Annotated in this window: 56 protein-coding genes (2 of these 56 only partly in view); 42 read left to right on the forward strand and 14 right to left on the reverse strand. The window is 41.5% G+C overall.

Annotated features, from left to right (window positions below):
- From KFT32_RS08695 to KFT32_RS08760, 14 genes are all read left to right on the forward strand, one after another.
- Positions 1-278, forward strand: the 3' portion of a protein-coding gene (locus KFT32_RS08695) for a 3D domain-containing protein (protein ID WP_211746750.1). 292 nt of this gene lie to the left of the window's left edge; 278 of the gene's 570 nt are visible here — the last part of the coding sequence; the start codon falls outside the window, past its left edge; it ends in the stop codon at positions 276-278.
- A gap of 166 nt (positions 279-444) precedes the next feature.
- On the forward strand, positions 445-696 hold the full coding sequence (locus KFT32_RS08700) for a hypothetical protein (protein ID WP_211746751.1): 252 nt from the start codon (positions 445-447) through the stop codon (positions 694-696).
- Positions 697-886: 190 nt separating this feature from the next.
- On the forward strand, positions 887-1,849 hold the full coding sequence (gene liaF, locus KFT32_RS08705) for a cell wall-active antibiotics response protein LiaF (RefSeq protein ID WP_211746752.1): 963 nt from the start codon (positions 887-889) through the stop codon (positions 1,847-1,849).
- A gap of 5 nt (positions 1,850-1,854) precedes the next feature.
- On the forward strand, positions 1,855-2,880 hold the full coding sequence (locus tag KFT32_RS08710) for a sensor histidine kinase (RefSeq protein ID WP_211746753.1): 1,026 nt from the start codon (positions 1,855-1,857) through the stop codon (positions 2,878-2,880).
- Between the two features lie 47 nt (positions 2,881-2,927).
- On the forward strand, positions 2,928-3,581 hold the full coding sequence (locus KFT32_RS08715; RefSeq protein ID WP_211746837.1) for a response regulator: 654 nt from the start codon (positions 2,928-2,930) through the stop codon (positions 3,579-3,581).
- A gap of 144 nt (positions 3,582-3,725) precedes the next feature.
- On the forward strand, positions 3,726-5,387 hold the full coding sequence (locus KFT32_RS08720) for a S1C family serine protease (protein WP_211746754.1): 1,662 nt from the start codon (positions 3,726-3,728) through the stop codon (positions 5,385-5,387).
- Between the two features lie 141 nt (positions 5,388-5,528).
- Entirely contained in the window at positions 5,529-6,218 is a 690-nt protein-coding gene (locus tag KFT32_RS08725) for a response regulator transcription factor (RefSeq protein ID WP_211746755.1), read from the forward strand.
- 1 nt (position 6,219) lies between these two features.
- Complete coding sequence (locus tag KFT32_RS08730; RefSeq protein ID WP_211746756.1) at positions 6,220-7,704, forward strand: sensor histidine kinase; 1,485 nt, start codon at positions 6,220-6,222, stop codon at positions 7,702-7,704.
- A 42-nt stretch (positions 7,705-7,746) separates the two neighbouring features.
- Entirely contained in the window at positions 7,747-8,697 is a 951-nt protein-coding gene (locus KFT32_RS08735; RefSeq protein ID WP_211746757.1) for a 4-hydroxy-3-methylbut-2-enyl diphosphate reductase, read from the forward strand.
- A 309-nt stretch (positions 8,698-9,006) separates the two neighbouring features.
- Complete coding sequence (gene aroF / locus KFT32_RS08740; protein WP_211746758.1) at positions 9,007-10,053, forward strand: 3-deoxy-7-phosphoheptulonate synthase; 1,047 nt, start codon at positions 9,007-9,009, stop codon at positions 10,051-10,053.
- 322 nt (positions 10,054-10,375) lie between these two features.
- A complete protein-coding gene (gene glnA, locus KFT32_RS08745) occupies positions 10,376-11,800 on the forward strand; it encodes a type I glutamate--ammonia ligase (RefSeq protein WP_211746759.1) in 1,425 nt (474 codons plus the stop codon).
- 198 nt (positions 11,801-11,998) lie between these two features.
- On the forward strand, positions 11,999-13,090 hold the full coding sequence (serC, locus tag KFT32_RS08750) for a 3-phosphoserine/phosphohydroxythreonine transaminase (protein ID WP_211746838.1): 1,092 nt from the start codon (positions 11,999-12,001) through the stop codon (positions 13,088-13,090).
- A 114-nt stretch (positions 13,091-13,204) separates the two neighbouring features.
- Positions 13,205-13,669 (forward strand): tRNA (uridine(34)/cytosine(34)/5-carboxymethylaminomethyluridine(34)-2'-O)-methyltransferase TrmL, encoded by a 465-nt coding sequence (trmL, locus tag KFT32_RS08755; protein ID WP_211746760.1) that lies wholly within the window; start codon positions 13,205-13,207, stop codon positions 13,667-13,669.
- Between the two features lie 158 nt (positions 13,670-13,827).
- On the forward strand, positions 13,828-14,082 hold the full coding sequence (locus KFT32_RS08760; RefSeq protein ID WP_211746761.1) for an AbrB/MazE/SpoVT family DNA-binding domain-containing protein: 255 nt from the start codon (positions 13,828-13,830) through the stop codon (positions 14,080-14,082).
- Positions 14,083-14,355: 273 nt separating this feature from the next.
- Here KFT32_RS08760 and KFT32_RS08765 read toward each other — a convergent pair whose 3' ends face one another.
- Both KFT32_RS08765 and KFT32_RS08770 read right to left on the reverse strand, forming a co-directional pair.
- Complete coding sequence (locus tag KFT32_RS08765) at positions 14,356-15,426, reverse strand: phosphodiester glycosidase family protein (protein ID WP_211746762.1); 1,071 nt, start codon at positions 15,424-15,426, stop codon at positions 14,356-14,358.
- Positions 15,423-15,833: a hypothetical protein gene (locus KFT32_RS08770; protein ID WP_211746763.1), complete on the reverse strand. Its 411-nt coding sequence runs from the start codon at positions 15,831-15,833 to the stop codon at positions 15,423-15,425. The genes KFT32_RS08765 and KFT32_RS08770 overlap by 4 nt, the downstream gene beginning before the upstream one ends.
- A gap of 345 nt (positions 15,834-16,178) precedes the next feature.
- Between KFT32_RS08770 and KFT32_RS08775 the strand changes: the two genes are divergently transcribed.
- The 3 genes from KFT32_RS08775 to KFT32_RS08785 all read left to right on the forward strand — a co-directional run bounded on the left by KFT32_RS08775 (position 16,179) and on the right by KFT32_RS08785 (position 19,046).
- Complete coding sequence (locus KFT32_RS08775; protein ID WP_211746764.1) at positions 16,179-16,832, forward strand: response regulator transcription factor; 654 nt, start codon at positions 16,179-16,181, stop codon at positions 16,830-16,832.
- A gap of 117 nt (positions 16,833-16,949) precedes the next feature.
- A complete protein-coding gene (locus KFT32_RS08780) occupies positions 16,950-18,176 on the forward strand; it encodes an aminotransferase-like domain-containing protein (RefSeq protein ID WP_211746765.1) in 1,227 nt (408 codons plus the stop codon).
- A 243-nt stretch (positions 18,177-18,419) separates the two neighbouring features.
- Complete coding sequence (locus KFT32_RS08785; protein ID WP_211746766.1) at positions 18,420-19,046, forward strand: FMN-dependent NADH-azoreductase; 627 nt, start codon at positions 18,420-18,422, stop codon at positions 19,044-19,046.
- An 80-nt stretch (positions 19,047-19,126) separates the two neighbouring features.
- Here the strand turns inward: KFT32_RS08785 and KFT32_RS08790 are convergent, their stop codons facing one another.
- Positions 19,127-19,888, reverse strand: coding sequence for a DUF2161 domain-containing phosphodiesterase (locus tag KFT32_RS08790; RefSeq protein ID WP_211746767.1), 762 nt, complete (start codon positions 19,886-19,888; stop codon positions 19,127-19,129).
- A gap of 386 nt (positions 19,889-20,274) precedes the next feature.
- On the opposite strand from KFT32_RS08790, the gene KFT32_RS08795 reads away from it, so the two are divergent.
- The 4 genes from KFT32_RS08795 (at position 20,275) to KFT32_RS08810 (ending at position 25,534) form a co-directional block, all read left to right on the forward strand.
- Positions 20,275-22,170: a PrkA family serine protein kinase gene (locus KFT32_RS08795; RefSeq protein ID WP_211746768.1), complete on the forward strand. Its 1,896-nt coding sequence runs from the start codon at positions 20,275-20,277 to the stop codon at positions 22,168-22,170.
- Between the two features lie 252 nt (positions 22,171-22,422).
- Entirely contained in the window at positions 22,423-23,433 is a 1,011-nt protein-coding gene (locus KFT32_RS08800; protein WP_211746769.1) for a globin-coupled sensor protein, read from the forward strand.
- 138 nt (positions 23,434-23,571) lie between these two features.
- The gene (locus tag KFT32_RS08805) at positions 23,572-24,582 is read left to right on the forward strand and encodes a LacI family DNA-binding transcriptional regulator (protein WP_211746770.1); all 1,011 of its coding nucleotides are present in this window, start codon (positions 23,572-23,574) and stop codon (positions 24,580-24,582) included.
- A gap of 247 nt (positions 24,583-24,829) precedes the next feature.
- Positions 24,830-25,534, forward strand: coding sequence for a hypothetical protein (locus KFT32_RS08810; RefSeq protein ID WP_211746771.1), 705 nt, complete (start codon positions 24,830-24,832; stop codon positions 25,532-25,534).
- A gap of 54 nt (positions 25,535-25,588) precedes the next feature.
- Here KFT32_RS08810 and KFT32_RS27200 read toward each other — a convergent pair whose 3' ends face one another.
- The 3 genes from KFT32_RS27200 to yhbH all read right to left on the reverse strand — a co-directional run bounded on the left by KFT32_RS27200 (position 25,589) and on the right by yhbH (position 28,982).
- Entirely contained in the window at positions 25,589-26,158 is a 570-nt protein-coding gene (locus tag KFT32_RS27200; protein ID WP_249435756.1) for a YecA family protein, read from the reverse strand.
- A 212-nt stretch (positions 26,159-26,370) separates the two neighbouring features.
- Positions 26,371-27,819 carry a SpoVR family protein gene (locus tag KFT32_RS08820; protein ID WP_211746772.1) on the reverse strand — a complete coding sequence of 483 codons (1,449 nt, stop codon included), beginning with the start codon at positions 27,817-27,819 and terminating at the stop codon, positions 26,371-26,373.
- Complete coding sequence (yhbH, locus tag KFT32_RS08825) at positions 27,816-28,982, reverse strand: sporulation protein YhbH (RefSeq protein ID WP_211746773.1); 1,167 nt, start codon at positions 28,980-28,982, stop codon at positions 27,816-27,818. Before yhbH ends, KFT32_RS08820 begins: the two co-directional genes overlap by 4 nt.
- Positions 28,983-29,235: 253 nt before the next feature.
- Here yhbH and thrC point away from each other — a divergent pair, with 253 nt between their 5' ends.
- The 9 genes from thrC (at position 29,236) to KFT32_RS08870 (ending at position 39,209) form a co-directional block, all read left to right on the forward strand.
- Positions 29,236-30,651: a threonine synthase gene (gene thrC, locus KFT32_RS08830; protein WP_211746774.1), complete on the forward strand. Its 1,416-nt coding sequence runs from the start codon at positions 29,236-29,238 to the stop codon at positions 30,649-30,651.
- A 306-nt stretch (positions 30,652-30,957) separates the two neighbouring features.
- Entirely contained in the window at positions 30,958-32,226 is a 1,269-nt protein-coding gene (locus KFT32_RS08835) for a sulfotransferase family protein (protein WP_211746775.1), read from the forward strand.
- Positions 32,223-34,154, forward strand: coding sequence for an asparagine synthase-related protein (locus tag KFT32_RS08840; protein WP_211746776.1), 1,932 nt, complete (start codon positions 32,223-32,225; stop codon positions 34,152-34,154). Before KFT32_RS08835 ends, KFT32_RS08840 begins: the two co-directional genes overlap by 4 nt.
- A 62-nt stretch (positions 34,155-34,216) precedes the next feature.
- On the forward strand, positions 34,217-34,360 hold the full coding sequence (locus tag KFT32_RS08845; protein ID WP_211746777.1) for a paeninodin family lasso peptide: 144 nt from the start codon (positions 34,217-34,219) through the stop codon (positions 34,358-34,360).
- Between the two features lie 118 nt (positions 34,361-34,478).
- Complete coding sequence (locus KFT32_RS08850; RefSeq protein ID WP_211746778.1) at positions 34,479-35,468, forward strand: phosphoenolpyruvate carboxykinase (ATP); 990 nt, start codon at positions 34,479-34,481, stop codon at positions 35,466-35,468.
- The gene (locus KFT32_RS08855; RefSeq protein ID WP_211746779.1) at positions 35,465-35,758 is read left to right on the forward strand and encodes a lasso peptide biosynthesis PqqD family chaperone; all 294 of its coding nucleotides are present in this window, start codon (positions 35,465-35,467) and stop codon (positions 35,756-35,758) included. The genes KFT32_RS08850 and KFT32_RS08855 overlap by 4 nt, the downstream gene beginning before the upstream one ends.
- A gap of 10 nt (positions 35,759-35,768) precedes the next feature.
- Complete coding sequence (locus KFT32_RS08860) at positions 35,769-36,254, forward strand: lasso peptide biosynthesis B2 protein (RefSeq protein WP_211746780.1); 486 nt, start codon at positions 35,769-35,771, stop codon at positions 36,252-36,254.
- Positions 36,244-37,386 carry a nucleotidyltransferase domain-containing protein gene (locus KFT32_RS08865; protein ID WP_211746781.1) on the forward strand — a complete coding sequence of 381 codons (1,143 nt, stop codon included), beginning with the start codon at positions 36,244-36,246 and terminating at the stop codon, positions 37,384-37,386. Before KFT32_RS08860 ends, KFT32_RS08865 begins: the two co-directional genes overlap by 11 nt.
- A 17-nt stretch (positions 37,387-37,403) precedes the next feature.
- On the forward strand, positions 37,404-39,209 hold the full coding sequence (locus KFT32_RS08870) for an ABC transporter ATP-binding protein (protein WP_211746782.1): 1,806 nt from the start codon (positions 37,404-37,406) through the stop codon (positions 39,207-39,209).
- Between the two features lie 37 nt (positions 39,210-39,246).
- On the opposite strand, the gene cysC is transcribed toward KFT32_RS08870, so the two are convergent.
- Positions 39,247-39,804 (reverse strand): adenylyl-sulfate kinase, encoded by a 558-nt coding sequence (gene cysC, locus KFT32_RS08875; RefSeq protein ID WP_211746783.1) that lies wholly within the window; start codon positions 39,802-39,804, stop codon positions 39,247-39,249.
- A 171-nt stretch (positions 39,805-39,975) separates the two neighbouring features.
- On the opposite strand from cysC, the gene KFT32_RS08880 reads away from it, so the two are divergent.
- Both KFT32_RS08880 and pdaA read left to right on the forward strand, forming a co-directional pair.
- A complete protein-coding gene (locus tag KFT32_RS08880; protein WP_211746784.1) occupies positions 39,976-40,392 on the forward strand; it encodes a hypothetical protein in 417 nt (138 codons plus the stop codon).
- Between the two features lie 92 nt (positions 40,393-40,484).
- Positions 40,485-41,267, forward strand: a complete 783-nt coding sequence (gene pdaA / locus KFT32_RS08885; protein WP_211746839.1) for a delta-lactam-biosynthetic de-N-acetylase — start codon at positions 40,485-40,487, stop codon at positions 41,265-41,267.
- 70 nt (positions 41,268-41,337) lie between these two features.
- Here the strand turns inward: pdaA and KFT32_RS08890 are convergent, their stop codons facing one another.
- Positions 41,338-42,186, reverse strand: a complete 849-nt coding sequence (locus KFT32_RS08890) for a DegV family protein (RefSeq protein ID WP_211746785.1) — start codon at positions 42,184-42,186, stop codon at positions 41,338-41,340.
- 88 nt (positions 42,187-42,274) lie between these two features.
- Positions 42,275-42,703: a hypothetical protein gene (locus KFT32_RS08895; protein WP_211746786.1), complete on the reverse strand. Its 429-nt coding sequence runs from the start codon at positions 42,701-42,703 to the stop codon at positions 42,275-42,277.
- Between the two features lie 194 nt (positions 42,704-42,897).
- Between KFT32_RS08895 and KFT32_RS08900 the strand changes: the two genes are divergently transcribed.
- Positions 42,898-43,269, forward strand: coding sequence for a DUF423 domain-containing protein (locus tag KFT32_RS08900; protein ID WP_211746787.1), 372 nt, complete (start codon positions 42,898-42,900; stop codon positions 43,267-43,269).
- A gap of 38 nt (positions 43,270-43,307) precedes the next feature.
- Here the strand turns inward: KFT32_RS08900 and KFT32_RS08905 are convergent, their stop codons facing one another.
- Positions 43,308-43,874: a hypothetical protein gene (locus tag KFT32_RS08905; RefSeq protein ID WP_211746788.1), complete on the reverse strand. Its 567-nt coding sequence runs from the start codon at positions 43,872-43,874 to the stop codon at positions 43,308-43,310.
- Positions 43,875-44,137: 263 nt separating this feature from the next.
- On the opposite strand from KFT32_RS08905, the gene KFT32_RS08910 reads away from it, so the two are divergent.
- A complete protein-coding gene (locus tag KFT32_RS08910) occupies positions 44,138-44,440 on the forward strand; it encodes a YunC family protein (protein WP_211746789.1) in 303 nt (100 codons plus the stop codon).
- A gap of 79 nt (positions 44,441-44,519) precedes the next feature.
- Here the strand turns inward: KFT32_RS08910 and mtnA are convergent, their stop codons facing one another.
- Positions 44,520-45,611, reverse strand: a complete 1,092-nt coding sequence (gene mtnA, locus KFT32_RS08915) for an S-methyl-5-thioribose-1-phosphate isomerase (RefSeq protein ID WP_211746790.1) — start codon at positions 45,609-45,611, stop codon at positions 44,520-44,522.
- Positions 45,608-46,831, reverse strand: coding sequence for an S-methyl-5-thioribose kinase (mtnK, locus tag KFT32_RS08920; protein ID WP_211746791.1), 1,224 nt, complete (start codon positions 46,829-46,831; stop codon positions 45,608-45,610). The genes mtnA and mtnK overlap by 4 nt, the downstream gene beginning before the upstream one ends.
- Positions 46,832-47,133: 302 nt before the next feature.
- On the opposite strand from mtnK, the gene KFT32_RS08925 reads away from it, so the two are divergent.
- The 6 genes from KFT32_RS08925 to sufB all read left to right on the forward strand — a co-directional run bounded on the left by KFT32_RS08925 (position 47,134) and on the right by sufB (position 53,152).
- Entirely contained in the window at positions 47,134-47,598 is a 465-nt protein-coding gene (locus tag KFT32_RS08925) for a Dps family protein (RefSeq protein ID WP_211746792.1), read from the forward strand.
- A 383-nt stretch (positions 47,599-47,981) separates the two neighbouring features.
- On the forward strand, positions 47,982-48,764 hold the full coding sequence (gene sufC / locus KFT32_RS08930) for a Fe-S cluster assembly ATPase SufC (protein ID WP_211746793.1): 783 nt from the start codon (positions 47,982-47,984) through the stop codon (positions 48,762-48,764).
- A 27-nt stretch (positions 48,765-48,791) separates the two neighbouring features.
- Positions 48,792-50,093, forward strand: coding sequence for a Fe-S cluster assembly protein SufD (gene sufD / locus KFT32_RS08935; RefSeq protein WP_211746794.1), 1,302 nt, complete (start codon positions 48,792-48,794; stop codon positions 50,091-50,093).
- A complete protein-coding gene (locus KFT32_RS08940; RefSeq protein WP_211746795.1) occupies positions 50,090-51,313 on the forward strand; it encodes a cysteine desulfurase in 1,224 nt (407 codons plus the stop codon). The genes sufD and KFT32_RS08940 overlap by 4 nt, the downstream gene beginning before the upstream one ends.
- Positions 51,303-51,734 (forward strand): Fe-S cluster assembly sulfur transfer protein SufU, encoded by a 432-nt coding sequence (gene sufU / locus KFT32_RS08945; RefSeq protein ID WP_211746840.1) that lies wholly within the window; start codon positions 51,303-51,305, stop codon positions 51,732-51,734. The genes KFT32_RS08940 and sufU overlap by 11 nt, the downstream gene beginning before the upstream one ends.
- Before the next feature lie 20 nt (positions 51,735-51,754).
- A complete protein-coding gene (gene sufB, locus KFT32_RS08950) occupies positions 51,755-53,152 on the forward strand; it encodes a Fe-S cluster assembly protein SufB (RefSeq protein ID WP_211746796.1) in 1,398 nt (465 codons plus the stop codon).
- Positions 53,153-53,501: 349 nt separating this feature from the next.
- Here sufB and KFT32_RS08955 read toward each other — a convergent pair whose 3' ends face one another.
- The gene (locus KFT32_RS08955; protein ID WP_211746797.1) at positions 53,502-54,557 is read right to left on the reverse strand and encodes an HD-GYP domain-containing protein; all 1,056 of its coding nucleotides are present in this window, start codon (positions 54,555-54,557) and stop codon (positions 53,502-53,504) included.
- A gap of 85 nt (positions 54,558-54,642) precedes the next feature.
- Positions 54,643-55,374: a molybdenum cofactor biosynthesis protein gene (locus KFT32_RS08960; RefSeq protein WP_211746798.1), complete on the reverse strand. Its 732-nt coding sequence runs from the start codon at positions 55,372-55,374 to the stop codon at positions 54,643-54,645.
- Positions 55,375-55,509: 135 nt separating this feature from the next.
- Here KFT32_RS08960 and KFT32_RS08965 point away from each other — a divergent pair, with 135 nt between their 5' ends.
- On the forward strand, positions 55,510-56,958 hold the full coding sequence (locus KFT32_RS08965) for a bifunctional metallophosphatase/5'-nucleotidase (RefSeq protein ID WP_211746799.1): 1,449 nt from the start codon (positions 55,510-55,512) through the stop codon (positions 56,956-56,958).
- Positions 56,959-57,002: 44 nt separating this feature from the next.
- Positions 57,003-57,671: the 5' portion of an HD-GYP domain-containing protein gene (locus KFT32_RS08970; RefSeq protein ID WP_249435757.1), read on the forward strand. The gene runs 450 nt beyond the window's last position; only the first 669 of its 1,119 coding nucleotides appear in the window; the start codon lies at positions 57,003-57,005; its stop codon lies off the right edge, out of view.

Below are 57,671 nucleotides of genomic sequence, written 5' to 3' on the forward strand. Positions count from 1 at the left end.
CAGACCCCGCTCTTTTCCCACTTGGGACCATACTTTATATCCCTGACTACGGTTATGGCATTGTAGCTGATACTGGATCTGCTATTAAAGGGTCCAAAATTGATCTGTATTTTCCGACGATCAAGGCTGTATATAAGGAATGGGGTAAAAAGAAAGTAGAGGTTCAAGTGATTAAGCAAGGAAAGGGAAAATGCACAGAACAAATGTTGGAGCAACTTGGTGAAGCTTTGATGGTGAATCAAAGTATTCCGGATGCCCTACTAAATGAAGAGATTTGATGTTTAGGTCTTAAGGAGCTTACTCATGTAGTAAAACTACATGAGTAAGCTCCTTTTTCTTTTACATGAATAAGAAACGACCATTCCTCACATAATACTGACTGGGGTAAAGCGATACCTCAGGTCGCAAGTGACCTTCACTTGCAGGAGAGGGAGGTGAATCAAAATGAAAAAAGCGAATTCTCAAGGTTCTCAAAATTCTCAAGGTTTTCAAACTCCAAACGAGAAATTCGATGCTGAGTTTGGACAAGAAACCAACTCTGCAGCTGGCAAAGTAAAACAATCTTCAGCTGCAAAGGTACAAGATAACTTCCAAACTCCGAATGAAAAATTCAACGCTGAGTTTGCTGTGGAGAACACAGGAAGTAAACAACAAGGTCAACAAGGTCAACAAGGTCAACAAGGCCAACAAAAATAATGAAATAAAGAAACAGACTCTGAAGGATAAAATCTTCAGGGTCTGTTTTTTTACATCTTTTGGATACCACATCGGTCTGCAGACGGAGGTGAAGTTCATTCCCGCGCCGCTCATTATTTATTAAAATATCCTTTACAATGAGTACATAATCAAAAAGGGCATGTAAAACAAGGAGAAGGGAAGTACGGATATGGTAAACCGATTAATTGGAGCTGCGCTGCTAATTGGAATAGGTTTTATGGTGTTCTTGCACATATGGGGAGGTGGAGATTTCAGTCTCGGATATTTATTCTCCACATTTTGGCCGGTTATTTTTCTTTACCTCGGTCTTAGTAACATTAAAGAAAGAAACTATATTGGCGGTTTTATTCTGCTGATCTTAGGTGCTCATTTCTTGGGAAATAATTTTGGATATTATTTTTTCTCTATCGGAGATCTCTTTCGTTATGCTGTACCTATTGCACTCATTGGAGGGGGGCTTTATGTTTTGTTGAGTCCAAGAAGAAGGGATCGCAAACATAATAAAACAAAAAAAGAAGAATATTATGTTCCTCCTGTACCGCCTAAAGAGCCTGAGCCACCCTACTCTGATTTTGATCGACAGTTCGAACAAAAGTTTGGAACCACTTTTCATAATGAAACCAAGCAGGAATTTCAAGGATATGGTAACGAATACGATAATAAGACACAAGGGAAAGTGAACTTTGGATCTTCCAAAGAACATAACAAATACGGGAATTCGTATCATAGTGACGAAACAAGCTTTCATCAAGGGAAAATAAACAAATCGGCCTTTATCGGTGATATTCGTCTTGGGGATGATTATTACGAACTGAAACCAATGAATTTATCACAGTTTATTGGAGATACAGTTATTGATTTAACGAAAGCACAAATACCGTATGGAGAAACACGTATTCATATTTCGAGCTTTATTGGAGATATCAAAGTATTTGCTCCAAAGGATATGGATGTTGGTATTATGGTGACTTCGAACTCTTTTATTGGAGATATGAACGTACTGAGTAATACCAAAAGTGGTTTTATGGGCAACGCGATTGCGGAAACTCCAGGTTACAGGGATGCAGGGAAAAAAGTGCGTATTGTTATTAGTGTGTTTATCGGTGATGTCAAAGTGAACTCGATAGGATAAGCCATATGAAAATGATATTTAGAACAGCCAAATGGGAACTGTTGTTGTTTTTCTTAATGAATAGTGCAGTTACGCTGGGGATTTTCTATACTGCTTTTCGAACAGGGCATGAAGGAGTGATGAAGCCGCAAACCTGGGTGTATTATCTCAGTATGATTGTGGCTTCTACTCTGATCATTGGTTATGTTGCGGGGCTGCGTATACAGCGAAAGATCGATGTATTGAATTTAAATATGTTGCAAGTAACCAAAGGCAATCTTTCTACTCGTATTTCTGCTGGAGAGGATTCTTCATTTTCAGGGATATATCCACAATTTAACGCGATGATGAATGCAATTGAAGAAAGAATGAAATGGGTGCAGAGGCTTGGAGAGCAAGAAGTCGTTGAGAAAGAAAAAGCTGCGGAAGTTGCTGTTCTAGAGGAAAGGAGAAGAATGGCACGAGATTTGCATGATACAGTGAGTCAGCAGTTGTTTGCCATGCATATGTCGGCCTCAGCTCTTCCTTCCTTACTTAAACATAATCAGGATCAAGGATATGTTGTACTTGAACAATTGATTACCATGTCGCAGACAGCTCAAAAGCAGATGAGAGCACTCATCGCTCAGTTAAGACCAGTGGAACTGGAGGACAGAAGCCTCGAGGAGGCACTCGATGTTTGGTTTCCTGACTATTGCAGACAAAATGGACTGAAGGGTGTAAAGGAACAGGAGTTTCTCGGGGAGCTATCGGATGCAATCGAGCATCAAATGTTTCTTATCATTCAAGAGGCCATGGCCAATATTGTGAAGCATGCCGGAGCTAGTCTTGTCAGTCTGTCACTCAGAGAAGAAGATCGGCAAATTGTATTTAGTGTGAGTGATAATGGCAAAGGTTTCCGGCCACAAGAAGCAGGTAGACACGGCTCTTACGGACTTATGACGATGAAAGAACGTGCAGAAAAATTAGGCGGGCATATTGATATCATAACGCATCCAGGTGCAGGAACAACAATAAGGGTGCATATTCCGAAGTTTAAAGCTGACTCATAAGATGATGCATTCCTTGTGTAATTAGAAAGGGGGAAATGGGGATGACGATGGAAAAGACAAAAATTATGATTGTAGATGATCATGACATGGTAAGAATGGGACTGAAAACTTACATAAGCTTGGATCCTTCTTTTGAAGTCGTGACTGAAGGGAAAGATGGCCAGCATGCTTTGCAAATGCTACGGGAATCGACTCATGAAAATTTGCCTGAACTTATACTTATGGATTTAATGATGCCAGTCATGAATGGAGTGGAAGCGACTCGCGCTATTCTGTCTGAATTTCCAGGGATGAAAATTATTATTTTGACAAGTTTCCTAGAGGATCATTTAGTGCTGGAAGCGATTGAATCAGGTGCAGTTAGTTATGTTCTCAAAACAATTTCAGCTGAAGAACTTGTGTACGCGCTGCAGGGTGCTAAGAGAGGTATGCCTGTGATGACAAATGATATTTCTCAAGCGCTAACTCGTGGTCTCAGACAGAAAACAGTTCGGGATGATGATTCGGGAATGACGGAGCGTGAACGTGAAGTACTTCTTCTGATTGCAGAAGGCAAAAGTAACAAGGATATATCGGAAGAACTTCATATCAGCATCAAAACCGTCAAAACACATGTAAGCAACTTGCTCATGAAATGCGAAATGGATGATCGGACACAGCTGGCTATTTATGCTCATCGTAAAGGATGGGTCAATACATAAAAAGATCAATATTCATTTTCAACATTTTTACAGGGTTTTATCTCCTTTTTAATTGTTTTTAATGTGTGCTTAAGGTTTAAAGTACAAAATAAAGACAGTTAAACAATATCTCTTGTGAGCAAGGGATTTTAGGAGGAAAACATAATGAGCGAGAATAACAACAACAATTCTTACAACCGTGAAGAAGATGGACGTGAACACAATAAAAATGATCAACAACGTTCTCCTGAGAACAACGGTGGATCATACTACTATTCATATGGACCTTTTCAATCCATCAACTCCGACGGACAAGAAGACAGTTCAAATGAAGTTAGAGATGTGGAAATAACAGCTCCCGAACCTATCAAGCCAGTACCAACCATGCTGGAACGTAACTCTAGTGGATTTACTCGCTCCAGTAGCAACACGAATGCAAATGCCGAAATGAATGGTCAGAGTGGAAACGGAGATGGAGGAAGTCGGAACTGGAAATACAACGGCAAGCCTAAATCGAATTTTAAAACGGGTGTCACTTCATTTTTTGCAGGTATGCTCGTAATATCACTGCTAATGTTTACGGCAGATCGTATGAATCTGTTTACTCCAGATGCAGCATTATCGAATGCAACAAATAATCAAACGTCAGATAACTCGTCTTCTGATAGCAACAACGGATCGTCTAATACGGGTAATAATTCAGGCGTGACTACTTCGCTTCCATTGGGATCCACAGATATATCCAGTGTCGTTAGCAAAGCAAGTCCAGCAGTTGTAAAGATTGAAACTTTATCGAAGTCAGGTTCTAGCAGTTCTAGACAAACAAATCCATATTATAACGATCCTCTTTATCAATATTTCTTTGGCGGTAACAGTGGCAGCAGTAATAACAATAATAACAATAGCAACAACGGAGGTTCTTCTTCGAGTGAACAACTCGTTCCGCTCGGTATTGGTTCCGGATTTATTTTTGAAAAAGATGGATACATCCTTACGAATGAGCATGTAATCTCCGGTGCAGATGTAATTCAGGTTACACTTGAGAATAATAACAAACCTTATGAAGCAAAACTTCTGGGTAGTAGCAAAGATTTAGACCTTGCTGTATTGAAAATTGAAGGTGACGATTTCCCTGTAGCAGCCCTTGGTAATTCTGATAACACCAAAGTAGGTGACTGGCTCGTGGCTATCGGGAACCCAGAAGGTTTTGAACATACCGTAACTGCCGGTGTACTTAGTGCGAAAGATCGTACGATTACAATCAATGATGAATCTACAGGTCAACCGAACGAATACAATAATCTGCTTCAAACAGACGCGTCCATTAACCCTGGTAACTCCGGTGGACCTCTGCTGAACTTGAATGGTGAAGTCATTGGTATGAATGTGGCTGTTAGTGCCGATGCACAAGGAATTGGTTTTGCAATCCCGTCTAGCGTCATTCAAGAGGTAGTAGAAAAACTGAAAAACAATGAAGAAATTCCAAAAGAACCAGTACCATTTATCGGTGCATCTTTGATGAATCTAACTCCAGAAGTAGCAAAACAAATGGGTACCGAGCTTACGGAAGGTTCTGTAGTTACTAATTTGATCTATCAATCTCCTGCTTATACAGCAGATCTTCGTCCTTACGATATTATTACAGGAATTAACGGTAAGAAGTATGCGACATCGCAAGATTTGATTAACCAAATTCAGACGCAAAAAGTGGGTGACCAAATTACGCTCAACGTAAACCGTAACGGAAATGATATCGAGATTAAAGTTACGATTGGCAACAAAAATGAATTTGAAACTGAGGAAAACTCTCAAAGCGTGCAGCCATAATAGGAATTGAGTTATGTGGATCTGTAACAAGTAGCGAAGGGGACACCCCCTTCGCTTTTTGCTACTATGGAAGGTGCATGCTTGTACATTGCCTGATACAATATAAGTAAAAGATGGTATAGAGAAAAAGGAGATGCTGGGGTGCGTTCAACAATATTAATTATTGATGATGACGAAAAAATTATATCCATGCTTAGAAGAGGTTTGGCTTTTGAGGGGTACGACGTACTTACCGCTGCAAACGGAGCAGAGGGACTGCAAAAAATGCTGGAGGCCGACCCAGATGTCGTGGTGCTCGATGTCATGATGCCTAAGGTAGATGGATTTGAAGTATGTAGAAGACTTCGTGAAGGGGGAAGCAACGTCCCCATCCTTATGCTTACAGCCAAAGATGAAATTGAACAGCGCGTTAAGGGACTTGATCTCGGAGCAGATGACTACCTGGTCAAGCCTTTTGCACTGGAAGAGCTGCTTGCCCGAGTACGGGCTCTCCTTCGGCGTAAGTCAGAGACAAGCGGAGAGAGTAGCAACCGTCTGAGCTTTGAAGATATTGTGCTCGATTATGATTCTCGTGAGGTACGGCGTTCAGGACAACGTCTTGATTTGACAGCAAAAGAATTTGAACTCCTGTATCTGTTCATGCAAAACCCTAAACGGGTGTTATCTAGAGATTTAATTATGGATAAAATATGGGGATTCGACTATAGCGGTGAATCTAACGTGCTTGAGGTTTATATCGCCATGTTGCGTCAAAAAACAGAAGAACATGGAGGAAAACGTGTAATTCAGACTATTCGCGGTGCGGGTTACATTTTGAGAGGAGACTCCTAGTATGTCCATCCGGTTACGGCTGACTTTATGGTATTCAGGCTTACTTGCTGCCGTGCTGTTGCTTTTTGGTTCTATCATTTATGCGCTTGTGTACCACTACGCGTATCAAGATGTTGAAAATGAGATTTTGAGACAAACGAAGAGTCTTAGTCAGAAATTAGGGGTCGTTGTTATACCTAACTCAGATTTCACCGAAGAACTTAACTTATTGTTACCAGAGGAAGCGAATCAGCTTGCTGATTTGCAAATCTATGTACAGCTTTATAATTACGGTAATAATAAAGTGGTTACTTCAAAAAATCTTTGGGATTTCAACTTTCAGGTCCCTCCAACTATAGAAGATGCAAAAGCAAATGAAGGTTGGAAACGGATGACGGTCGACAAAATTCCTTTTCTAGTCTATCAATTCCCATTCACTTATACGGTGAAAGGAACTTCAGAACAAGTAAGCGGATTGCTTCAGGTCGGTTCTATTACAGCGTCAGAAGACAAGCTGATGGATCGACTGCTGTTTATTCTCGTATATGTCTCTATAATTACCCTTATCCTTGCTATGAGCGTCGGGCTGTTTCTGGCACGCAAGTCGATGCGTCCGCTCGTTCACGTCATTGATGCAGCCAACGGAATCCAATCAGGCAACGACCTTAGTGTAAGGATTGAATATGATGGACCTCAAGATGAGATCGGTAAACTCATTGGAACTGTAAATAAAATGCTTGCCCGAACGGAGGGTTTCTTCAAAGAGCTTGAGGATGCGTATGCGGCCCAAAGACGGTTTGTATCCGATGCCTCTCATGAACTGAGAACACCACTTACGACGATCCGGGGGAATACCGATTTTCTGAAGAAGTTGTGGGATCCTGAGGCAGAGGGTAGTAAACAGATGACGGATGACATGAAAAAAGAGATCACCTTAGAAGCCATTGATGATATTTCGGATGAAGGTAGACGAATGAGTCGTCTCGTCAATGATATGTTGTCGCTTGCAAGGGCTGATACAGGACAGACAATTGAGCTGAATCCGATTCCACTTTCTATTCTGGTGAAAGAAGTGGCACGAAGAGCGCAGCATTTGGAACGGACCGCCGATTGGAGTTATAGTGACATGGAAGTGCTGAACGGAGTATATGTACTCGGAAATAAAGATTACTTACAGCAAATGTTGTTTATCTTTATTGAGAATGCCTTTAAATATACACCGGAGGGTAGTGTGTCACTGGACGCTGTTATTTATAACGGACAGGTGGGTCTTAAGATTAGTGATACCGGCATAGGAATGGATAAAAATGAAGTTCCTTATATTTTCGATCGATTCTACAGAGCAGATGAATCACGGGGAGTTACAAAAGGGACCGGACTTGGACTTTCGATTGCCAAATGGATTATTGAAGAACATGGTGGTTCGGTAGAAGTTCTGACCAAGCTGGATGAAGGTACGACTTTTATTGTCTGGATTCCATTGGTGTTGGCTCCCCCTCTGGAATAAGGTATAATAGTCACTATCGTATAGAAGAAAGCAGGTGGCAACATGGAAGTACTACGAATATCACCACGTGGATATTGTTATGGTGTGGTAGACGCTATGGTGCTGGCTCGACAAGCAGCAAGCAATCTGGATCTACCAAGACCGATTTATATACTGGGCATGATTGTGCACAACAGCCATGTAACCAATTCTTTTGAAGATGAAGGTATTATCACACTCGACGGACCAAACCGTCTCGAAATATTGAAACAGGTAGACAAGGGCACCGTTATTTTTACAGCCCACGGTGTCTCTCCTGAGGTACGTAAGATTGCCCGGGACAAAGGACTCACTACCGTAGATGCAACTTGTCCTGACGTTACCAAAACGCATGATTTGATCAAGGAAAAGTCAGAAGAAGGCTACCAGATCATTTATATCGGTAAAAAAGGACATCCCGAACCTGAAGGAGCTATCGGTATTGCGCCTCAAGCGGTTCATCTGATTGAGAAAGAAGAAGAAATCGAACATCTTGATATTCCAAAAGGAAAAATCATAATTACTAACCAGACGACTATGAGTCAGTGGGATATTAAGATCATTATGAAGAAACTGCTCGAGAAATTTCCTGGAGCAGAAGTTCACAATGAAATTTGTCTTGCTACGCAGGTACGCCAAGAGGCAGTAGCCGAACAAGCGGGACAATCGGATCTTGTCATTGTGGTAGGCGACCCTCGTAGTAACAACTCAAACCGTCTTGCTCAGGTATCTGAGGAGATTGCAGGCGTGACAGCTTATCGCATATCAGATGTGACAGAAATTAAGCAGGAATGGCTTAAAGGCGTGAACAAAGTAGCGGTTACTTCGGGTGCTTCGACGCCAACACCGATTACTAAAGAGGTTATTACGTATTTGGAACAATACGATGTAAATGACCCCGAGACATGGGAGATTAAACGTACCATTAACATGAAGAAACTGCTCCCACCTGTGAAAGTGAAATCTAAATCATAAACTGATTTATTAACAAAAAGAAGAAGACCGGTCTCTCACAGGTTTTCTTCTTTTTTGTATTAGTAGTGTGTGAAGTAAGGCGTGGGAGTAGGGAGTGAAATGCTAGTAATATTTCAATAATCAGTACCAATTAATAATGAACAGCATAAACTAATCAAAGGTTGACGTCTGAATATAAATCATGTATAGTTGCTTTAACGGATAAAAGCTTAAAAGCGAACAAGCGTTTAAGCGTAATAGTGAGTGAATAATTATTAAGTTCCATTATAGAGCATATGAATTCACAATCGAAAGGTGGAGAATCATAACATGATCGTCATTACAGGGAATACCACACCGGAAGAACAAATTCAGGATATTATCGCTGTGATTGAGAAAGAAGGATTACAGGTTCATCTTTCCCGTGGGAGCGATCGCACGGTAATCGGACTTATAGGTACAGTAGAACCTAAACTCGCTGAACATTTACGACAAATGAAAGGTGTAGAGAACGTGGTTAAAATTTCGAAATCATACAAACTAGCAAGTCGGGACTTTCATCCCGAAGATACAGTCATTTCTATTAAGGGAGTAAATATTGGCGGCGGAGAACTGGTTGTCATGGGAGGACCTTGTGCAGTTGAATCCGCAGAGCAAATTGATGAGATTGCTGGCCTTGTTAAAGCAGCAGGTGGTCAAGTGCTTCGCGGAGGAGCATTTAAACCTCGTACTGGACCTTACAGCTTCCAAGGCGTTGGTGTAGAAGGTCTGATCATGATGGCAGAAGCAGGAAAAAAACATGACCTTCTGACAATTACCGAAGTCATGACACCAGAGTACGTTGATATTTGCGCGGAATATGCAGATATTCTTCAAGTAGGTACACGGAACATGCAAAACTTTGATCTTTTACGGAAGCTGGGCACTTGTGGCAAACCCGTTCTGCTAAAACGGGGATTCAGCGCAACGTATGATGAGCTGCTCAACGCTGCTGAATACATTCTTGCAGGGGGCAATCCAAACGTAATGCTGTGTGAGCGAGGCATTCGTACATTTGAGACTTATACGCGTAATACACTGGATTTGTCTGCCATCCCTGTTCTTAAAGACCTCAGCCATTTGCCGGTAATCTCTGATCCAAGTCATGGCACAGGACGTAGAGAACTCGTAGAACCGATGACGAAGGCATCTGTGGCTGCAGGAGCAGATGGACTCATTATTGAAATGCACACAGATCCGGATAATTCAATGACAGGCGACGGCGTGCAGTCTCTATTCCCTGACCAATTCGCTGGTCTCCTACAAGATTTGGAGAAGCTTGCTCCGATTGTCGGTAAAACATTCAGCACAAAGAAAACACCTTTAACAACTATTTAGTAAGACACATTATTAATTTTAATGAAAAATAATTAATAATAATGAAAATTATTGAATTAATTGATAATATTTGATGTAAGGTTTTTGAGCTTAATAATAGCCTAAATCCATGTTCTGGAAAACGTGGGTTTAGGCTATTTGTTTATATTCCAATATTTTCATTAAAGTGTGAGCATTTCTCACACTAGCATAAAAAATACCTTACATAAGTATTGACGATGTAAGATTTGGGATTTATACTTACCTCAGTTGAAAATTAGATTAATGAACATTCACAAGGTTATGGTTGTTTAATGTTCGGAAAATTTGGGAGGAAGAACACATGTCTGTTGAAAATGTATTGAAAACTATCCAGGAAAACAACATTGAGTGGGTCGATTTTCGTTTTGTAGATTTATCTGGACGCGCACATCATATCAGTTTGCCATCTACCGAAGTGGATGAAGAAACATTTGTTAACGGGGTAGCATTTGATGGATCTTCCATTCCAGGCTTCCGCGGTATCGAAGAATCTGACATGGTTATGATGCCAGATCCAGAATCCACTTTTATCGATCCATTTACTCAACATCCTACAATTAACATTATGTGTGATATATTTACTCCAGACGGTGAGCGTTATGAACGTGACCCGCGCAGTATCGCTGTAAAAGCAGAAGAATATCTGCAACAAACAGGAATTGGTACTCGTGCGAACTTCGCCCCAGAATCTGAATTCTTCATTTTTGATGATGTACGTTACGAAAGCGGAACAAACAGCGCTTCTTTCTTCGTGGATTCTGAAGAAGCAGGTTGGAATACGAACCGTAAAGAAGAAGGCGGAAACCTTGGATTTAAAGTCCGCACTAAAGGTGGATATGTTCCAGTAGCTCCAATGGATACACAACAAGACATTCGTAGTGAAATGTCCCGTTTGCTTGAAGAAGTTGGTATGCGCGTAGAACGTCACCATCATGAAGTAGCAACAGCAGGTCAAGCGGAAATTAACTTCCGTTTTGATACATTGAAGAAAACTGCTGATAACCTTCTCGTATATAAATACATTGTACATAACACAGCGCGTCAATATGGCAAGACTGCAACATTTATGCCGAAACCACTGTTTGGTGACAACGGTAGCGGAATGCACGTTCACCAATCCATCTTTGATGGCGATACTCCTTTGTTCTATGAAAAAGGTGGATATGCAAACCTGAGCGAAATGGCATTGCATTACATCGGCGGTATCTTGTACCATGCACCGGCACTGATTGCTTTGACTAACCCAAGTACGAACTCATTCAAACGTCTTGTACCAGGTTATGAAGCTCCAGTAAACCTTGTATATTCCAAAGGTAACCGTTCTGCAGCTGTACGTATTCCAGTAGCAGCAGTAACTCCTAAAGGTTGTCGTATTGAATTCCGTACACCTGACTCCACAGCAAACCCTTACCTTGCGTTTGCGGCAATGCTTATGGCAGGTCTAGACGGAATCAAACGCAAAATCAACCCAACCGAGCTAGGATACGGTCCAGTTGACAAAAACATCTATGAATTGTCTGATGATGACAAAGCGAACATTCGCAGCGTACCTACTTCCCTAGAGGAAGCACTAGATGCTCTTGCTTCTGATAGTGAATTCTTGACTGAAGGCGGCGTATTTACGAAAGACTTCATCGATAACTACATTAATTTGAAACGTTCTGAAGCAAAAGCAGTTGCGATTCGTGTTCATCCACATGAATATAGCTTGTACTTCGACTGCTAATCTGCACTCCTATCATTTATAATGCATTATGGAACCCCCGGGAACAACGATTCCCGGGGGTTTCATAATTTGTAATAAAACTGACGTATACGAGGTCCAATAGCACTTGATATCACGAACGTTTATTGCTATCATAGCGATAATCATACGTATCATTAGATGTCATATAAAGAAAACAAGGAGAGAAGGGCGGTTATCATATTGAATAAAAGAGCATTTAATTTCAATGCAGGACCAGCAGCATTACCATTAGAGGTGCTCGAGCGTGCGCAAGCCGAACTCGTAGACTATCAAGGAACAGGCATGTCTATTATGGAAATGTCTCATCGCGGAGAAGTTTATGAAGCGGTACATAATGAGGCTCAGGAACGCCTATTATCTCTTCTTGGAAATCCAAAGGGTTATAAAGTATTATTTTTACAAGGTGGAGCTAGTACGCAATTTGCAATGATTCCTATGAATTTTCTGTCTGCGGGCTTAACAGGTAGTTATGTTAATACAGGCAGCTGGGCAAAGAAAGCTATTGCTGAAGCGAAGCTCATTGGCGAGACACATATCGCAGCATCTGGTGAGAGCAGCAAGTATATGAAGTTACCAGATCTGTCTAGTATCGAGCTTGCTGACAACGCAGCATATTTGCATATGACGTCTAATGAAACGATCGAGGGAACTCAGTTTAAGTATTTCCCAGATACGGGTAGTACTCCACTTATAGTAGATATGTCCAGTGATATTTTAAGCAGACCGCTTGATATGAATAAATTTGATATGATCTATGCTGGAGCTCAAAAGAACTTGGGTCCATCCGGGGTAACGGTCGTAATTGCGAAAGAGGAGCTAGTAACGAATTCTCCAAAAACAATTCCAACGATGCTTCGTTATGATACCTTCCAAGGGAACAATTCCCTATACAATACACCTCCATCTTTTGGGGTATATTTGGTAAATGAAGTTTTGAAATGGATTGAAGAAAAAGGTGGACTCGCCCAAGTTGAGCAAGCAAATGAAGCGAAGGCAGGAGCAATCTATCAATCTATCGATGAAAGCCAAGGTTTTTACCAAGGTTGTGTAGATGCTGAGAACCGCTCTAGAATGAACGTAACTTTCCGTCTAGCTGATGAATCTTTGGAGAAAGAGTTTATCAAACAATCGGAAAAAGAAGGATTTATCGGAATTAAAGGACACCGTAGTGTAGGTGGGCTTCGAGCTTCTATTTATAATGCAGTTCCTTATGAAAGTGTAAAGGCACTTACAGATTTTATGAAAGAATTTCAGAAAGTAAACGGATAAAATATGAATTATTGATGAAATTTTCAAAAGTCTCCCTCAAAAATTTGTGGGAGACTTTCTTTTATATTATAATTTAATTCTTATACAGTTCATACAAGAGGAGAATTGAGTCAGATGGCATTACACATCGTATTAGTGGAACCCGAGATTCCGGCGAATACCGGCAATATAGCAAGAACTTGTGCTGCAACAGGAACTCATCTTCATCTTGTCCATCCGTTAGGTTTCAATACTGATGATCGTACTTTGAAACGCGCAGGACTGGACTACTGGCATGCAGTAAATATCGAGTATCATAATTCTTTTGAAGAAGTACAGCAGAAATATGCCGAAAATCGGTTTTTTTATGCAACAACCAAAGCGAAGAATCGGTACAGTGACTTTCAATTTCAGGACGGGGACTTCCTAGTTTTTGGAAAAGAAACAAAAGGTCTTCCACCAGAGCTGATCGCTGGTAATCCGGAAACTTGTATGCGTATGCCGATGTCAGATGCAGTCAGATCTCTCAATTTGTCCAATTCTGCGGCAATTATCGTATATGAGGCACTAAGACAACTAGATTTCCCGGGAATCGAGTAATTTGGTATACTCTGGTAATCAACTTTCGAAAAAATGGTTCCTAAAAGAAAGTTAATAAAATTATTAATTTCTTGCAGGATTCGACAAAAACGTAGCGAATGTATAAACATAGTACAATTGTACCTAGAAATATTTTTGAACAGGAGTGTGTACTGTTAATGAAACCTGCTGGAGTAGTACGCAAAGTAGATCAACTTGGAAGAATCGTGCTGCCGAAATCTTTGCGCAAACGGTATCAGATGAATGAAGGAGATCCCGTGGAGATTTTAGTGCAAGGAGATCATATCATCCTTGAGCGTTATCGTCCGAAATGTATTTTTTGTGGATCTATGGAAGAAGTGAGTGAATTCAAAGATCGTTATATTTGCGGATCGTGCCTCACAGAAATGACGGGGCTTCAAGAGAACGCCTAATGTGTCCATAGGACACGAATTGCAGGCGTGATATATATGTTACGTCTTGCCTTACAAAAAAAAGCTCGCCTCGTTTGAGGTGAGCTTTTTTTTGCTGTTTCTAAAGGCCCTTTGTCTTGTCATCATTATAGGAGGATGTCAAAATACCTACTAAGTAAAGTACAAGTACTAGGGTGATGATCCAGAAAGTCAACGAGAATGACATGTCATCCACCTCCTGTAATCTCGTATCCCTTATTATACCTATACTTGAATAAAAAAGGAATCTTTTCCCTATTCATAAAACAAAAAATGAGTCGGAACTTTTCTGAGATTTCCATCAGATGGCTGATTCACCACTCGACCATCCAGAATTAGGGAGGCAGAGCCCCCTCCATCGAGATTATAAGCATCCTGAACGCCTAGAGTATACATTTTGTGCTGTAGTTCCTCCAAGGTTGCTCCTGAGCTGCCTTTTTCGTCATAACCGTCTACAACGAGAATGAGGAGCTGATCGTCTTTATAGTTGCCTATGACGGTACGTGGGGCAAGGCGAGGTGTATTCTTCCATTTAGAAGGGATGACCGTCTTGTTTCCATTCTTCATCAGCATGGGAACAAAAGTAGCACCGAAAATAGGTTCCTGTTGATCGAGTGCATACTTGTTAAAGAACCTTCCTCCAATGAGCTTACCTTCTTTATTCATTCCGACAAAAGACAGGTCTTTAACACTCGGATGAAATCCTGTCACATATTTTCCATCCTGTACCGTGGTGCCGAGCGGGAATCTTTCCCCACCGCTATCTGCATAACCACCGGCATTGATCCCGGCGACCGCTCCACTGCGCAGGGCTGCCTGAAGTGTTGTCTGGGAGGATCCAAGTTCATCGTCTAATGCCATTTGCATGGCGGAAGGATCCTTCAGCTTTATTTTCATAGCATATCCTTGGTAAGTCCCAGGGTTTACTTTATAAAGTTCAATGCGAATACGATCACTGTCGATGACTTCACTCGGAACCCCGAGCTTAGTCTGTATACGACGATTGTAAACGGCTTCCGGTTTTTTGGCTTGTGCTGCCGTCATATTCGCAATGCTTTCCATCGTTTTGCTTGTACTTTTATAAAGTTCGGTTGTTTTCTGGAGTGAAGAAGATGTGCTCTCGGCAAGCGTCTTTGCTACGTTCAGGTCACTTTTGATTTCTTCCGTTCGGTTCCAAATATCATTTGAAGATACATAGTGTTCTGTGGGCTCACTAAAGTCCATAGCTAGGGGCTGCTGCAGCACCAGGAGACAGAAAATGATCCCGACAAACGGAGCTGTCGCGAGCATCAGGAAACGGTTTAGTCTTTTTGTCGTTAATATCATTTCAGCAAGTCCATTTTTTTCTGGAGTGTATCCAGTTGTTTTTTGACTTCCCTGAGCTCAGTGTACAGCTGATTGCTGTTATCTGACGTATTTCCGGCATTGTCTTTCGTAAAAGTGAGCAGCTCGTTAAAGGTTTTGACTTGTTCCTGGATTGTTGTAATCTCTGCCGCAATTTCCGTCATCTGTGTCTGATAATCTTGTTTGACAGCCGTTAACTGTTCATTCGTATAGGTTTTCATCTCATTCACCATTTGATGTTTTAAGTGATTACTATAGGAATAGGCTGCCCAAACGCCCACAGCGATAATAAGGATCCATAAGATCAGGAACATACGGACTGAGCGTTTGTTCTTACTTGCAGCTTGCCTAGTGTGATGGCTCGGTGACTGCTCTGTAGATGGATTCATTTTTCACCACTCCTCGCAATAAACGACCATATTCTATATTTTTTCCAGTCCTCATTCTATCATGGGCCTATCATTTCCGCAAAAATGAACTTCTTAAGGGAAATAAAGAAAAAGAGATTGCATCGGAAGGAAGTCCTAGGATACAATTTCATATATAGACCAAATTAAGGACTTAAGAGGGATGCATTTTTCGACAATTTATGATTTTCTGATAGATTTATATAATAAGCTTCCTCTAAACATACATTGTCGCACATAAGGCTCGTAAGTCATGAATTAGGCTAGAACATCGATCTAACGATCTTTCTAAACAATATATCAACTAAGTCACTAGGAGGAGCTTTTATGAGAAAGGTATGGCAGGTGGTCTTGATAGACATTCACCCGACCAGCATGCTGGGTACAAAGCTAATTTTGGAAGAACATCAAGATCTGACGGTGAAAGCAATGGTTTCAACAGGAAGAGAAGGACTGGAAGAAGTGAGCAATCTTGTTCCTGATCTAGTTCTTATGGATTATAAATTGCCTGATGGAGAGGCTGATCAATTTATAGAACAAATGAAGCAAGTTTCAGCGAACACCCATATCATCGTAATGACAGATGAAGATAATTTGAATCTGTTTAAAAAATATATTGGACTTGGTGCAAGCGGAGTAATGTCTAAGCAGTCTTCACCTTTGAAATTGATTCATTTAATTACGGGTTTACGTGAAGGACTAGCCACGATCCCTTTGACATGGCTTCAAAATGAAGATTGGACACAACTTGGGGAAACGGAACTGGATATGGACATTCAGCTTACGGATATGGAGAAGTTCATTATGGAAAGGATTGTTCAAGGGATTACCTACGACAAGATCGCAAGTGAGATTGATGTGAGTCGTAGATCCGTTGATAACTACTTACGGAAGATATATACGAAACTTGGCGTATCCAGCAGAGCACAAGCTATTGAGCAGTTTACGCTCTACACGAAGTCTAAAAAGCAGCATGCATAAATGAATATTTGTTGAAGGCATATTGATTCGTGGTAGCGAATAACCTGTATACGTCCCAATTCTTGTTGATGAATGCACAAGGGGCATGAATCGAATGAAAAGATATGGAGGGCTGACATGGAATTTTCCTTTGCTTCCCGCTCCTCAAAATTGCTGTCTTCTCATCTGAATAGGGTGAATAAGGAACAGCGACAGAGCTCTTTTATTTCTCTAGCAGAGGAATTACCAGCGGAAGAGTTTTTTCCAATTAAGCGACTTGGGGAAGCGGCCCGCAAAGTACTTTCTTCCGATCCTTCGGTTCTGCAATATGGGGAGCCAGAGGGATACGCTCCGTTAAGAAGCTGGATTAGCGAAGATTGGAAGCAGAGAAGAGGTATGCAGACGGCCGCCGATCAGATTTTACTCACGACGGGAACACAGCAAGCCATTGATCTCATTACAAGGCTGCTTGTGGATACAGGTGATTCTGTTGTGGTCGAGAATCCCACGTCTCCAGGCTGCCTTCAGGTGTTGGAAATGCAAGGTGCTGATATTATAGCGGTGGAGAATGACCTAGAAGGAATATTACCTGATTGCTTGGAAGCGCAGTTTCAAAGAGCGAAACCGAAACTGCTTTTTGCTGCGCCTAGCTTTTCGAATCCAACCGGGATTTTATGGAGTCTGGAACGACGTAAGGCAGTATTAGAATTATGCCGCAAATATGAAGTGCTTATTATCGAAGATGATTCTTATGGTGAACTACATTTTGGAACGGAAGAGGCGGCTGCCTGCTTCTCGGAATCTTATCCTGCTCTATACGCACTGGATGTAATGGATGGTGGAAATCAGGTGCTATACATTGGTTCTTTCAGTAAAACAATCGCACCTGCTCTTCGAACAGGCTGGGCTGTTGGGGATAAGACATTGATTAAAGGTATGTCTTCTTTAAAACAAATGGCCGACTGGCAATCAAGTCCCATGAACCAACAAATCCTATATCATTTACTCCATGAGTCTTCATTTCGATGGAAGGATCATCTAGCATTATTAAATAGGGAGTATGAAGTGAGATTAAAGCTCATGCTTGAGCTTTTAAAAAGACCGGGATTCAAAGAAGTGAAATACCATCCTCCATCTGGAGGAATGTATTTGTGGATTCAGTTACCAAACGGGCTAAGTAGCGAAGCGTTGCTGAGAGCTTCTATAAGGCGGGGCGTTGCCTTTTTGCCAGGAAGCAGATGTTCACCTGGAAAACAGACCGATGAATATATTCGAATCAACTTTAGTAGACCTGGAAGAGAAGAATTACTTCTAGGTATGAATTTGATCAGTGAAGCAATACAGGAGTTTACGGCTAGAAGATAAGGAACGCCCAAGTTGCTAAGGGTGTTCCTCTTTTTTTGTATTAATATTTTCCATTTGAAATAAGTAGTTGCACTCACTAACATTTTTATATAGAATATGTATTAGTCAGTTGCATTAACTTTCTCAGTTAAGTGACGATCATGACTGTAGCAAATCATATATCACTTGTTAATATTGAAAGAGTATATAGATAGATTATTTGTTACAGCAAAACTATTTATAAATATGGGGGAGAACTATCACATGTCTAAAATTCTATTTATCAAAGCAAACGACCGCCCAGCGGATCAAGCAGTAAGTGTACAAATGTACGACGCATTTTACAATGCATACAAAGAAGCAAACCCAGCAGACCAAATCGTTGAGCTGGATCTATATGCAGCTAACCTTCCTGCATACGGTAACGATGCAGCAACAGGTACTTTTAAAGTAGCAAAAGGTATCGAAACTACACCTGCAGAGCAAGAAGCTGCAGATCTAGCTGCTTTCTACCAAAAACAATTCTTTGAAGCTGATAAAGTGGTTGTAGCATTCCCGCTTTGGAACTTCACTGTTCCTGCACCACTCGTAAACTACATTTCTTACCTGAGCCAAGCAGGCGTAACATTCAAATATACAGCTGAAGGTCCAGTAGGCCTTGCAGGCGACAAAAAAGTTGCTCTTCTGAACGCACGTGGTGGCGTTTATTCTGAAGGTCCTGCAGCAGCAAGCGAACTTGCTGTGAAATATGTATCTTCTGCTTTCGGTTTCTGGGGTATCCAGGATCTTGAAGTTCACATCATTGAAGGACATAATGCATTCCCTGACCGTGCTGCACAAATCGTACAAGACGGTTTGAGAAGTGTTGCGGAAGCAGCTGCACGTTTCTAATTAGAAATCAAATGAAGAAGGCTGAATTTCTCCCTAATTAGGGAAGGAATTCAGCCTTTTTTTTATCAGACAAGCTGTCTTCATTTCGCAGAGTAATCATCAGTATCGACTTCCTCAGCAATAAAATAATTGGTTTGATCCGGAATGTTCTGTTGCAGGACATTATTATAGGTCGTTAATGCTTCTCTTCCTGCGGTAGTAAGCGTATAGCGACCTCTTTCGATGCGTTCAAACCAACCATAGTAATTGTTCTGTAGAATGGCAGCAGTGGTACTAATTCCGGTTGCTCTTGCGAGCTGAGCAGGAGAAGAGAAGGGTAAAGGTTCGAGCGCATAAGCTATTTTTAAAGCTCTTTCCCGGTAAGCGGTGACGAGCTTTTTTTGGTGGCTGCCTCCAAGGTTGTAATCCCCGCTCCGACCTTCGAACTCACGCAGCAATTTTTGTTTGCGGATGGACTTTTTTGATTTCATTTGTTGCTGTGGTTCACATAATATATCTACAAGTGCAGGTTTTGTTTTATAAATGGTCACTGTAATAAGTCCCAGCCCAAGTTTCTGGCAAAGATCCGTAATTTCTCCAAATCGCTGATTTACCGCACCCCGTTTTACCCGATTGCGTTCTACAGCGAGATAGACGTTGTTACTTGTCTTTAACCGCTGCATTCCCTGAAGTAAAAGGGACAGATTAAACGACTTCTTGATCTCTACGATGAGTGGCTCAGTCATTCCTTCTTTTACTCCCACAAGATCACAATATCTGACTTCGGCCTTAATATGATACCCTTGCTTCTCGAAAAAGGATTTTACGGGTTCATATAATTCAGTTTCATACCCAACGGCCATCCTTTATCAAACTCCTTTATGAATTTACCACTTCTAATTTCGCATGTTTATTCATACATGTACAAGTATAACGTTGCTCATTATTTTCACCTTAGTATAACATACAGAAGGATTTCAATATTTTTCTTTGCCTGCCCTGTCTGGTTTTTTGGATGAAAAGGGGGGACCTGTCACAAAAAAAGTGGCAACTTATCCGAATTAACGCATAGGTATGTAATACACTTTTTTTTAGATTTAAATGTCGGACTTCTTCCACTTCAGTGATCAGAATCTGCCAGCGGAAGAGCTAGACACATAGGAAAAGCTGTAAGCAAGAGGTTAATGGAATGGACCTTATTCGGAGTGGATGCTGAATCACTATGGAGCCATGGGAGGTACGAAAGCGCATGAATATTTTTGAACGCGTTGCTGAATTTCGAGCGGAAACCGATCGATTGTCATGGACGGGGACATTTAAAGACTATATTCAGATTTTGCAAAAAGATCCTACTCCAGCAATGACTGCTCACGCAAGGGTGTACGAAATGATAAAGTCATATGGTGTAGAAGAAAGTGGTGGGCATAAGCGATACAAGTTTTTTGAACAAGAAATTTTTGGACTAGACCGCAGTGTAGAAAGGCTTGTTGAAGAGTACTTTCATTCAGCTGCAAGAAGGCTTGATGTTCGAAAACGGATTTTGCTATTAATGGGTCCGGTAAGTGGGGGGAAATCGACACTCGTTACGTTGCTAAAACGTGGACTTGAACAATTTTCCCGCACGGAAAAAGGGGCAGTTTATGCTATTGAGGGATGCCCTATGCATGAAGATCCACTGCATTTGATTCCGTTAGAGCTAAGACCTGAAGTGGAAAAAGAACTAGGCGTTCGTATTGAAGGGAATTTGTGCCCATCTTGCCAGATGAGAGTTCGAACAGAATACGATGGTGACATTGAAGAAGTACGGGTGGAACGTGTCTTTATTTCGGAAGATAGCCGTGTGGGTATCGGAACTTTTAGTCCTTCTGATCCAAAGTCACAAGATATTGCTGACCTGACCGGCAGTATTGATTTCTCTACTATTACCGAATACGGATCCGAATCTGATCCGCGTGCGTACCGGTTTGATGGAGAGCTGAATAAAGCCAATCGTGGTCTCATGGAATTTCAAGAAATGCTCAAATGCGATGAAAAGTTTCTGTGGAATTTACTCTCTTTGACTCAAGAAGGGAATTTCAAAGCAGGTCGGTTTGCCCTAATTAGCGCTGATGAGCTTATCGTTGCTCATACCAATGAATCCGAGTATAAATCGTTTATATCAAATAAAAAAAATGAAGCACTGCAATCCCGGATGATCGTTATGCCGGTCCCTTACAACTTAAAGGTTTCCGAAGAAGAAAAAATTTATAAAAAGCTGATTGAGCAAAGCGATATGCGCCATGTGCATATTGCCCCGCATGCACTCAAGACAGCTGCGATTTTCTCCATACTTACTCGTTTAAAAGAATCGAAGAAACAAGGAATGGATCTTGTTAAAAAAATGCGTATGTATGACGGACAGGAAGTGGAAGGTTACAAAGAGGCAGACCTCAAGGAAATGCAGAATGAGTATCTTGAGGAAGGAATGACTGGAATTGATCCCCGTTATGTCATTAACCGAATCTCAAGTGCTCTAATTAAACAAGATCTGGAATGCATCAATGCACTCGATATTCTAAGAGCAATTAAGGATGGCTTGGATCAGCATGCTTCGATCACGAAGGAAGAACGTGAGAAATACCTCAATTTCATCTCCATTGCACGTAAAGAGTATGATGAGCTAGCGAAGAAAGAAGTTCAAAAAGCCTTTGTCTATTCTTTTGAAGAGTCTGCTAAAACATTGTTTGAGAATTACCTGGATAACATTGAAGCTTTCTGCAACTGGTCCAAAATTCGCGATCCTTTGACCGATGAAACAATGGATCCGGATGAGCGCCTCATGCGCTCTATAGAAGAGCAGATCGGAGTATCTGAAAATGCCAAAAAAGCGTTCCGTGAAGAAATTCTGATTCGAATTTCTGCATATTCTCGAAAAGATAAAAAGTTTGATTACAATAGTCATGATCGTCTGCGGGAAGCTATTGAGAAGAAACTGTTTGCCGATCTAAAAGATATTGTGAAGATTACAACATCAACCAAAACACCAGATGCAATTCAGTTGAAGCGAATTAACGAGGTCAGTACAAGACTCATTGATGAGCACGGATACTGCCCGGTTTGCGCCAACGAACTTTTACGTTATGTCGGTAGCCTGTTAAACCGTTAATGCTATTCGTGTAATCCTTGCTCGACTGTAGTACATGGTTTTCTCATCCATCCACTTTCTATTAATAGCAGCGTTAACTTTTGGCGGGCCATCTGGCAGCCAGGTTAACGCTTTTTATTTTTTTGAAAGGAAGGATTTACTAAAATAGGACTTTGGGAGTATGCCTACCTAGTGTTTTCGTTCTATAATGGTCAAAGTGTGAAAGAAGTTTAATATTAGAATAAAATGGAAAGAAAGAGGAGTCAATTGGTGATGATGAATGTTTCAAAAGAAAGACAAAAACAGCTTGATTTTATCGGGCTTACTAATCAGGAACTGGAGCTTCTTAAAAAACATCGTCCCGTTTTCGAGCAAATTGTGGAAAAGGTTGTAGATCGACTATACGATCATATTGGTCAGATCGAAGAACTAAGAACAATGATTGAAAAGCATTCGACCATCGAACGTCTGAAGGAAACTCAACGTTGGTATTTTATATCTTTAACGGATGGGGTCATTGATGAAGCATTTATTGAGAAAAGAATTCGGGTTGGGTTAGTACATTCTCGAATTGGGCTAAATACCGATTTCTACCTCGGGAGTTATATGATTTATCTGGACATAGCGACCCAGAATTTGCAAGAAGTGCTTCCTGACAGCTGGTATCCTGTTATTCATGCACTGAGTAAGATGTTTAATTTAGATTCACAGCTCGTACTTGAGGCTTATGAAGCGAAGGAAAAAGAAAAGATTAATGACATCGTAAAAGATCAGGAATTGATGTTAAAAGCGATTACAGAAGTATCCCAGAAGCTTACCGGAATGATTGACGAACTACATAGTAACACACAAGTAATTTCAAGAACGGCTGGAGAGACAGCAGCGTCACAAGAATCAGCCCATGGACTGATTGATGATCTGCATCAAGAAGTGCATCAAATTCAAAAGATGGGCACGCTGATTCGGGAAATATCGGATCAAAGCCATCTCCTTGGACTCAATGCAGCAATAGAGGCGGCACATGCTGGGGATAGCGGAAGAGGTTTTGAAATTGTTGCTGGTGAAATCCGTAAGCTCGCAACAGGATCGCGCAAAGCTATGGAGCAAATACAAGGAGTACTAGACAGCATTATGACGAAACTTGCACAAGTAAGAAAAGAATCGGACAATACGACAGGAAATACTGAAAGACAAGTCCACATTTCCAAAGAATTAATGGCTTTTGTACAGATGATGGAAGAGGTCTCGCAAGATTTAAAAGAGTTACAGAAACATCATGTGTGAAAGCAAGAACAAGAAAGCGCATTCATTTGATCTATGAGGTTTGATGCTTTTCCGTTATAATGGAGATTATGTAGGCTGAAAGCTTAGAGCCTAGCTAATAAAAAACGGATAGATAATGATTGATATAGAGGTGATCAAATGGCATCGATACATGATGTGGCCAAAGAAGCTGGGGTCTCAGTTGCTACCGTTTCCAAGGTGCTGAATGATTATCCCGATGTAAGTGATAAAACTCGCAAAAAAGTAAATCTGGTGATCGAGCAATTGCATTACCAACCGAATGTTGTCGCTCGTGGTCTGGTGAAAAGAAGATCCTGGACAGTCGGCATTCTCCTCACGGTTCCATTTACAAACCCATTTGTTGCGGAACTGCTGGAGGGGATTAAAACGGCGCTAGAAAATAGCGGATACGATCTTGTTCGTCTATCTACCCGGTTTGAAGATCCCAATTATTCATTCATTAAACATTGCCGCAGCCGAAATGTGGATGGGGTCGTTGTGTTTGGTGTAGAACGAGATAATCCGAGTATAGATGAACTCATTCATTCCGACATTCCTACGATGTTTGTGGATACAGATATTGTTGGTAAACGTGCCGGGTATATCATGACAGATAACCAGAACGCCATTCAGATGAGTGTAAAACACTTGTATGAGCTCGGTCATGAGCAGATCGCTTACATCTCAGGTACACTTGGACCAACAATTGCCAATATGAGGTTGGAAGGTTACAGGCAAGGACTGAAAAGCTGCAATTTACCTTATTTGACATCATATCTAGAGGTTTGTGATTACTCCTTTGACGGAGGGGCAGCTGCAATGCGGCGTCTGCTTCAGTTGAAAGAACCTCCTACAGGTGTTGTTTGTACATCAGATTTGTCGGCTTTTGGAGCGATCTATGAAATAGAAAGACATGGGCTTTGTGTGCCTGAGAATATCTCTGTAATCGGTTTTGACAATACCTATCACGCCCAAGTCTTTAAACCCAATTTAACAACGATTAACCAAAATATATATTCAATCGGAATCAGGTCCATCGAATGTCTCATTGCTTTGATAGAGAACCCAGATTTTTCTCCTCCAGTCATTATGGAACCTTCCGAACTGATTATTAGACAAACAACAGCAAGCCAGATATCCATTCATTGATTAAAAAAAGAGGCATCTCCAGAATGAACTATTGTGACGTAAGTCAGCAAGAAGTTCAGATTCTAGAGGTGCTTTTTTTGTTAAATACAGCTTTATTTTTCAGTCTGTCGGATTCTTTATAAGAAATTTGTCCAAATTTAACGGAATGTCTATCATGACAGGAACACGCACTATATAATGGTAAAGGTAAGATGAATGTAAAATACAAATATACTTATTTGCTATGAATATAAAGGGGTACAATTCTTTGAATAAATTACTAAAGGCGCTTATGTTGCTGACAGCGATTATGCTGATTGGCAGTGTTGTTGTTTATGCAGAATTAAAGGGGACATCCCCATCAAATATAGAGTTAAATAAAGAAAAAAAGCTAGAAAATACACAGGAATCAGAACAAGTTGAACAAGATAAAGGGACTACGTTTCCGTCTCTACCGATCGCTGAAATAACTGGAACGGATAACCGATTGTACTCGCAAAACGAATCGGAAGGTGTTTATGCAGGGTTTCTTCTGGACTGGGAGGGAAAAAGTGCCGAATTCGAATGGAAAAGTGTTGCATCTTCTGCTGTTCCAGTAGAGTTGTTATCCGTAGATGTAACCGGCGATGGAACGAAGGATGCCATCGTTACGTTGCCGGTAGCGAGCGGAACCGGTGTATATGTGGAAGAGATTCATGTCGTAAACGGACAAACTTTACAAGAGGAGCAGGTAGAGGATGCAGCAGCTGCTGCAGTCAAATGGGCTGCTTCGAATCCGGAATTAAATGAACAGGACGAGCTACTCATGAATCATATCGATTATCAAATAAATGAGGATAACCAGCTTACTGCCATTATCGGAGTAGCTATTTCTCCCTCAGTATATATTGGTGAGCTGACCTTAACATACGTATATGACAATCATGAAGAAGTGTTGAAAGTAAACACGGTTTCATATGCTGCTTTTGAATAAAAAAATCCCGAAGAAGATCGACTTCCTCGGGAATGTGCCCATATTTTTTACAAGTTACACGGTTTGCAGTGCAAAGGACTTGTTATCAGAGAACTCGGCAAGCTGATTTGCGCATTTGGACAGAGTGGTAGCAGAAACATCATGTTTTGCTGCTAGTTCAGCCTGACTTACTGTCTTCCCAAGCTTTGTTGCAATCAGGTATTCTAGAGCCCCTGCATAACCACCCGGTTTACGATAGCGTGGTGCTTCGCTTTGGCTGTAGTCGCTCCACAGCTTTGCCAGCTGTGCTTGCTGATCGTAAGACAATGCATATTCCTTGGCTAGTTCAGGAATAATCGAAGCGGCTAGCTCGCGGTGCGTTTCGTTTTCCCATGGTAATTCAGTAAGGTCAAGTTCTTTGTCTGTAGATGGTACGGATGAAGCTGCTACAGATGAAGATGTTTCAGGTACTACTTTTGCCGTTTGGGCAGTTGTGGAAACAGCTCGTCTAGAACCAGTAACCACTTCGACAGATGTGGCTACTCGAACGTTACGCTGTTGTTCTTTGTCTTTTTCGAGACAGCATTTTTTATATTTTTTTCCACTGCCACAGTGGCACGGTTCGTTTCTACCGATGTTGGTCAAGTTTGTTCGCTCCTTTATTCAATCGCAGAAAATTCTAGTGATGAGCGCTCGTTTACTATAAGGCGCTGACAAAAGTTGATTATAACATATTTATGGGCTTTGTATGTATACGGGCTTTAGATGCAAAGCACATCTATTATTCAATTTACCCCATGAAAAAGCCTGTTTCAACCCATATTTGAGTTAAAACAGGCTTATAACTGGGAAAAGTGCTAAGTTAGTAATTTTCTGTGTAGTTTTTTTCCATCAAATGTAAACGAAACGGGTTTATCATCAATGATCGTTTCAAGATGAACGGCACGACCCCATAATTTATATACGTAAGGAAGCGTTCGCTCCATATATTTCAAATCAAGTTCAATGCCTTCATACTGGTGTTTCAATACGATTTCGCCGGTGCGAAGATAATCAGCATCTTTGACAACAAGATAAGGAGATCCTCCATTTACACGGGCAAAGATGAGTTGGTCTCGAATATTTTCCCATGACTTATCGGTGATTTTCCAATCGGGACCTTTTTTCTCGAACACATATAGATCAAGATCTTCGACCAGTTGTTTCGTCATGTAGTTACGAATGAAAGAGGTATCCGAATCATACTCACGCACTTCGAACATTTTAGCCCGGCCCCCGCCGGGATTACGGCCGAGTCGTTCCTGTTCATACGCCGTTGGACGATCCCATCTTTTTTCAATATCTTCGAAGATTTTGAGACCGAGATAATAAGGGTTAAGACTTTGTTTGGAAGGCTGTACGACAGAGGCATTCAGCATCGCATATTCGACTGCTTCATCACTCGTAAGGTCAAGTTCACGGATGATGCGCTGATGCCAATAGGAAGCCCAGCCTTCGTTCATAATCTTTGTTTCCATCTGTGGCCAGAAATAGAGCATCTCTTCACGAAGCATGCTCATGATGTCTCTTTGCCAGTCAGATAACACTTCAGAAAATTCTTGTACGAACCACATGATATCTTTCTCAGGTTCTGGTGGAAAACGGTGCACCTGATGGATACTTGGATCAGGACCCTGAGGTGCCGTTGCTCCGATATTCCATAGATCGTCATAACGTCCGGGAGGACGGACGTCTTGATCTGGATTTTTTTGTTCTTTGATTTTGAGTTCCATATAGCGTTGTTTATCAAGATGCCTAGGTTTAATGAGCTGTGGATCGACATGCTCCTGAATGGCGAGTACCGCATCGATAAAGGACTCGACTGCATCTGTACCATATTCAAGTTCATATTGTTTAATACGGTCAGCAGTAGCGGCCATACTCTCGACCATATTCCTGTTTGACATAGAGAAACGGGCATTGTTCTTGAAGAAGTCACAGTGCGCAAGAACATGCGCTACGATCAGTTTATTTTGTATAAGCGAATTACCGTCCAGTAGGAAAGCGTAACATGGATCCGAATTAATGACGAGCTCATAAATTTTACTGAGTCCAAAATCGTATTGCATCTTCATTTTTTGGAAAGTTTTCCCGAAACTCCAATGACTGAACCTGGTCGGCATTCCATAGGCACCAAAAGTATAAATAATATCAGAAGGGCAGATTTCGTAGCGCATGGAGTAATAGTCAAGCCCAAATCCGTTTGCGATTTCCATGATTTCGTCGATAGCGTATTCAAGATCTTTCATTTCGCTCTCATTGCTCATGAAACGCTGCCCCCTTCCTTATTATGAAAAAAGGTACGCAGTGCTTTATATACTTCGCCCTTCTCTTTGATGACATAGTACATGAATTGGTCCATCTTGATATTGCGATAGGCAGACATGAGTGTACTGCTGCGGTTATACTGATTGACTTCACCATAGCCGAACATATTGCTCCGCTTGAGCAGTTCGCCAATCAACTTGACACAGCGTTCATTATCGCTAGTCAGATTGTCACCGTCAGAGAAGTGAAACGGATAAATGTTGTAACTGGAAGGCGGATAGCGCTGGTCGATAATTTCAAGTGCTTTAATATAGGCCGAAGAGCAGATTGTTCCGCCACTTTCTCCGCGGGTGAAAAATTCTTCTTCCGTTACTTCTTTCGCTTCCGTATGATGGGCGAGAAAGACAATCTCAACTTTTTCGTATTGTTTGCGCAAGAAACGGGTCATCCAGAAAAAGAAGCTTCGCGCACAATATTTTTCGAAAGAACCCATGGATCCGGATGTATCCATCATCGCAATAATGACTGCATTGGAGTGAGGAATAACGGTATCGTCCCAAGTTTTATAGCGAAGATCATCTGGGCTGATATGATGGATCCCTGGATTTCCGGTCGTTGCATTTCGGCGTAAGTTTTCAAGGATCGTCCGTTTCTTATCGATGTTGGACTGCATTCCTTTTTTACGGATATCGTTAAAAATAATGCTTTTCGTCTCAATTTCTTCTTTGTCTTTTTGTTTCAGATGGGGCAGAGAGAGCTCGGAGAATAACATGTTTTCTAGGTCTTCCATGCTGATTTCAGCTTCTACAATGTCATGGCCTGGTTGATCGCCTGCTTTTTCACCTTTCCCTGGTTTTTGACTGGCAGGATCGCGACCGATGACATCACCAACTTGACTATCTCCATCGCCTTGGCCAACATGCTTTTGCTTTTGATAATTATAAACGAAACGATATTCATCTAGGCTTCTGATCGGAACCTTAATGATCTGCTGGCCATCGGACATAATGATATTTTCCTCAGTAATAAGGTCGGGCAGGTTCTGCTTAATGATTTCCTTCACCTTCTGCTGATGGCGCTGCTGATCTTGGTAACCTTTACGGTGAAGAGACCAATCTTCTTTCGAAACGACAAATGAGTAAGGATGGCGAGAATCCGGCATATTAGGCACCCCCCCTGAAAATTGCGGCACAGTTTGGCCTGCTTGTAAATTAAGTATATTCACGGGCATGGATGATATGTGATGACATGAATATAAAATAGGGGACAGCGTGAAATTTTTCGTTCCAATCATTGACGTTAATTGTAAGAAAATGATTCGCTTTTGCTGCGGATCAGTGTATGATGGTTAAAAAGATAAGAAGATAGGACCGTCACTTTCGTGCATGGTCAAAAGTGCAGGAGGGAATAAACGCATGCAATATCATAGTACTCGAGGACAGGTAAGTGAAGTAGGATTTATCGATGCATTCCTGATGGGACTTGCTACAGATGGAGGTTTGCTTGTACCAAGTACCATACCTGTCATTTCCAGTGATAAGTTGGAAGAGTGGAGAACTCTTTCCTTCCAGGACTTAATGCTCGAAATATTCTCCTATTATATGAATGAAGAAATTCCAGAAGACGAACTGAAAAAAATGGTCTATGCAAGCTATAGTACGTTTCGTCACCAAGAGGTTACTCCGGTTCATCAACTGACGGATGATATATATTTACTTGAATTGTTCCACGGCCCGACGTTTGCCTTTAAGGATATCGCGCTTCAGCTCATGGGGCAATTATACAGTTACGTGGCTAAACAATATAAACGTCCGATTAATATCCTAGGTGCTACCTCTGGAGACACAGGGGCATCTGCTATTCAAGGAGTGCGGGGCAAAGAAGGAATTAATATATGTATTTTGCATCCGAATGGCAAAGTAAGTAAGGTTCAAGAGCTTCAGATGACAACAGTTCAGGATGAAAATGTACTTAATTTGTCTGTAGAAGGTAACTTTGATGATTGTCAGCGCATGATCAAACAGCTCTTTGCAGATGTGAATTTCAAATCTGAGCATCATTTGTGCGCGATTAACTCCATCAATATTGTTCGAATTCTAGCTCAGACGGTTTATTATTTCTACGCATATTTCCGTGTTACGGATCTACGCCCTGAACTTAAAGGAACTTCGCTGCATTTCAGTGTCCCAACAGGTAACTTTGGCGACATTTTTGCGGGATATCTTGCTTCTCGTATGGGTCTACCCGTTGGTAAACTTGTGCTTGCAACGAACGAGAATAATATTCTGGAACGTTTCGTGAAGGAAGGGGTCTATAAACCAGACGGATTCCATACCACATATAGCCCATCCATGGATATTCAGGTGGCCAGCAATTTTGAAAGATATCTCTATTATGTTTTGGATGAGAATGCAGAACAGACAGCAGAATATATGAACAAATTCCAGGAAAGTGGAGAGATTCAAATTCCGCAAGAGTTGCTGGGTAAAGTTCAAGCTGAATTTGCGGCATACGGTGTCATTGGGGCCGAGTGTCTTGCGACAATTAAAAAATATAACGAGAATGAGAAATATTTGCTTGATCCTCATTCTGCCTGCGGAGTTACAGCAGCGGAACGCACACTCGCAGCAGGTGAAGTTGTCGTTTCTTTAGCTACAGCGCATCCTGCTAAATTTAATGAATCTATTGAACTTTGCGAGATTGAGCAGGAGTTCCCAGTTCAAATTTCTGCACTCAATGATATGCCTGTTAGCAAAACAGAGGTTGAAGGAACGATGGATCAAGTGGTAGCAGAGCTACTTCCTTTCTACCATCGTCTGCAAATGAATTAGAATAGGAATAGTGAAAACCGCCTATGTCGAAGAGCACATCTTCGTCGTAGGCGGTTTTTTTTATGTTTTTCCGATGTACTGTTTTCTTAAATAGGGGAATAGACTTCCTTTATATCCGATTTACGCGAGAATCTTTGAAAAAACGGCTCCGTGAATTTATGAAAGGGGCTGAAAACAGTCATTGACATGATACAAATTGTATCATAAAGTATTGATAAACATACAAAATGTATCGACAATGTTTTTACTTTTGTTAGCATCTTCATGATTCTTGTAAGTTTTTCGTCAGAAAGGAGATGCACATTTTTGAAAGACTTCCAGGACAATCAGCTCATATTTTTACTTTGTACTCCGAGAAGCGGTAGTTCTCTGGCCACTGCCATGATACAGAATCATACAGAAGTGTATGCTGCTCAGGAAATGTGGTATTTACTTAGTCTAGCTGATCTTAAAATTGCTCCATCTCGTCCATACGGGGGGAGCGGAATTGTCAAACAATTCTATAATGGTATTTTACCTCCAGAGGTTTACCATGATGCAGCCAGAGCGTTTGCATCGGAAGTTTATGGTGGTCTGATGGAGAAGAACAGAGCTAAATGGATTGTAGATAAATCACCTAGATATTATATATTACTTGAGTTCTTGGATGTTCTATTCCCAGGCTCAAGACGTATTGGTTTATTTCGTAATCCACTTGCTGTCGCGGCTTCCTACAAAAAGGTAAACCGTTATACAGGAGATCCATTTTCGTTAGTTCAAGATTTGAACAAGTCAGAGCCCAGTATGAAGATCGTAGACCTTACCGTAGGTCTTTTCCGATATTACCATTATTTCAAGCAAAAAAACGACAATACATACATCCTTAAATATGAAGATATGGCAATGAATCCATCAGAAGAGTTACGTAAAATATGTTGTTTTACCGGTATCCCTTATAAAGAAAGAATGGAGAGATATGGAGATCCGGTAAGTGAGGACAAAGCCGATTTGTTTTACAGCATGGGAGTCGGAGATCCCTTTTTGCTTCAGCATAAGGAAGCTCACGGCGATTCTATTGATGCATGGAAAACAGAGCTCACCATAGAGGAGATCGATACCTACTGCCGAGTACTTGGGGCACAAATATTCACGGAATTGGGATACAGCACTGAACTTGCTGAAGCGGAGCAGATAACAGGACAAAAGTACCAACCGGAACCAGATCAAGCTCTTATGCAACACATAGAAGCACACTTTACGAAAGTAAGCGGATATCACTGGCAGAGTGAATACGAGACGATACATAACAAGAAGGGTGCTAGTCGCATCACTGGTTCTACAATGGATTACGAGTCAGCTATACAGATAGAAGATAATGCATACCAACACGCACTCACACAAATTTCTCAGTTGGAAACGAGAATCAGACTGCTCGAGAACCGACTCTCCAAAAGTCATACGGACAAGAAACAGCTGGAATATCAGCTGAATCAGATAAGAAGAAAAGTGAATAAGCTGAAGTCTTTACTCCCGTTTGGGAACAAGTTAGCGTCTCTCGTTCAGGGATACCTAGGCGGAAGGAGGGAGAAATCATGAGTGCAATTACAGGATGTATGCACTTCAGTCAGCGTATTTTGCTGGGGGAAATGGACCCTGTTATGCAGTCGTTTAACCATTATCATTGGGATCGAATCCATTCTTGGAGTGATGGACATGTCTTTATGAGTTGCCATGCCCAGTGGGTCACGCCGGAATCAATTCAGGAAGACCTTCCTTTTTATGAAGAAGAAAGCGGGCTCGCTATTACGGCGGATGCTATTCTGGATAACCGATTGGAACTGTTTGGAAAGTTAGATGTTCCCTATGATGTGAGAAAACGCATAACGGACAGTGAGCTGATTCTATTGGCTTATGAGAAGTGGGGCGAACATGCTCCTAAACATCTCATTGGTGATTTTACTTTTATGATCTGGGATGAGAAAAAAGAAAGGTTATTTGGCGCCAGAGATGTATCAGGCCATCGGACCTTTTATTACATTCAGGATGCAGAGCGATTTGCTTTTTGCAGTATGATTTCTCCGCTTTTTAAGTTGCCTTCCTTTCATAAACAACTGAATGAACAATGGATGGCAGAGTTTTTAGCGATAAACGGCATGTTTGAATCGTACGATATTCATGCGACCGCTTATCAAAATGTAAAGCAGATTCCTCCTGCACATAGTATTACGGTCAGCGCACGTGGAATGGTAAGCATCAATAGGTATGAGCAGCTTGATCAAGTCCAGCCACTGATTTTGAATTCAGATGAAGAATATGAAGAGGCTTTTCGAGAAGTGTTTGAAGAAGCGGTTTCCAGTCGATTGCGTACGTTCAAACAAGTGGGTGCTGCACTTAGCGGCGGACTTGATTCCGGAACCGTTGCCAGCTTTGCTTCTCCCTTACTTGGAAGGCAGGGTAAAACTCTTCAAGCCTATAGCTACATCCCTGTATCCGGATTTGTAGACTGGACTTCAAACCGGCTTATCGCGGATGAGACTCCTTATATCCGTTCTACTGTGGAGCATATCGGGAACATTCAAGAACATTATATGGATTTTGCCGGTAAGAGCCCATTATCTGAAGTAAATGAATGGCTGAGTCTCGTTGAAATGCCGTATAAGTTTTTTGATAATTCTTTTTGGATCCGCGGATTTTATGAACAAGCTCAAAAGGATGATGTAGGTGTTTTACTTACTGGAGCAAGAGGGAACTTTACGATTTCTTGGGGTCCAGCTCTCGAGTATTACGCGCAGCTTCTCCGCAAAGGTCATTTATTCCATTTGGCAAAAGAACTTCAGTTATATAGCCGACAAGCGGAAGTCCCAAGATCAAAATTGCTTCCGATGATCGGGAGTAAGGCATTTCCTTCTATTCAGACACACTTTCATAAAAAGAAGGAGAGACCTGTATTACCTGAACTGATTCATCCAGATTTTGCTGAGAAAATGCAGATATACAGTGGCAGCAATCGTTACATAACTAATACCAATACGAATCTGGTTGATGCAGTTCAAGCCAGACAAGAAAAGTTCAGTAATCTGTCGATCGCGAACAAAAATGGAGCAACCGCAACTAAACTATCCCTTCGTTATGGACTACTTGAGAGAGATCCTACGAGCGATCCGAGAGTGGTACGTTTCTGTCTGTCGGTTCCGCTGGAGCAATACGTGCAGAAAGGTAGAGATCGGGCATTGCTACGCCGCTCTATGGCAACTCGCCTTCCTGATAAAGTGAGATTAAACCAGAGTGTTCGCGGAATTCAGCCAGCTGATTGGATTCAACGTATTCGTCCTCAGTGGGGTGAATTTAGATCGGAGCTTGTCAAGTTAAGTAAGGATAGTAGTGTATCGAATTATTTGAATACTGCACAGATTGAAAAGGGGATTGCCAAGATCAAAGAACCGAGACCGGAAATGGCTTGGGATCCGGAAGTCCGATTACTGATGCACAGCCTCATTGTATACCGCTTTTTAAATCAGTTTTAGGCGACAGCTTATTAGATGGAGGCGGGAAGGAAGATCCTCCTGCTATGAAGGGAGGTGATAGTATGTTGACAGAGAAAAAAGAGTGGCAAGTACCTTGCTTGGAAGTACTGGATGTGAGTAGCACAAAAGCAGGAAAAGGGTACAGACAAATTGATTGGGTAACAGAACATGATGCCGATCAATATGATCCAGTAACACCTAGCTAAACTAGTTTGGAGTTTTTTTACTTATGAGTAGAAGCATGCGTTATCAGTAGAGGGATGGACTGCTGATTTCTCTACTGATAACAAAAATGTATTCTATCTGCCTACACAAACGAAAGTAGTGAAAAGCAGACTCATAGAGCAATGCTCACGTAAGGAGGTTTTCATAATTATTTTAGAAAAAAAGAAACATACGTATAAAGCGTTTGGTCTCAGCATTTGGAGTGAAATTATTTTACCTGAATTAACGGAAATCGAGCTTGTATCAACAGACGATGTTGATGTACGTATCGAGTGTGGCGAACTGGAACATGAAGCTCAGGAGTGGCACATTGCCGAACGTAATTTTCAATATCAGAACGAGGCTCTTTTATTTGAAATTCCTGATCTTTCCCTGTTTCAAGTAATGGGAGGGGAACGAATTATCGTCTCGCCTTATCAAGGTGTGAGCATGGCAAGAGTGAGATTATACTTGCTTGGGACCTGCATGGGCGCTATTTTAATGCAACGTAGAACGTTACCACTGCATGGAAGTGCAGTTCTCATAGATGGATTTGCCTATGCATTTTTAGGTGATTCCGGAGCCGGTAAATCCACATTATCTGCAGCGCTCGCTAATAACGGATATCCGCTTCTTAGTGATGACGTTGTTGCGGTACATTATACAAAAGAGTCTGCTGGACCTATCGTTTCTCCTGCTTATCCCCAGCAAAAGTTAAATGCACTGAGTATGGATATGTTACATATGGAGTCTAAAGGATACGAAATCATCATGGATGAATTCAAATATGCTGTACCGCGAAGAGAAAAATTTCATGTACATGAGGTTCCTCTTGCTGGTGTATTCGAACTCCTTCCTACAACGGAAAACAAAATTTCAGTGGAGCCCATCTACGCTTTGTCAGGAATTCATTTGCTGCAAGCTCATACCTATCGTTTAGCGCTTATAAAAAGAATGAAAATGCTTCAGTGGCATTTTTCAAGTGTCACTCAGCTTGCAGGGGTAATTCCGATGAAACGGATATCAAGGCCACTAAATGGAAGAACCGTGAATGATCTAGTAGAAACCGTGTTGGAAACGGTAAATAAAGGAGTGAGCACATCGATATGACAGAAAACGTGGTTCAGCTGACGGAAACATACATTCAAGAAGAGGGCTATGTAGTTAGTGATATGAACGGTGACAAAGTCATGATGTCGATTCAATCGGGTAAATACTATAACCTTGGTAAAACAGGGGGGCGCATTTGGGAGCTCTTGACAGAAGGCAATACGATTTCAAATATAGTTCATGCTCTTACCACAGAGTTTACGATATCTGCCGATCAATGTGAGAAGCACGTGCATTCTTTTATGCAGCAGCTATACGCTGAAGGACTCATCAAATTACAGGAAAGTTAGGATGAGAACAATGAGAACAGTTCTGTTTCGATCTTTTCTCAAGCAAAAATGGGCTGTAAAACGAATGATAGTAGAGGCAATATTATTTTTGGGATATGCGAGAGTTATGAATTTCCTGCCCTTCGCTAGAATAGCACCTCTCTTAGGGACGGAGCAGCAGGAAACAACTTATGAAAGACATCCGGTGAAAGAACGAACTGCTTTGCATATTTCAAAGGTCATATACATGGTGAGCAAACATACCCCTTGGAAAAGTGAGTGTATGGTCTCTGGCATAGCGGCAATGAAGATGCTGAAAAGGCGTAATATTGAAAGTACATTGTATTTTGGCATTGCGAAAAACGAGCATCAGCAGCTGATAGCACATGCCTGGCTGCGATGTGGAACTTTATATGTAACTGGGGCAGAAGGAATAGAGAATTTCACCGTTGTAAACAAATTTGCGAAACAATCAAAGCATGTGAACAGAGGGTGTGTTATAAAACATGAAGGCTGATCAAAATGAGCTTCTAGAACAAGCGACGACCGTTGAATTTCAATTGATGTGCAAGTTGTTACAGATTAAAGATGATGATGAGATTGACATTAAATATCTGGAGCAATTGAATTGGGATCAGTTTATGGAACTTATTTTACATCACCGGGTATATCCATTGATCTATCCGAAATTACAGAGGATGAGTAGCCATATTCCTCCTGAAATAATGAAGCAATTAGCCCATGGCGTGATGACAAACACTTTTTTTATGATGAAGCTGACTGCTGAATTGGAGCGTTTATTGTCCTCAATGGAAGGTGCGGGGATTGATGTACTCACTTTAAAGGGACCCGTACTTTCTCAAGAATTATACGGGGATCTGGCACACCGGACATCAAAAGATCTTGACTTACTTGTGAAACACAAGGATGTTGATGTCGTACTTTCTCTGCTTGAAGGACTAGGTTATGTTAAACAATATGAAGAACCCTATATTCTCGGCAGCTGGAAATGGAAGGACCACCATATACCGCTAATCCATCCTAAGCTCAAAACACAGGTCGAAATTCATTGGAGCCTGAACCCATCAGGAGCGAGGAATGTACCTTTCGCAGATTTGTGGAAAAGAAGACGTACGACGAAGATCGTAAACCGTGAAGTATCCCATTTAGGAAAAGAAGACCTCTTTATGTATTTGATTAGTCATGGAGCAAGACATGGATGGTTTCGGCTGCGCTGGTTGACAGATATTGATCATATCATCCGTAATCATCAGTTAACCGAAGATTTAACATTTTCAATGGAAGAACATGAAGCAAAGTATTATGCGGGTCAAGCTTTCTATTTATGTGCACATCTTTTGAACACTCCGCTGCGTAATGACATGAGATTGTTATCCGAAGACCGGGTTTCGATTAGATGGGCAGAGTACGCTTTTGAACTGATAAATGATGCCAAAATCCCACAAACACAAAAACTGAAACAATATTTAATCTACATCAAATCCCCAAAACGAAAATTATTTATGCTGCTAGGGCGTTTGTATCCGGGTCCACAGGACGCGGTATTGTTGCCATTGCCTCGTATGCTGCATTTTTTATATGTACCTTTACGTCCGTTCTTATGGATCTGGCGTCGTGCCAAACAGTGAAGTAAGGGAGAAAAAACATGAATGAATTAAAACTTTACATGAAAAAGCTCTACGCCATTACAGGCGGTAAACTGATTGTCAATGTGATCTGTATGGTCGTCATCAGTATTCTAGAAGGGGTAGGCATCTATATGCTCGTTCCTATGCTGGCGGCAATTGGCATTTTAGGCACAGGGTTTGGTGGATCGCTGCCACTAGAATGGTTAAAATCTCTATTGCAATACATTCCCCAAGACTCCCAGCTTGCTGTAGTGTTGATTATCTTTGTCAGTATTATAGCTTCCCAAGCTTTGTTACAGCGTAATCAGACCATTCTGAGTTCGCAAATACAGCAGCATTTTGTACATACACTTCGTTATGAAACTTATCAGCTTCTATTACAGTCGAAGTGGGAGCTGTTTATGAGCAAGCGTAAATCGGATTTTAGTCACATTTTGACTTCTGAGCTGGCTCGTGTCAGCCAGGGTACTACACTTCTCCTAAGACTGACATCCGCATCTATTTTTACACTAATACAGATTGGCTTTGCCTTCTGGTTGTCTCCGAAACTGACTTTGCTCGTATTAGGTAGCGCAGCGCTACTTTTCTTTTTACTGCGCCCTTTTGTACACAAAGCCAAAAAGCTTGGTGACCACACTTCCGATTTATCTCAGCAATATATGTCCGAAATTGTAGAGCATTTTAATGGCATGAAAGACATTAAGAGCAACGGGCTTGAAAAGCAGCATGTTCAAGGATTTCGGGCATTGTGCCTGAGGATGGAACAAAATATGGTCGATTTTATCAAATTGAATTCTGCTACACAACTTATCTATCAGATCTCAGCTGTCATCATCATTGCTTTATTTGTTTACTCTTCTATACATCTCTTTGCATCTCAAGGGGAGTCGTTGCTGCTATTAATCGTAATTTTCACCAGGCTGTGGCCGAGATTCTCAATGATTCAAACAAGTATAGAATATATTGTGTCTATGATTCCCGCATTTCGTAGTTTGATGCAGCTCCAAAGAGAATGTGAGGGGGCGAGGGAGAACAAGGACTTTACCGAAAATGAATCTGATTATTCAGATAGAATGCCCATCCTTCTAAAGCATGGAATTCGATATGGGCAGTTGTCTTATCGTTATCCTGGTCAAAAGAAAGATGCACTTCATGGAATCAATGCTTTTATTCCTGTTAATGGGATGACAGCAGTCGTAGGTCGATCTGGTGCGGGGAAGAGTACATTCATTGATCTTCTGATGGGCCTTATAGAGCCAACAGAAGGAGAAATATTGCTGGATCACGCTCCTCTGCATGAGGAGCAGCGTATGAGCTGGAGACAATCCATCAGTTATGTCTCGCAAGATCCTTTTTTATTTCATTCGAGTATCCGTGATAATTTGTTACTGGTCAGGCCTGGTGCCACAGAAGAAGAGTTATGGGAGTCTCTAGAGTTTGCTGCTGCTGGGTTTGTCAAAAAGCTGCCACAGGGGCTGGATACGGTCATTGGGGACCGCGGTGTACGTTTATCCGGGGGAGAACGGCAACGCATTGTACTGGCGAGGGCTATTTTGCGGAATCCTTCCGTTCTGATACTGGATGAGGCTACGAGTGCACTGGATAGTCAAAATGAGCTGCACATTCAGGATGCTTTGGATGCACTCAAAGGATCGATGACCATTATTGTTATTGCTCATCGATTATCGACCATTCGAAATGCAGATCAGGTCATTGTACTTGAGGAAGGAAGGGTCATGCAACAAGGAGAATATGAAGGATTGGCAAGTGATGAAGAAGGGGCTTTCGGACAGCTGTTATCCTACCAGACGAAGGCGACATGATCTTTTAACCATCACCACTCGTCTGGAGGACGATCTTCTAAAGGTTGTCCAGTTCTTGTAGGAGCCGTGTAATTGAAGTTTCTACATCCAGGAGCTCGGTATCGATGACGATATCGGGCTTATTTGGTATGTCGTAGGGTGCGGATACACCTGTAAAATGAGGGATTTCCCCTTTTCTTGCTTTGTTGTATAAACCTTTTGGATCTCTTGCTTCACAAACTTCCAGTGGACACTGGACGTAAACCTCAACAAATTGTCCGGGTGCAAACATTTCTTTTACCATTTGACGATCTTCTTCATGCGGTGAAATGAATGCAGCAATGACGTAAAGTCCCGCATCAAGAAACAGCTTGGAAACCTCGCCTATTCGTCGTAGATTTTCTTTGCGGTCGGCCGGGCTAAAACCAAGGTCCTGATTAAGACCCCGGCGTACCTGGTCCCCGTCGAGAATGTAACAGGGTACTCCCTGTTCTGCCCAGACTTGCTTGAGGTGAGTGGCTAGTGTCGTTTTGCCTGAACCCGATAAGCCGGTAAGCCAGATAACGCGTGGTGAAAGACTGGATGTTCGTAATGTGAATTTTGTACTTGCTCCCAATCTGTAATCCTCCTAATATTAAAAATACTTGAAAGCTACCATCAATTTCATATATTTTCCATTATACCACGAAGAACAATTCTAATCGGATTTAAAAGTTGGATTTCGGGGTAAACATCATTCAGGTCAAGTAGAAATGAATTGATGAAAAGTATTGGAGGAGGCACTACTATGGTAGAGAAAAAAGGACCCTTACATATAAATGTTCAGTTTAAGTGTCTAGAATGTAACGAATCGATTCTCGTTCAATTTGTGGAAGAACAGATGGCTACCGTACGCTGTGCGACTTGTCAGCAAGGATATACGCTGATGAAACCAACCATTGGACAGGAAATTTTACTGGACTGGGAAAAAGAAGCGCTTTTCCAAAAAATCCGGGCAGAACAAAATGAACAGGACAACACAGAGATGATGGCTCTCCTGATTAAAATTGTAGAACTACTAACATGGAAGGACGAAGGTCATGGGCAGATTCAGGCTATTGAAGCAGCTCGAAGCTGGCTGTCTCACTCAGGAAAATCGAATGTTGTTCGTGAACTGTTACAGATTATTTCAGAGCAGGAGAATCGGAAGGATTACCGAAGGTAAGCTCTAACTTACAAGGGATGACATAAAAAGTTGAATTCTTGCTCATATTATCTTAAGAACAATAATGTGTAGATGATAGGAGCGGATTCATGATGAAAAAGTGGTTTATGGCGAGCATGATGATCATCTTGATCATGTCCGGTGCCGGTATCCATAATATACAGGCTTCCCCTGTAAGAGATGCGTTTCACTTCGGTTTCAAAAAAAGCAAAGATGGCCAGCTTCCGTCCATTAATGAGGAAGGTTTTAAGGAAATTCTTATGAAAAACGAAGCGATATTTCTTGGAGACACCAAACAGAAGGAATTGTATCTGACGTTTGATAATGGATATGAGAACGGATATACACCTGCAATTCTTGATGTTCTTAAAGAAAAGAAGGTTCCAGCGGCCTTTTTCGTAACAGGGCATTATTTAAAAGATAAGCCTGATTTAGTACGAAGAATGAGTCAGGAGGGGCATATTGTCGGAAATCATTCCTGGAGTCATCCGGATATGAGCGTAACTCCAGATGCCAAAATTATAGAAGAGCTGGATAAGGTCAAACAGGAAGTCGTTGCTCTGACAGGAAAGGAAATCCCTTATCTTCGTCCACCTCGCGGAATCTTTAGTGATCGTTCGTTAACTGTCAGCAAAAATCAAGGTTATATCAATGTGTTTTGGTCCGTCGCTTATAAAGACTGGGATACGAAGGTGCAGCATGGCGCTCAGTATGCTTATGATCAAGTTATGAAGCAGCTTCATCCCGGAGCGGTTATCTTACTCCATTCCGTGTCTAAAGATAATACGGAAGCGCTAGGTCAAATTATTGATGCGGCAAGAGCACAGGGCTATACGTTTAAAAGTTTGGATGAGTTGAAAACAAAAACCTATTAGTCCGCTTCTAATTTTATCGTTGTAAGATAAAAGAAAACACCTTTTCCAAATGGAAAAGGTGTTTATTGGGCTATGCTTTTACGTAGATAAGTCCAATGGTTTTAGGCCCACAATGGCTCGAAATTACGCAACCTGCAGTAGATAGTTCTACATGCTTAGCTTTAGTTTGTTCTTTTAAAGTCTTCTGGAGCATAAGAGCGTCTTCTTCACACATGGAATGTACGACGATAATCGTATCGTTATCCATTTCATCCGCCTTGCTAAGTGCATTCGTCAGCATTTGATCGATGGCTTTTTCCCGTTTTCCTCTGACTTTATAAGCAGGGGTCATTTTCCCATTAATAACCTTGATTACAGGTCTGATTTTGAGCAGACTGCCTATCAGATTTTGCATTCCTGAACAACGGCCGCCCATGTATAGATAATCAAGGGTATCGATGACAAACTCGGTGTCTACTTTAGGTCTCATCCCGGTCAGCAGGTCAACAATTTCAGAAACAGATTTCCCTTGTTCTGCAGCGCGAACAGCTTGCATAACAAGTACGCCAATTCCTGATGACAGATTAAGGGAGTCAAATACAGTAACACTTCCTTCAGGATATTCACCTGATGCGAGTAAAGCATTTTGATACGTAGAAGAAAGCTCTGACGAGAGGCTGATATATAAAATACTATAGCCCTGATCTATGTATGGACCAAAAGAAGCCATAAAATCAGCAGGTGAAGGTGCAGCCGTTTTTGGAAGACGGCCTTCACGACCTACCCTTGCATAAAGCTCTTCGGGGCTAATATCAACACCATCTTTTAACGATTCATCGCCAAACACGGCATAAAGAGGAACAATACCAACCTCATGTTGCTGGGCCCAAGCCTTAGGCAAATCACTGGTGCTGTCCGCAAAAATTTTAATTCGCGACATTATAATCCCCTTTTTATTAAATTCATTTTGCATACGTTCTTAGTATAAAGCATATAGACTTACGTAGCAAAACGCTATGACATATTTTTTAGATAAAACTAAGACTGAAGAAGCCAACAACGATTAATAATACAACACCATTGATGATCATTCCAATGGTTGGGAAAATTTTCTTTCGGTTTTTAAGAGAAAGTCCAATAATGGCCAAAATGACACCTACTAGATTAAAAGTTAATCCGATAAAAATCATAATTCCGATCATAATCACATAAAAGCTATCTAGCATCGCTTCCGGAGTTGGATTCTCCATAATTTCTGCTGCCGCCGCTGGAGCAAGGGCAAGAATAACGGTATAAGCAATGAGCGCGAGGATTCCGATCACGAGAGACGCAATTCCTGGTCCAGAATGCTTCAATGGCGCCGCTGGGGGTTGAAATGTTCCATAAGGATTATTCACTTCAAGTAGTTCTTCTTGTTTTGTATCCAAGGTTTTACGATCTTCTTCATTATTATCCATTCAACTACTCCTTATATGCAGTTTTAACTTTTACTTTTCCATAAATTCTTTAAAAATGCAAGAAAAACGAAGCTATTAGCAAAATCTCTGAATGTTGCAGTTTAGTGACAAACCTCACCCTAGATCTAGCTTATCATAAACCAATTGATGTAAGATGAAAGGAAGACGATAGGAACAAGGAGTGAAAAGTAAGCATGGCAAGAAAATGGATTGGTATCGGTGCTATTTTTTCAATGCTTTCCGTTATGATCGGTGCATTTGGAGCGCATATGCTAGAACCTATCATTGGGGAGGACAAGATTTCGGTATACGAGACAGGTGTCCAATACCATATGATACATGCGCTTGGACTTATTTTGATCGGAGTCATTGCGAAACTTTTTGGGGAAAGCAAACTACTTGTTTGGGCAGCAAGGCTGCTGTTTATTGGTATCATTCTGTTTTCTGGAAGTTTGTATGCTCTAAGTGTAAGTGGACTAGGTCCATTAGGAGCAATTACTCCGCTTGGCGGGGTGTGTTTTATTGCAGGTTGGATATGCTTAGTTGTTTCCGCCTTGAAAAAATAAAAAAACGGTTTGTCTCTTTAAAGAGACGAACCGTTTTTTTATACGTATTTTTCAATTTCAGAAGTGTGAATGGAGTAGACTTGTTTCTCGTCTACATGATATACACTAACCAAATTGGTTCCACGATCATAATTCAAAATTCGACACGGAATACTTTTTTGAAGCCCTTTTTTGTCTCGTATATCTATTCGAATGAGTCTGCCCGCTTGCATTGCTGAGTTAATCCAATCGTCGGTAGGACTTGTAGAAGCAGGTATGGATTGTTCTGGATGCAAAGGAGAGACTTGTCCTCTTACTGCCTGATTCACTGTATTGGAATAGCTTCTATGCTTCATGGGTTCAGGATGAATGTAGCCACTCTGTTGCGGAGTGGTCGGATACTTGTCTGTTTCTGGAGAGGAGTTTTGTTGTAGAGCTTGTTTGATGATTGCCCCCAGCTCAATGCCGGACTGTATACGAAAGTCACTGATCCCATCCTGAGCATTGAGAATTTCGAGCAAAGCTTGCAGTGCATAGGCATTGGAACGACTATGAATCATGATATCTACATTAAAAAGAAAACCTTGTTCATGATTTATGTTTGATGAAAATAATGAATTGTTCATGTTTTGATTACCCCACACCGCAGATTTCTGTTACATTTTATGGATATGTATTTATCTAACTATATCATTAAAATGCAAAAAATAATAGTGCGATAGACATATAATGTTACAAAGGAACCATTAATTAATCAGGATAGTTGATATTTTAATAGGTTTATGGACACGTTTTGACAAAAAAATATTACTCCGCTACTGTCCACGCAGTTTGAAAGACCTAGGAATATGATGTCGAGACGTAAAAGTGAAGGGGGTGTTTTTCGCAAATGGTTACATTAGAACCGGTTCAAGTTGGAGATTATACCCTAACAGCAGTGGAAGTGAAGTTACCTAAAACGACGCTTATTACCGTTTCGACATCAAAGGGGTATATTATGTGCGGAGCGCTCGATGTGGGTTTACTTAATGAACGTCTGGGACAACGACAAATTATTGCAGCAAGAGCAGTCGGAGTTAAAACCGTTGCAGAATTACTAGCAGCGCCAATGGAATCCGTAACACACGAAGCCGAGAAGCTAGGTATCGTACCAGGCATGACTGGGGTGGAGGCACTTATTAGAATGATGTAATGGAGGCGCTTCTTATCCAGTGCATAAAAAAAGCAGTCCCCAGTAGAGGGGCTGCTTTTTTATGTAAATCTATTTCTATTTACGCCTGATTATCAGAATACAAAGCCTTTAAATTTTGGTCAAAAGGTGCTCGTACGATCCCTTTTTCCGTAATAATAGCAGTCACATACTCGCTTGGTGTCACGTCAAATGCAGGGTTGAACACTTTAATTCCTTGTGGAGCGGTTCGCTTACCGAATCCTTCTGTCACTTCTTCAGCAGCTCGTTCCTCAATAGGGATATGAGCGCCTGACGGCGTATTCAGGTCAATGGTTGACATCGGGCATGCTACATAGAATGGGATTCCATGAGCTTTTGCAAGAACAGCTACACTGTATGTACCGATCTTGTTGGCTACATCGCCGTTTGCGGCTACACGGTCTGTACCAACTATAACTGCTTGGATCCATCCCTTGGACATGACCATTCCCGCCATATTATCCGTAATAAGAGTGACATCGATTCCAGCTTGTTGCAATTCAAATGCAGTCAGACGTGCACCTTGAAGTACAGGGCGAGTTTCGTCTGCAAAAATTTTGAGATTTATTCCTTGTTCCTTGGCAAGATACATCGGAGCTGTTGCCGTACCGTATTTTGCTGTCGCTAACCCTCCGGCGTTACAGTGTGTAAGTACACCCATACCATCTTGGAATAAAGGCAAGGCATTTTCGCCAATCCGTCTGCATACTTCTTCATCTTCTGTACGGATCGTTATTGCTTCTTGTTCAAGAGTCTCATTTAATTCCGAAATGGAAAGGTGATTAGAATCTTGACTCCGCTTTACGGCTACCGCATACATACGGTCGAGCGCCCAGAAAAGATTCACCGCTGTAGGCCGAGAAGTTGCGAGATAATCACATACTTCCTTTACTTTGATGAGCCATTCCTCTGTATTTCCTTCTTGATATTTGCGTGCTCCCAGTACAACTCCAAATGCTGCTGCGATACCGATAGCTGGAGCACCGCGTACTTTCATGGCATGAATCGAATCCCATATTTCTTCCGGTGTGAACAGGTCAAGCATGACTATGGATTCTGGCAACAGTCTCTGATCGAGGAGTTCGAGTCGGTCCCCTCTCCAGTTTAGTGAAATTAACGGATTGAATTCAGTATTCGTGCTGTAAGTGCTCATCGTTGTCCTACCTTTCCTTTACTTGCATCAGAAATAAGATTCATAAATTCAGAGATTGATGTAATCTGACGGTGATTTTTCACCAGACTTTTACCAATGGTGAGTGCTTTACGTTCAGCCTGTTCTCTTAGGGCTGCATCTTCAATCGTATCGATGTCTGCTGCATGGGCAAGTCCGACAATACGGCGAATCATTTTGCTGCCAGCAAATCCGGCGCTATCTTGAAGGAGCCTTGTAATATACAGTTCTTGATAACCTTTTGTGCGAGCCATATAGTCCTGAACATCTTGTTCCCACAGCGCACGGAAATGGAGTTCAAACTCATTCCATACATCCTGAACCATATCGAGCAATTCTTCTTCCCGTGTTGCGGCAGCAACGCCTTCTGAAATCCAGCCGGGTACAGACGCATAGTGTAGAAGTAGATTAGCAAGAACCGCACCGATGTCAAAACCCATCGGACCATAATAACCAAATTCGGGGTCTATTACTTTTGTAGATTCTGGTGTGATAAAAATACTTCCTGTATGAAGATCTCCATGCAGCAAGGCTTGCGTTTGGGTTAGGAACTTTTCACGTAAAATCGCAATTTCCAAGTGTAGTTCTGTGTCCGTACGTAGCGCTTCAGCCTCATCTTCAATAATAGGGGAGTAACTGTTGCGTTCTGAAATACGATAAGGTTCTTCAAAAATAAGATCTTCGGTAATTTTACATTGATCAGGGTTTACGAATTTTTTGACACTTTCCTTCTTAAGAGACTGATCCATTGCTAGGTCAGATGTGTAGAAAAGAGTCCGAGCCATAAATTGTCCGATATGTTTCGCAAACAAAGGATAATGGTTTCCTTCTATTAAACCTTTTCTCATAATGACATGATCACTGAGATCTTCCATGATTGTAAGGGCAAGTTCATCATCATAATAATATACTTCCGGAACAGAGCCTGGGCAGAGTCTGTACTCTTCCTGAAGAAGCTCACGTTCAATTCTTGCACGGTCTAGTGATAGTGGCCAAGATTCGCCAACAATTTTCGCATAGGGTAAGGCCTGTTTAACGATAACACTTTTGCTGGAATTTATATCGGTAACATGAAAAACGAGATTCAGGTTACCGTCACCTATTTCCCGGCAAGTAAGTTCGCTGTTAGCATCAAATAAATCCAGTACTTTCTGAGACAGTTGCATAGCTTCATCAAGAGTTAAAGGATGATATGAAGACAAGGTAGGCACCTCCGCTAAAGTATATGATAAAGAACAAACCCAACTTCTTTACTTGGTATATCAGTATATCGGATTCACTTACAATTTTGTAGCATTATTTTGGTACCTTCATCCGTTCTAAAAGTCTAGTTTTCTTTTCGAGAGCAAGATAGAGTTGTTTCATCAAGTAACATGGAGGGTAAATCTAAAGTAGCAGCGAAGAGAGGAAAAGAAACTTCCGATCTTCACCAAATAAAATGATTTCTAATCTACATAAGGATTGGAAACTCACATTATATAATAAGATAAAGGATGGGATATTAATGGCTAAGTCAACGAACAAAACCCAAACTAAAGCAGGCGTAGAACAAATTTTGAACCGCGAAGTCGCGAACTTAAACGTAATGTATGTGAAAATTCATAATTATCACTGGTATGTAAAAGGTCCTAACTTCTTCACATTGCATGTGAAATTCGAAGAATTATATAATGAAGTTACTCTTCAGATGGATGCAATTGCAGAGCGTCTCCTTACTATTAAAGGAAGCCCCGCAGCAACAATGAAAGAATATCTTGAGATTGCTTCCATTCAAGAAGCAACGGGCGGCGAAGATCCAAAAACAATGGTACAAAATATTATTGAAGATTTCGCTACATTGTCGGAAGAGTATGCAGAAGGTATTGAAGCAGCAGGTGAAGCTGGCGACGAGCCTACAGCAGATATGTTGACTGGTTTCCAAGCAGACTTAGAGAAACATATGTGGATGCTTCGTTCTTACCTCGGTTAATAACAAAAATAAATGTCAAAACTTTAAAAAGACTGACCATTTAGGTCGGTCTTTTTGGTATATATGAAGGATAGATAATTAATTCGTGAAAAAAGCGGATCTAATTTGATTCAGTCCCATATTTAATATAGAATTCATATGTATCAGGTGTTTCCAATCTAAATGTTTCTCTTTTGTTTTGTTGATTTATGCAGATAAGGGTATTTTGTACACGAAGTCTGTAAACTTTTTAACATAAATGACTTGAGAATCATTGAGAATCAGTTTAGAATTATTATAAAGTGACGCTTTATAAAGTGAAGCTGGAAATCAAGGGGAGACCCTATTTAGATAAACATTATGATTTCGAGTGAGAAATTATTTCATTGGAGGTTAAGGCACATATGGCTACAAATTTCGTCATTGAAGGACTTAAAGCAGAAATAGAAGGTAAGGAAATTCTGAAAGGAATTAACCTTAGCATGAAAGGTGGAGAAATCCACGCAATCATGGGACCTAACGGAACAGGTAAAAGTACTCTTGCTTCCGCACTTATGGGACACCCTAAGTATGAAGTTACCGGCGGTGCGGTAACATTGAACGGTGAAGATGTACTTGAGATGGAAGTTGACGAGCGTGCTCGTGCAGGGATGTTCCTTGCTATGCAATATCCAAGTGAGATCGCTGGGGTAACAAACTCTGACTTCTTGCGTAGTGCAATCAATGCACGTCGTGAAGAAGGAAGTGAAATTTCCCTTATCAAATTTATCCGTCAAATGGAAGGTAAAATGAAAGAACTCGAAATGAATCCTGAGTTTGCTCATCGTTACCTGAACGAAGGCTTCTCCGGTGGTGAGAAGAAACGTAATGAAATTTTGCAAATGATGCTCCTTGATCCGACACTTGTCATTCTTGATGAGATTGACTCCGGTCTTGATATCGATGCACTTCGCATTGTAGCAAATGGCGTAAACGCAATGAAGAGCGAAGATCGCGGATTCCTGATCATCACTCACTACCAACGTTTGCTTAACTACATCAAACCAGATTATGTTCACGTTATGATGCAAGGACGCATCGTAAAATCCGGTGGTCCAGAACTTGCTGAGCGTCTAGAAGCAGAAGGTTATGACTGGATTAAAGAAGAACTGGGTATTGAAGATGAGACTGTAGGTCAAGAAGCGTAAAAGATTAACGGAGGAGGACAAAAGTAAATGACAACACAAACCATTCTTCCGGTTGATTCCGTAGCGCTTCGTGCGTTATCCGAAAGCAGAAATGAGCCGGCTTGGCTGACAGATCAGCGCCAAGCAGCGCTTGAACTTGCTGGTAGCCTTGCGCTTCCGAAACTGGAAAAAACTAAAATTGAACGCTGGAATATTTCAGCATATGGACAATATAAAGCAGCAAACGCGATGACTTTAGGAGATGCTCCAGAAGCGATTCGCTCCCTTATCAAGGAAGAAGAAGACGGAACTTTGCTCATTCAGCGTAATTCCGGTGTCGTATACAGTAATCTATCCAAAGAGCTAGCAGATCAAGGTGTTATCTTTATGGATCTTGAGACAGCTGTACGCGAACATGAAGACCTTGTTAAGAAACATCTTCACACTGCAGTGAAAACTGATGAGCACCAGCTTACGGCGCTTCATTCTGCAATCTGGAACGGAGGGATCTTCCTCTATGTTCCTCGTAATGTGGTGATTGATAAACCAGTTCAGGCTATTCTGTTGTCTGATGATGGTACTGCAACATTTGCACCACACATTCTGATTATTGCAGATACGAACAGTTCGGTAAGTTATGTTGATAACTATGTGTCTGGACCACTGGATGCGAAGGTATCGCATATCGGTGTAGTCGAAGTGTTTGTTAAAGCGGGAGCAAAAGTCCGTTTTGCAACCGTTCATCAATTTGGTGATCAAGTGACAGACGTTTCGTTCCGCCGTGCAGTAGTAGAGAACGACGCTTCTATCGAATGGATCGTTGGTGAGATGAACATTGGTGATACAGCGAGTGATACACTTTCCGTGCTGAAAGGCAATGGCTCCACTTCCGATCAAAAAACGATTGCAGTAGGTGCAGGTTCTCAGAAACTGAACTATACTACGCAAGCGAAACATTTCGGTAAAAGCTCTGCTAGCCAGATGATTACTCGTGCTGTTATGAGAGAAGAAGCCACTGCAATCATCAACGGTATTACCAAAATCGAGAAGGGTGCAACCAAAGCCGATGGTCAGCAAACAGAACGTGTTCTTATGCTGAGCCCGAAAGCACGCGGAGATGCGAACCCAATTCTTCTCATTGATGAAGATGATGTTACAGCAGGTCATGCTGCTTCTGTAGGTCAAGTTAACCAAGAACAAATCTATTATTTGATGTCCCGTGGTATTTCCCGTACGGATGCGGAAAGACTCATTATTTACGGATTTTTGGCTCCTGTTGTTTCTGATATTCCAATGGAAGAATTGCAAGTTCAATTGCAATCTCTCGTTGAAAGGAAACTAGGACAATGAACGCCGAAGAGATTCGGAAACAGTTCCCCATCCTCCATCAGGAGATCAACGGGCATCCGTTAGTATATTTAGATAACGCAGCGACTTCCCAGAAGCCGCTCGCTGTTATTGAAGCAATGAAACACTACTATGAGTGGGAAAACTCAAACGTGCACCGCGGTGTTCATACCCTTGGCAGCCGTGCAACGGATGCTTATGAAGGTGCCCGTGAGAAAGTAGCAAAATTCATCAATGCAAGACGTACGCAAGAGATCATTTTTACGAGAGGTACAACAACGGCACTTAATATCGTTGCTTCCTCTTATGGTCCTTCTGTATTGTCTGAAGGTGATGAGATTGTTATTACTCCAATGGAACATCACAGTAACCTAATTCCGTGGCAGCAACTAGCTTCGCGAACCGGTGCTGTTCTAAAATATATTCCACTTCAGCCAGATGGTAGTGTATTGCTAGCTGATGCAGAATCAACCATTACGCCAAGAACCAAAATTGTATCTATGGCATATGTATCTAATGTCCTTGGGGTGATCAACCCTGTGAAGGAAATTGCTGAGATTGCTCATCTTCATGGCGCGGTTATGGTCATCGATGGGGCTCAAAGTACTCCTCATATGAAGGTTGACGTTCAAGATCTGGACTGTGATTTTTATGCTTTGTCCGGACACAAAATGTGTGGCCCGACCGGCATCGGTGCACTTTATGGCAAGAAGGCGCTGCTTGAGTCCATGGAACCGGTCGAGTTTGGCGGCGAAATGATTGATGATGTAGGATTATATGAATCTACCTGGAAAGAACTCCCTTGGAAATTTGAAGGGGGAACTCCAATTATTGCTGGGGCAGTAGGTTTAGGTGCAGCTATTGATTTCCTTGAGGAAATTGGCATGGATGAAATTGCGAAGCATGAGAGTGTTTTAGCTAATTATGCTATGGATCGGTTATCCGAGATTGAAGGAATTACGATCTATGGTCCAAAGAAACGTCATGTTGGACTGGCAACCTTTAATCTAGATGATGTTCATCCTCATGATGTGGCTACTGTACTTGACGCAAGCGGAGTAGCAATACGTGCTGGGCACCATTGCTGTCAGCCGCTTATGCGCTGGCTGGAAGTAGGTTCCACTGCACGTGCTAGCTTTTATCTATATAATACAGAGCAAGACGTAGATCGTCTTGTCAGCGCCTTAATCCAGACAAAGGAGTATTTTAGTGATGCAACTTGATGATCTGTATCGGCGCGTAATAATGGACCACTATAAAAATCCGCGAAATCGGGGAACCTTTGCTGATGACGCAGTCACAGTAGATTTAAATAACCCGACTTGCGGTGACCGGATTTCATTGCAGCTTAAAGTTAAAGACGGAATTGTTGAGGATGCAAAGTATTCAGGAGATGGCTGTTCGATCAGTATGTCTTCTGCTTCCATGATGACAGAGGCTATTAAAGGCAAATCGATGGAAGAAGCTTTGAACTTGGCAGAGCGTTTCTCGTCCTTGATGCAAGGAGAGGAACAAGAATTTGACGAATACGAAGATATTGAAGCCCTATCCGGTGTTAATAAATTCCCAGCACGTATCAAGTGTGCAACGCTTGCATGGAATGCTCTGCGTAAAGGGATTGATGAGGATCACAAATCACAATAACGATAGGGAGGTAGACCCCGATGGCAAAAAAAGCTCCTGAAATGGAAGAATATAAATATGGCTTTCGTGATGAACACAAATCCATTTTTCAAACGGGTAAAGGTCTGACAGAAGAGGTAGTAAGAGAAATTTCCCGTATTAAAGAAGAACCAGAATGGATGCTTGAGTTCCGTCTGAAGTCTTTAAAACAATTTTATAAAATGGATATGCCAAATTGGGGTGGAGACCTTGATGGTCTCGACTTCAATGAAATCCAGTACTATGTTAGACCTTCTGAAAAGCAAGGAAAGACATGGGAAGAAGTTCCTACTGAAATTAAAGAAACTTTTGATAAATTGGGTATTCCTGAAGCGGAACAAAAGTTCCTTGCAGGTGTATCTGCACAGTATGAGTCTGAGGTTGTATACCACAACATGCAGAAAGAACTTGAAGATCAAGGTGTAATCTTCATGGATACTGATACTGCGCTCAGAGAACATCCTGAAATTTTGAGAGAGTACTTCGCTACGGTAATTCCTCCGGCAGATAACAAATTTGCTGCTCTAAACAGTGCGGTATGGTCTGGCGGAAGCTTTATCTACGTACCAAAAGGCGTGAAATGTGAAGTGCCTCTTCAAGCATACTTCCGGATTAACTCCGAAAATATGGGTCAATTCGAGCGTACGCTGATCATTGCTGACGAAGATAGCTTCGTTCACTATGTTGAAGGTTGTACAGCTCCTGTATATAGCACGAACTCCCTGCACAGTGCGGTTGTTGAGATCATTGCGAAGAAGAACGCTCGCGTTCGTTATACAACGATTCAAAACTGGGCACCAAACATTTATAACTTGGTTACGAAACGTGCTGTTGCAGAAGAAAATGCAACGATGGAATGGGTCGATGGTAACATTGGTTCCAAACTGACGATGAAATACCCGGCTGTTATTCTTAAAGGCCGCGGTGCGAAAGGTTCTGTACTTTCCATTGCTGTAGCAGGTAAAGATCAACATCAGGATGCTGGTGCAAAAATGATTCACCTTGCTCCGGATACTACTTCTACGATCGTATCGAAATCCATCAGTAAACATGGTGGTAAAGTAACGTATCGTGGTCTTGCATCATTCGGACGTAACGCTGAAGGTGCAAAATCCAACATCAAGTGTGATACGCTCATTCTGGATAATGAGTCGACTTCTGATACCATTCCTTATAATGAGATCATGAACGACAACATTACTTTGGAGCATGAAGCTACAGTTTCCAAAGTATCTGAAGAGCAGCTTTTCTATCTGATGAGCCGTGGCTTGTCAGAAGCAGAAGCAACACAAATGATCGTAATGGGCTTCATCGAGCCGTTTACGAAAGAACTTCCAATGGAATATGCGGTTGAGATGAATCGTCTCATCAAGTTCGAGATGGAAGGTTCCATCGGTTAAGCCTTCATCCATAAGGCTTTCCGAGACTTCGTTACAGGGCGTTGAACTTTAAGCATCCTTTTAGTTAGGAAACGAATGATAAAGGCCGAGGATCCAATCCTCGGCCTTTTCTTGTTATTATGATTGAACCGTCCTAAATATTTCTGGAGAAGTTCAACTAAGAAACTAATACGTTTGATAAGTGATACCTCTAACCAAAAAAAGAAGAGCCCATTTGGGCTCCTCTTTTTTTGGCATCTATTTATTTTTTGTTGAGACTAAGAATACTCGTGATTGCTTCGTTCTTACGATATTTCTATGGCTGATTAAAGCGGGGTAAAGCACTTATGTAACGAATTTCTACATGTTGCTAAATATAGATTTCTACGATTGCGATATCTCTTTGTTTGGCTAGATCAATAAATCCACGGGAGCATTTTACAAGTGGCCTAAAATAGTCATTAGGATTATTCATAACAATCATTCCGGTGTCGCCGGATGTAAGCAGAACTCTTTTACCGATAAAATTAGGCAGTAAATGTTTGATGAAACTTTGGGTAACCTCTGCATTCAATTGACCAAAACTGAGACCGTACAATTCGCATAGAACAGAAATATACTCCTGTTTTGATTGATACACACGATTAGAAGTCATGGCACTGTATACGTCAGCAACAGCTGCAATGCGCGAATAGGGGTGAATATCGTCTTTACGCAGTCCATAAGGATATCCGCTACCATCTTCACGCTCATGATGCTGAAGTGCTGGAAGGGCAAGGAGTTCACTGCCAGTTGATTCGAGGATAATATCATAACCTTGCTTGGCATGCTTTTTCATGATACGAAACTCTTCTGCACTAAGTTTGCCAGGTTTGTGCAGTAAATGCTGCGGAACGACGGATTTACCGATATCAATGAGATATCCAGCCTTCGAAATGGTATAGCAATCATCTGCTGAATAACCAAGCCAAGATGCGATATAGTAAGTGAGAATCCCTACTTGTACGGAGTGATTATAAGTATACTCATCATCCCGATCTAGAAGCAGGAGCAGGGATACAACATCCTTCTGATCGACAAGATGCTCGGTCATCGGTTGAAGCAGATCATCGACTTCATTCATGGCAATGGTCCCAGAGTTCATAGCTTGCTTAAAAATGGTTGCTGTTCCTGCCATCGTCGTATCAAATATGGGGACAAGCTTCATAAGTGATTCGGCCGGCGATGAGGTAAACACAGGAGTAGGAAAAACAGGCGGTTGCATACTTTCTGCGATATCAACATAATCAATACCATGCAATTTAAGCTTATTAATATCAGAATCGCTTAGGAGAGAGCCTGCTGGCATCAGCTGAACACCGGACTGGTTAAATGTGTCGCATTCCAGCAACTGACCAGGCTTAAGATCGGAGACATGTAATCTCAAATAAATAAACCACCTTTAAGCATTTAATTTGAGATTATCATAACAAGAAAAAAATGGTATGACAATGACTTGTTTACTGAAATGGTCATGTCTGTGGGTTCCATGGCCCAGTCTGATGACCCTTCCATTCCGATCCATCTTCCCACACCTCTTTTTTCCAAATAGGAACGATTTCCTTCAAGCGTTCAATTGCATATCTGCTTGCATCGTAGCAATCTGCTCGGTGGGGAGAAGAAACCGCGATAATAACGCTAATTTCTGCAATATCAACTTTACCCAGCCGATGAGAAATGGCACAAAGCGTTCCTGGCCAGCGCTGATCAATTTCCTGACCTATGGTTTGCATGGTGGACAAAGCCATGGGAATATAGGCCTCATATTCAAGATGAACCGTTCGCTGATCCCCTGTCATTTCTCTCGTGGTGCCTACAAAGGATATGGTTGCTCCGTGGTTCGGAGTAATTACTTTCTCTGTTGTCGATTCTACCGATAATGGGGCATGGCCAATCGTGTATAATCCATCTGAGCTGGCATGGAGATCTTCACTTCCAGCTGAGCCGGAAGAAGTACCGTCACCGCCGGAAACAGGCGGAATGAGGGCAATCTCATCCTCTTCTTTGATAATGACGTGAGAAGGAGCATACTCCTGATTAATCGCGATAATCGCACTCTGAACAAGTTCGGAGGCATTCGGATACTGATTCATAAGTTCTTGTTTTACTTGTCCCGCCGTATAGGGTACTTCTATCGTAAGATCAATTCTGGATTGACCGATTCTTTCCGCAATTCCTGCAAATAATAAAACAGTTATATTCAATTTCTTTCACCTCAATTTGCTTGATAAACCCTTTTAATATATCATATCTTACTTGAAAATGTTATTCTTATCTATTAGATGACACATGGGAGATAAGGACTAGACTGATTCATTTTTCCGGAGGAGGGAAAGAAGATGAACCATCTGAAGAAGCAAATACTTACCATTCTTCATACGAATGATATTCACAGTCACTTTAACAAAATGGGATCCATAGCAGCGATGATTAGCGAAACCAAAAAACAATCTTCATCCGGAGAAGAATGGTTGGTTCTTGACATAGGAGACCATATGGACCGGGCGGCGGTCGAGACGGAAGGAAGTATGGGTGGGGCAAATGTCGACATCCTAAATATGTCCGGATATGATGCGGTTACGATCGGTAATAATGAAGGTCTAACTTTTACAATAGATGTTCTTAATCAAGCTTATGCAGGACTTTTGTGTCCTATCGTATGCGGTAATCTTCTATTAAAAAGCACAGGTAAACCTCCTTCATGGATGGAGCCTTATCATATAATGAATAAAGGTGGTATCCGTATAGGTCTGCTCGGGGCTACAGCTCCGTTTAACGCTTTTTATGAACTGCTTGGACTGGAAGCCCTCGATCCGGTTGAAACGTTAAGACGTCAGACAGCTGAGATACGAGATCAGGTAGATATAGTCATTGTGATGTCTCATCTTGGTATTATGATGGATGAAAGAATAGCCGAAATAATAGAGGGGATCGATGTTATTTTAGGAGGACATACGCACCATCTTCTTGAAGAACCGCTGAAGATTAACGGAACTGTGGTTTGCGGGGCAGGGAAGTATGGCCAGTATGTGGGCAAAGTTACCTTTGAACGTAATCCAGGACAGGAGCGTTTTTCTTTGCTTTCCGGCGGTTGTTTTCCGGTGAATGAGGAACTACTTGATGAAAGGGTAACGGCTGCTATTCTCACACATCGCAAAGAGGCTGAGATTAAACTAAGCCGGACTGTGGCCATCACAGACAGGGAACTGCCTATTGCTTGGGACGAGGAGTCTCCGTTTGGTAATTTACTGGCCCAGGCAGTACGACAATTTACAGGCGCAGAACTATCGGTTGTGAATGCTGGTCAGCTTATGGGCCCACTTCCAGAAGGAAATATTACGGAAGGTATGTTACATTCTCTATGTCCATCTCCCATTAATGCGTGTACAATTCAGTTAAAAGGGTCAAATCTGAGAAAGGCTCTGGAGCAAAGTCTTTTACCAGAATACAGGGATCTTGTGTTTAAGGGATTTGGCTTCCGTGGTTATCAGATGGGGGTCCTTTGTCTGGATGGCGCTGAAGTACACTATGATAATTCTAAACCACCATATAAAAAGATTACAGAATTACGTGTCCAGGGCATTGCACTTGATGATGATCAGGTGTATAGAGTAGGAACTTTGGATATGTTTACGTTTAATATCGGTTATGAAAGTCTTTCTTTAGGTTCGGATCTTTCCTTTCGATTACCTGAATTTATTAGGGATTTGGTTGGGATGGAGCTGCAAAGACCACAGGCGTTGGATGAAAGTTCACTGCCTCGTTGGCACTCGGTCCATGGTAGCTGATGAACTGTTAAAGAGCATTTTGATGTAGGCAGGAGAGGTTGACCTTGCGTCTTGTATCCATTACTATGCTTGAGCCCGGGATGAAACTCGGCAAGCGAATATATAATGAAGAGGGCATCGTTTTATTGGGCGAACAAATTGAACTGACTTCCCATTTGATCAAGCGACTTTCTCAGTTGGGAATTAGTTATGTATATATCCATGATCCAGGTACAGAGGATATTGAGTTTCCTGAATTGCTCCGAGAAGAGACCCGAATCCGTGCTTTGAAGGAGATTAAAAAACAGTTTTCCATTCTATCGGGTGGTAAAATGAAAAATCAATATCCTTATCTAGGTAAAGTTTTTACCGATGTAATGGAAATGATTCTTGAAGATATTAGCTCCCACTCAGATGTCATGATCATGATGTCAGGCATGCATACCATGGATCATGCTTTGTATGACCATTCCCTTAATGTTTGCATCTATTCCTTGATTCTTGCCAAAGCTCTCGGTTACGAGCAAAGCAAACTGATGGAGCTTGGGCTTGGTGCTTTGCTGCATGATATTGGCAAGACCCAAATTCCTTCTCACATTTTGCAGAAACCCGGTAAACTAAGCCAAGAGGAATATGAAATTGTAAAGAATCATACGTTATATGGATTCAGGCTTTTGAAGGATGAACCCGGTATTCCGCTTCTATCCGCACACTGTGCACTTCAGCACCATGAA

The sequence above is a fragment of the Paenibacillus sp. Marseille-Q4541 genome (genome assembly GCF_018310695.1).
GTDB lineage: Bacteria > Bacillota > Bacilli > Paenibacillales > Paenibacillaceae > Paenibacillus.

What these genes read in the sequence shown, in the direction of transcription:
- KFT32_RS08790 (WP_211746767.1), bottom strand. Translation starts at nt 19,888, where the DNA reads ATGGCCGTTGGGTATGAAACTGAATTATATGAACCCGTAAAATCCTTT.
- sufC (WP_211746793.1), top strand. Translation starts at nt 47,982, where the DNA reads ATGGCTACAAATTTCGTCATTGAAGGACTTAAAGCAGAAATAGAAGGT.
- yhbH (WP_211746773.1), bottom strand. Translation starts at nt 28,982, where the DNA reads ATGCCGGATTCTCGCCATCCTTACTCATTTGTCGTTTCGAAAGAAGAT.
- pdaA (WP_211746839.1), top strand. Translation starts at nt 40,485, where the DNA reads ATGAAAAAGTGGTTTATGGCGAGCATGATGATCATCTTGATCATGTCC.
- KFT32_RS08855 (WP_211746779.1), top strand. Translation starts at nt 35,465, where the DNA reads ATGACAGAAAACGTGGTTCAGCTGACGGAAACATACATTCAAGAAGAG.
- KFT32_RS08900 (WP_211746787.1), top strand. Translation starts at nt 42,898, where the DNA reads ATGGCAAGAAAATGGATTGGTATCGGTGCTATTTTTTCAATGCTTTCC.
- KFT32_RS08845 (WP_211746777.1), top strand. Translation starts at nt 34,217, where the DNA reads ATGTTGACAGAGAAAAAAGAGTGGCAAGTACCTTGCTTGGAAGTACTG.
- aroF (WP_211746758.1), top strand. Translation starts at nt 9,007, where the DNA reads ATGATCGTCATTACAGGGAATACCACACCGGAAGAACAAATTCAGGAT.
- KFT32_RS08860 (WP_211746780.1), top strand. Translation starts at nt 35,769, where the DNA reads ATGAGAACAGTTCTGTTTCGATCTTTTCTCAAGCAAAAATGGGCTGTA.
- KFT32_RS08770 (WP_211746763.1), bottom strand. Translation starts at nt 15,833, where the DNA reads ATGAATCCATCTACAGAGCAGTCACCGAGCCATCACACTAGGCAAGCT.
- KFT32_RS08720 (WP_211746754.1), top strand. Translation starts at nt 3,726, where the DNA reads ATGAGCGAGAATAACAACAACAATTCTTACAACCGTGAAGAAGATGGA.
- KFT32_RS08735 (WP_211746757.1), top strand. Translation starts at nt 7,747, where the DNA reads ATGGAAGTACTACGAATATCACCACGTGGATATTGTTATGGTGTGGTA.
- KFT32_RS08865 (WP_211746781.1), top strand. Translation starts at nt 36,244, where the DNA reads ATGAAGGCTGATCAAAATGAGCTTCTAGAACAAGCGACGACCGTTGAA.
- KFT32_RS08785 (WP_211746766.1), top strand. Translation starts at nt 18,420, where the DNA reads ATGTCTAAAATTCTATTTATCAAAGCAAACGACCGCCCAGCGGATCAA.
- KFT32_RS08895 (WP_211746786.1), bottom strand. Translation starts at nt 42,703, where the DNA reads ATGGATAATAATGAAGAAGATCGTAAAACCTTGGATACAAAACAAGAA.
- KFT32_RS08765 (WP_211746762.1), bottom strand. Translation starts at nt 15,426, where the DNA reads ATGATATTAACGACAAAAAGACTAAACCGTTTCCTGATGCTCGCGACA.
- thrC (WP_211746774.1), top strand. Translation starts at nt 29,236, where the DNA reads ATGCAATATCATAGTACTCGAGGACAGGTAAGTGAAGTAGGATTTATC.
- KFT32_RS08840 (WP_211746776.1), top strand. Translation starts at nt 32,223, where the DNA reads ATGAGTGCAATTACAGGATGTATGCACTTCAGTCAGCGTATTTTGCTG.
- sufU (WP_211746840.1), top strand. Translation starts at nt 51,303, where the DNA reads ATGCAACTTGATGATCTGTATCGGCGCGTAATAATGGACCACTATAAA.
- KFT32_RS08700 (WP_211746751.1), top strand. Translation starts at nt 445, where the DNA reads ATGAAAAAAGCGAATTCTCAAGGTTCTCAAAATTCTCAAGGTTTTCAA.
- sufB (WP_211746796.1), top strand. Translation starts at nt 51,755, where the DNA reads ATGGCAAAAAAAGCTCCTGAAATGGAAGAATATAAATATGGCTTTCGT.
- KFT32_RS08760 (WP_211746761.1), top strand. Translation starts at nt 13,828, where the DNA reads ATGAAACCTGCTGGAGTAGTACGCAAAGTAGATCAACTTGGAAGAATC.
- KFT32_RS08910 (WP_211746789.1), top strand. Translation starts at nt 44,138, where the DNA reads ATGGTTACATTAGAACCGGTTCAAGTTGGAGATTATACCCTAACAGCA.
- KFT32_RS08795 (WP_211746768.1), top strand. Translation starts at nt 20,275, where the DNA reads ATGAATATTTTTGAACGCGTTGCTGAATTTCGAGCGGAAACCGATCGA.
- KFT32_RS08710 (WP_211746753.1), top strand. Translation starts at nt 1,855, where the DNA reads ATGAAAATGATATTTAGAACAGCCAAATGGGAACTGTTGTTGTTTTTC.
- glnA (WP_211746759.1), top strand. Translation starts at nt 10,376, where the DNA reads ATGTCTGTTGAAAATGTATTGAAAACTATCCAGGAAAACAACATTGAG.
- KFT32_RS08800 (WP_211746769.1), top strand. Translation starts at nt 22,423, where the DNA reads ATGATGAATGTTTCAAAAGAAAGACAAAAACAGCTTGATTTTATCGGG.
- KFT32_RS08890 (WP_211746785.1), bottom strand. Translation starts at nt 42,186, where the DNA reads ATGTCGCGAATTAAAATTTTTGCGGACAGCACCAGTGATTTGCCTAAG.
- KFT32_RS08775 (WP_211746764.1), top strand. Translation starts at nt 16,179, where the DNA reads ATGAGAAAGGTATGGCAGGTGGTCTTGATAGACATTCACCCGACCAGC.
- sufD (WP_211746794.1), top strand. Translation starts at nt 48,792, where the DNA reads ATGACAACACAAACCATTCTTCCGGTTGATTCCGTAGCGCTTCGTGCG.
- liaF (WP_211746752.1), top strand. Translation starts at nt 887, where the DNA reads ATGGTAAACCGATTAATTGGAGCTGCGCTGCTAATTGGAATAGGTTTT.
- KFT32_RS08805 (WP_211746770.1), top strand. Translation starts at nt 23,572, where the DNA reads ATGGCATCGATACATGATGTGGCCAAAGAAGCTGGGGTCTCAGTTGCT.
- KFT32_RS08880 (WP_211746784.1), top strand. Translation starts at nt 39,976, where the DNA reads ATGGTAGAGAAAAAAGGACCCTTACATATAAATGTTCAGTTTAAGTGT.
- KFT32_RS08925 (WP_211746792.1), top strand. Translation starts at nt 47,134, where the DNA reads ATGGCTAAGTCAACGAACAAAACCCAAACTAAAGCAGGCGTAGAACAA.
- trmL (WP_211746760.1), top strand. Translation starts at nt 13,205, where the DNA reads ATGGCATTACACATCGTATTAGTGGAACCCGAGATTCCGGCGAATACC.
- KFT32_RS08715 (WP_211746837.1), top strand. Translation starts at nt 2,928, where the DNA reads ATGGAAAAGACAAAAATTATGATTGTAGATGATCATGACATGGTAAGA.
- KFT32_RS08730 (WP_211746756.1), top strand. Translation starts at nt 6,220, where the DNA reads ATGTCCATCCGGTTACGGCTGACTTTATGGTATTCAGGCTTACTTGCT.
- KFT32_RS08820 (WP_211746772.1), bottom strand. Translation starts at nt 27,819, where the DNA reads ATGAGCAATGAGAGCGAAATGAAAGATCTTGAATACGCTATCGACGAA.
- KFT32_RS08780 (WP_211746765.1), top strand. Translation starts at nt 16,950, where the DNA reads ATGGAATTTTCCTTTGCTTCCCGCTCCTCAAAATTGCTGTCTTCTCAT.
- KFT32_RS08905 (WP_211746788.1), bottom strand. Translation starts at nt 43,874, where the DNA reads ATGAACAATTCATTATTTTCATCAAACATAAATCATGAACAAGGTTTT.
- KFT32_RS08965 (WP_211746799.1), top strand. Translation starts at nt 55,510, where the DNA reads ATGAACCATCTGAAGAAGCAAATACTTACCATTCTTCATACGAATGAT.
- KFT32_RS08940 (WP_211746795.1), top strand. Translation starts at nt 50,090, where the DNA reads ATGAACGCCGAAGAGATTCGGAAACAGTTCCCCATCCTCCATCAGGAG.
- KFT32_RS08870 (WP_211746782.1), top strand. Translation starts at nt 37,404, where the DNA reads ATGAATGAATTAAAACTTTACATGAAAAAGCTCTACGCCATTACAGGC.
- mtnA (WP_211746790.1), bottom strand. Translation starts at nt 45,611, where the DNA reads ATGAGCACTTACAGCACGAATACTGAATTCAATCCGTTAATTTCACTA.